General features: G+C 67.6%; 59 protein-coding genes and 1 pseudogene (1 of these 60 cut by a window edge). 27 read left to right on the top strand and 33 right to left on the bottom strand.

Features of this window, described 5'->3' with window-relative positions:
- The 3 genes from HWX25_RS28630 to HWX25_RS28620 form a co-directional block, all read left to right on the top strand.
- On the top strand, positions 1-591 hold the 3' portion of the coding sequence (locus HWX25_RS28630) for an isocitrate lyase/phosphoenolpyruvate mutase family protein (RefSeq protein WP_175911810.1). It extends 270 nt beyond the left edge of the window; 591 of the gene's 861 nt are visible here — the last part of the coding sequence; the start codon falls outside the window, past its left edge; it ends in the stop codon at positions 589-591.
- A gap of 333 nt (positions 592-924) precedes the next feature.
- Entirely contained in the window at positions 925-1,191 is a 267-nt protein-coding gene (locus HWX25_RS28625) for a YodC family protein (RefSeq protein ID WP_059819461.1), read from the top strand.
- A gap of 146 nt (positions 1,192-1,337) precedes the next feature.
- Positions 1,338-2,507, top strand: a complete 1,170-nt coding sequence (locus HWX25_RS28620; RefSeq protein ID WP_175911809.1) for a cytochrome P450 — start codon at positions 1,338-1,340, stop codon at positions 2,505-2,507.
- A gap of 18 nt (positions 2,508-2,525) precedes the next feature.
- Here the strand turns inward: HWX25_RS28620 and HWX25_RS28615 are convergent, their stop codons facing one another.
- The gene (locus HWX25_RS28615) at positions 2,526-2,852 is read right to left on the bottom strand and encodes a superinfection immunity protein (RefSeq protein ID WP_059819460.1); all 327 of its coding nucleotides are present in this window, start codon (positions 2,850-2,852) and stop codon (positions 2,526-2,528) included.
- A gap of 90 nt (positions 2,853-2,942) precedes the next feature.
- Positions 2,943-3,362 carry a rhodanese-like domain-containing protein gene (locus HWX25_RS28610; protein WP_175911808.1) on the bottom strand — a complete coding sequence of 140 codons (420 nt, stop codon included), beginning with the start codon at positions 3,360-3,362 and terminating at the stop codon, positions 2,943-2,945.
- 111 nt (positions 3,363-3,473) lie between these two features.
- On the opposite strand from HWX25_RS28610, the gene ftrA reads away from it, so the two are divergent.
- Both ftrA and HWX25_RS28600 read left to right on the top strand, forming a co-directional pair.
- A complete protein-coding gene (gene ftrA, locus HWX25_RS28605) occupies positions 3,474-4,448 on the top strand; it encodes a transcriptional regulator FtrA (RefSeq protein WP_059819458.1) in 975 nt (324 codons plus the stop codon).
- A gap of 172 nt (positions 4,449-4,620) precedes the next feature.
- Positions 4,621-5,337, top strand: a complete 717-nt coding sequence (locus HWX25_RS28600; RefSeq protein ID WP_175911807.1) for a hypothetical protein — start codon at positions 4,621-4,623, stop codon at positions 5,335-5,337.
- 66 nt (positions 5,338-5,403) lie between these two features.
- On the opposite strand, the gene HWX25_RS28595 is transcribed toward HWX25_RS28600, so the two are convergent.
- Together HWX25_RS28595 and adiC are read right to left on the bottom strand one after the other, a co-directional pair.
- Entirely contained in the window at positions 5,404-7,755 is a 2,352-nt protein-coding gene (locus tag HWX25_RS28595) for an Orn/Lys/Arg decarboxylase N-terminal domain-containing protein (protein ID WP_175911805.1), read from the bottom strand.
- A gap of 3 nt (positions 7,756-7,758) precedes the next feature.
- Positions 7,759-9,285, bottom strand: a complete 1,527-nt coding sequence (adiC, locus tag HWX25_RS28590; protein WP_175911803.1) for an arginine/agmatine antiporter — start codon at positions 9,283-9,285, stop codon at positions 7,759-7,761.
- A gap of 606 nt (positions 9,286-9,891) precedes the next feature.
- Here adiC and HWX25_RS28585 point away from each other — a divergent pair.
- The 4 genes from HWX25_RS28585 (at position 9,892) to HWX25_RS28570 (ending at position 13,756) form a co-directional block, all read left to right on the top strand.
- The gene (locus tag HWX25_RS28585) at positions 9,892-11,346 is read left to right on the top strand and encodes a M20 family metallopeptidase (RefSeq protein ID WP_175911801.1); all 1,455 of its coding nucleotides are present in this window, start codon (positions 9,892-9,894) and stop codon (positions 11,344-11,346) included.
- Between the two features lie 65 nt (positions 11,347-11,411).
- Positions 11,412-12,521 carry a malate/lactate/ureidoglycolate dehydrogenase gene (locus HWX25_RS28580; RefSeq protein ID WP_175911799.1) on the top strand — a complete coding sequence of 370 codons (1,110 nt, stop codon included), beginning with the start codon at positions 11,412-11,414 and terminating at the stop codon, positions 12,519-12,521.
- Positions 12,518-12,925, top strand: coding sequence for a TfoX/Sxy family protein (locus HWX25_RS28575; RefSeq protein ID WP_175911797.1), 408 nt, complete (start codon positions 12,518-12,520; stop codon positions 12,923-12,925). The genes HWX25_RS28580 and HWX25_RS28575 overlap by 4 nt, the downstream gene beginning before the upstream one ends.
- A 252-nt stretch (positions 12,926-13,177) precedes the next feature.
- Positions 13,178-13,756 (top strand): NnrU family protein, encoded by a 579-nt coding sequence (locus tag HWX25_RS28570; RefSeq protein ID WP_059819452.1) that lies wholly within the window; start codon positions 13,178-13,180, stop codon positions 13,754-13,756.
- Positions 13,757-13,890: 134 nt separating this feature from the next.
- Here HWX25_RS28570 and HWX25_RS28565 read toward each other — a convergent pair whose 3' ends face one another.
- Together HWX25_RS28565 and HWX25_RS28560 are read right to left on the bottom strand one after the other, a co-directional pair.
- Positions 13,891-14,628 carry a sulfite exporter TauE/SafE family protein gene (locus HWX25_RS28565; RefSeq protein WP_175911795.1) on the bottom strand — a complete coding sequence of 246 codons (738 nt, stop codon included), beginning with the start codon at positions 14,626-14,628 and terminating at the stop codon, positions 13,891-13,893.
- A gap of 346 nt (positions 14,629-14,974) precedes the next feature.
- Positions 14,975-15,349, bottom strand: coding sequence for a nuclear transport factor 2 family protein (locus HWX25_RS28560; RefSeq protein ID WP_059819450.1), 375 nt, complete (start codon positions 15,347-15,349; stop codon positions 14,975-14,977).
- Between the two features lie 102 nt (positions 15,350-15,451).
- Here HWX25_RS28560 and HWX25_RS28555 point away from each other — a divergent pair, with 102 nt between their 5' ends.
- The 4 genes from HWX25_RS28555 to HWX25_RS28540 all read left to right on the top strand — a co-directional run bounded on the left by HWX25_RS28555 (position 15,452) and on the right by HWX25_RS28540 (position 19,990).
- Positions 15,452-16,432, top strand: a complete 981-nt coding sequence (locus HWX25_RS28555) for a LysR family transcriptional regulator (RefSeq protein ID WP_059819449.1) — start codon at positions 15,452-15,454, stop codon at positions 16,430-16,432.
- Positions 16,433-16,632: 200 nt separating this feature from the next.
- A complete protein-coding gene (locus HWX25_RS28550) occupies positions 16,633-17,922 on the top strand; it encodes an FAD-binding oxidoreductase (protein WP_175911793.1) in 1,290 nt (429 codons plus the stop codon).
- A 16-nt stretch (positions 17,923-17,938) separates the two neighbouring features.
- Positions 17,939-18,496 carry an XRE family transcriptional regulator gene (locus HWX25_RS28545; RefSeq protein WP_059819447.1) on the top strand — a complete coding sequence of 186 codons (558 nt, stop codon included), beginning with the start codon at positions 17,939-17,941 and terminating at the stop codon, positions 18,494-18,496.
- 147 nt (positions 18,497-18,643) lie between these two features.
- Positions 18,644-19,990: a glutamine synthetase family protein gene (locus tag HWX25_RS28540; protein ID WP_059819446.1), complete on the top strand. Its 1,347-nt coding sequence runs from the start codon at positions 18,644-18,646 to the stop codon at positions 19,988-19,990.
- A gap of 66 nt (positions 19,991-20,056) precedes the next feature.
- On the opposite strand, the pseudogene HWX25_RS28535 reads toward HWX25_RS28540, so the two are convergent.
- The 5 genes and pseudogenes from HWX25_RS28535 to HWX25_RS28515 form a co-directional block, all read right to left on the bottom strand.
- Positions 20,057-20,212: pseudogene (locus HWX25_RS28535) on the bottom strand (GNAT family N-acetyltransferase); the annotation flags it as partial.
- Positions 20,213-20,272: 60 nt separating this feature from the next.
- Positions 20,273-20,662, bottom strand: a complete 390-nt coding sequence (locus tag HWX25_RS28530; RefSeq protein WP_059819444.1) for a lysozyme inhibitor LprI family protein — start codon at positions 20,660-20,662, stop codon at positions 20,273-20,275.
- 50 nt (positions 20,663-20,712) lie between these two features.
- The gene (locus tag HWX25_RS28525) at positions 20,713-21,474 is read right to left on the bottom strand and encodes an N-acetylmuramoyl-L-alanine amidase (RefSeq protein ID WP_175911791.1); all 762 of its coding nucleotides are present in this window, start codon (positions 21,472-21,474) and stop codon (positions 20,713-20,715) included.
- Between the two features lie 148 nt (positions 21,475-21,622).
- Positions 21,623-23,242 (bottom strand): FAD-dependent oxidoreductase, encoded by a 1,620-nt coding sequence (locus tag HWX25_RS28520; protein WP_175911789.1) that lies wholly within the window; start codon positions 23,240-23,242, stop codon positions 21,623-21,625.
- Complete coding sequence (locus HWX25_RS28515) at positions 23,242-24,756, bottom strand: polyamine aminopropyltransferase (protein ID WP_175911787.1); 1,515 nt, start codon at positions 24,754-24,756, stop codon at positions 23,242-23,244. The genes HWX25_RS28520 and HWX25_RS28515 overlap by 1 nt, the downstream gene beginning before the upstream one ends.
- 121 nt (positions 24,757-24,877) lie before the next feature.
- On the opposite strand from HWX25_RS28515, the gene HWX25_RS28510 reads away from it, so the two are divergent.
- From HWX25_RS28510 to speD, 5 genes are read left to right on the top strand one after another with little or no spacing between them, the layout of a single operon-like run.
- Complete coding sequence (locus tag HWX25_RS28510) at positions 24,878-25,264, top strand: DUF350 domain-containing protein (RefSeq protein ID WP_059819440.1); 387 nt, start codon at positions 24,878-24,880, stop codon at positions 25,262-25,264.
- Between the two features lie 26 nt (positions 25,265-25,290).
- Positions 25,291-26,343: an SPFH domain-containing protein gene (locus HWX25_RS28505; protein ID WP_175911785.1), complete on the top strand. Its 1,053-nt coding sequence runs from the start codon at positions 25,291-25,293 to the stop codon at positions 26,341-26,343.
- Between the two features lie 9 nt (positions 26,344-26,352).
- Entirely contained in the window at positions 26,353-27,873 is a 1,521-nt protein-coding gene (locus HWX25_RS28500) for a DUF4178 domain-containing protein (protein WP_175911783.1), read from the top strand.
- Positions 27,873-28,019 (top strand): hypothetical protein, encoded by a 147-nt coding sequence (locus tag HWX25_RS28495; RefSeq protein ID WP_175911781.1) that lies wholly within the window; start codon positions 27,873-27,875, stop codon positions 28,017-28,019. Before HWX25_RS28500 ends, HWX25_RS28495 begins: the two co-directional genes overlap by 1 nt.
- Positions 28,016-28,393: an adenosylmethionine decarboxylase gene (gene speD / locus HWX25_RS28490; RefSeq protein ID WP_059819438.1), complete on the top strand. Its 378-nt coding sequence runs from the start codon at positions 28,016-28,018 to the stop codon at positions 28,391-28,393. Before HWX25_RS28495 ends, speD begins: the two co-directional genes overlap by 4 nt.
- A gap of 7 nt (positions 28,394-28,400) precedes the next feature.
- Here the strand turns inward: speD and HWX25_RS28485 are convergent, their stop codons facing one another.
- Entirely contained in the window at positions 28,401-28,853 is a 453-nt protein-coding gene (locus tag HWX25_RS28485) for an SRPBCC family protein (RefSeq protein ID WP_059692120.1), read from the bottom strand.
- A 185-nt stretch (positions 28,854-29,038) separates the two neighbouring features.
- Between HWX25_RS28485 and HWX25_RS28480 the strand changes: the two genes are divergently transcribed.
- Positions 29,039-30,079 (top strand): bifunctional nicotinamide-nucleotide adenylyltransferase/Nudix hydroxylase, encoded by a 1,041-nt coding sequence (locus tag HWX25_RS28480; protein WP_175911779.1) that lies wholly within the window; start codon positions 29,039-29,041, stop codon positions 30,077-30,079.
- Between the two features lie 74 nt (positions 30,080-30,153).
- A complete protein-coding gene (locus HWX25_RS28475) occupies positions 30,154-31,587 on the top strand; it encodes a nicotinate phosphoribosyltransferase (RefSeq protein WP_175911777.1) in 1,434 nt (477 codons plus the stop codon).
- Positions 31,588-31,629: 42 nt separating this feature from the next.
- Here HWX25_RS28475 and HWX25_RS28470 read toward each other — a convergent pair whose 3' ends face one another.
- The gene (locus HWX25_RS28470; protein WP_175911775.1) at positions 31,630-33,087 is read right to left on the bottom strand and encodes a PLP-dependent aminotransferase family protein; all 1,458 of its coding nucleotides are present in this window, start codon (positions 33,085-33,087) and stop codon (positions 31,630-31,632) included.
- Positions 33,088-33,213: 126 nt separating this feature from the next.
- Here HWX25_RS28470 and HWX25_RS28465 point away from each other — a divergent pair, with 126 nt between their 5' ends.
- Entirely contained in the window at positions 33,214-34,101 is an 888-nt protein-coding gene (locus HWX25_RS28465) for a DMT family transporter (protein ID WP_175911773.1), read from the top strand.
- Positions 34,102-34,173: 72 nt separating this feature from the next.
- On the opposite strand, the gene HWX25_RS28460 is transcribed toward HWX25_RS28465, so the two are convergent.
- The 8 genes from HWX25_RS28460 to HWX25_RS28425 all read right to left on the bottom strand — a co-directional run bounded on the left by HWX25_RS28460 (position 34,174) and on the right by HWX25_RS28425 (position 40,101).
- A complete protein-coding gene (locus HWX25_RS28460) occupies positions 34,174-34,791 on the bottom strand; it encodes a hypothetical protein (RefSeq protein ID WP_059600109.1) in 618 nt (205 codons plus the stop codon).
- A 70-nt stretch (positions 34,792-34,861) separates the two neighbouring features.
- Positions 34,862-35,479 (bottom strand): hypothetical protein, encoded by a 618-nt coding sequence (locus HWX25_RS28455; protein WP_059526829.1) that lies wholly within the window; start codon positions 35,477-35,479, stop codon positions 34,862-34,864.
- 112 nt (positions 35,480-35,591) lie between these two features.
- Complete coding sequence (locus HWX25_RS28450; RefSeq protein WP_175911771.1) at positions 35,592-36,212, bottom strand: hypothetical protein; 621 nt, start codon at positions 36,210-36,212, stop codon at positions 35,592-35,594.
- On the bottom strand, positions 36,209-36,751 hold the full coding sequence (locus HWX25_RS28445; protein ID WP_175911768.1) for a hypothetical protein: 543 nt from the start codon (positions 36,749-36,751) through the stop codon (positions 36,209-36,211). Before HWX25_RS28445 ends, HWX25_RS28450 begins: the two co-directional genes overlap by 4 nt.
- Before the next feature lie 51 nt (positions 36,752-36,802).
- A complete protein-coding gene (locus tag HWX25_RS28440; RefSeq protein ID WP_175911766.1) occupies positions 36,803-37,918 on the bottom strand; it encodes a poly(3-hydroxybutyrate) depolymerase in 1,116 nt (371 codons plus the stop codon).
- A gap of 169 nt (positions 37,919-38,087) precedes the next feature.
- A complete protein-coding gene (locus tag HWX25_RS28435) occupies positions 38,088-38,534 on the bottom strand; it encodes a lysozyme (RefSeq protein WP_059506658.1) in 447 nt (148 codons plus the stop codon).
- Entirely contained in the window at positions 38,518-39,198 is a 681-nt protein-coding gene (locus HWX25_RS28430) for a DUF2589 domain-containing protein (protein ID WP_244135282.1), read from the bottom strand. Before HWX25_RS28430 ends, HWX25_RS28435 begins: the two co-directional genes overlap by 17 nt.
- A gap of 210 nt (positions 39,199-39,408) precedes the next feature.
- The gene (locus HWX25_RS28425; RefSeq protein ID WP_059526817.1) at positions 39,409-40,101 is read right to left on the bottom strand and encodes a DUF2589 domain-containing protein; all 693 of its coding nucleotides are present in this window, start codon (positions 40,099-40,101) and stop codon (positions 39,409-39,411) included.
- Positions 40,102-40,384: 283 nt separating this feature from the next.
- Here HWX25_RS28425 and HWX25_RS28420 point away from each other — a divergent pair, with 283 nt between their 5' ends.
- Positions 40,385-41,068: a response regulator transcription factor gene (locus tag HWX25_RS28420; protein WP_059699106.1), complete on the top strand. Its 684-nt coding sequence runs from the start codon at positions 40,385-40,387 to the stop codon at positions 41,066-41,068.
- Positions 41,069-41,289: 221 nt separating this feature from the next.
- On the opposite strand, the gene HWX25_RS28415 is transcribed toward HWX25_RS28420, so the two are convergent.
- The 7 genes from HWX25_RS28415 to lysA all read right to left on the bottom strand — a co-directional run bounded on the left by HWX25_RS28415 (position 41,290) and on the right by lysA (position 47,035).
- Positions 41,290-41,634, bottom strand: coding sequence for a DUF3088 domain-containing protein (locus tag HWX25_RS28415; protein WP_175911764.1), 345 nt, complete (start codon positions 41,632-41,634; stop codon positions 41,290-41,292).
- A gap of 66 nt (positions 41,635-41,700) precedes the next feature.
- Positions 41,701-42,888, bottom strand: coding sequence for a cystathionine beta-lyase (metC, locus tag HWX25_RS28410; RefSeq protein ID WP_175911763.1), 1,188 nt, complete (start codon positions 42,886-42,888; stop codon positions 41,701-41,703).
- A gap of 49 nt (positions 42,889-42,937) precedes the next feature.
- Positions 42,938-43,663 carry an amino acid ABC transporter ATP-binding protein gene (locus HWX25_RS28405; protein ID WP_059468348.1) on the bottom strand — a complete coding sequence of 242 codons (726 nt, stop codon included), beginning with the start codon at positions 43,661-43,663 and terminating at the stop codon, positions 42,938-42,940.
- Between the two features lie 43 nt (positions 43,664-43,706).
- Complete coding sequence (locus tag HWX25_RS28400; RefSeq protein WP_175911761.1) at positions 43,707-44,366, bottom strand: amino acid ABC transporter permease; 660 nt, start codon at positions 44,364-44,366, stop codon at positions 43,707-43,709.
- Positions 44,367-44,446: 80 nt separating this feature from the next.
- The gene (locus HWX25_RS28395) at positions 44,447-45,247 is read right to left on the bottom strand and encodes a transporter substrate-binding domain-containing protein (RefSeq protein ID WP_059819428.1); all 801 of its coding nucleotides are present in this window, start codon (positions 45,245-45,247) and stop codon (positions 44,447-44,449) included.
- Positions 45,248-45,386: 139 nt separating this feature from the next.
- On the bottom strand, positions 45,387-45,653 hold the full coding sequence (locus tag HWX25_RS28390; RefSeq protein WP_175911760.1) for a hypothetical protein: 267 nt from the start codon (positions 45,651-45,653) through the stop codon (positions 45,387-45,389).
- A gap of 143 nt (positions 45,654-45,796) precedes the next feature.
- The gene (lysA, locus tag HWX25_RS28385) at positions 45,797-47,035 is read right to left on the bottom strand and encodes a diaminopimelate decarboxylase (RefSeq protein ID WP_175911759.1); all 1,239 of its coding nucleotides are present in this window, start codon (positions 47,033-47,035) and stop codon (positions 45,797-45,799) included.
- A 109-nt stretch (positions 47,036-47,144) separates the two neighbouring features.
- Here lysA and HWX25_RS28380 point away from each other — a divergent pair, with 109 nt between their 5' ends.
- Together HWX25_RS28380 and HWX25_RS28375 are read left to right on the top strand one after the other, a co-directional pair.
- Positions 47,145-48,059 carry a LysR family transcriptional regulator gene (locus HWX25_RS28380; RefSeq protein WP_059819426.1) on the top strand — a complete coding sequence of 305 codons (915 nt, stop codon included), beginning with the start codon at positions 47,145-47,147 and terminating at the stop codon, positions 48,057-48,059.
- Positions 48,060-48,120: 61 nt separating this feature from the next.
- Positions 48,121-48,726 (top strand): GNAT family protein, encoded by a 606-nt coding sequence (locus tag HWX25_RS28375; RefSeq protein WP_175911758.1) that lies wholly within the window; start codon positions 48,121-48,123, stop codon positions 48,724-48,726.
- A 98-nt stretch (positions 48,727-48,824) separates the two neighbouring features.
- Here HWX25_RS28375 and HWX25_RS28370 read toward each other — a convergent pair whose 3' ends face one another.
- Both HWX25_RS28370 and HWX25_RS28365 read right to left on the bottom strand, forming a co-directional pair.
- Complete coding sequence (locus HWX25_RS28370) at positions 48,825-49,397, bottom strand: DUF4142 domain-containing protein (RefSeq protein WP_059526798.1); 573 nt, start codon at positions 49,395-49,397, stop codon at positions 48,825-48,827.
- 363 nt (positions 49,398-49,760) lie between these two features.
- Entirely contained in the window at positions 49,761-50,384 is a 624-nt protein-coding gene (locus HWX25_RS28365; protein ID WP_175911757.1) for an HAD hydrolase-like protein, read from the bottom strand.
- Between the two features lie 75 nt (positions 50,385-50,459).
- Here HWX25_RS28365 and HWX25_RS28360 point away from each other — a divergent pair, with 75 nt between their 5' ends.
- Positions 50,460-50,645 carry a DUF4087 domain-containing protein gene (locus HWX25_RS28360; RefSeq protein ID WP_059526795.1) on the top strand — a complete coding sequence of 62 codons (186 nt, stop codon included), beginning with the start codon at positions 50,460-50,462 and terminating at the stop codon, positions 50,643-50,645.
- Positions 50,646-50,675: 30 nt separating this feature from the next.
- Here the strand turns inward: HWX25_RS28360 and HWX25_RS28355 are convergent, their stop codons facing one another.
- Positions 50,676-50,942, bottom strand: a complete 267-nt coding sequence (locus HWX25_RS28355; RefSeq protein WP_012366508.1) for a Txe/YoeB family addiction module toxin — start codon at positions 50,940-50,942, stop codon at positions 50,676-50,678.
- On the bottom strand, positions 50,939-51,199 hold the full coding sequence (locus tag HWX25_RS28350) for a type II toxin-antitoxin system prevent-host-death family antitoxin (protein WP_059526792.1): 261 nt from the start codon (positions 51,197-51,199) through the stop codon (positions 50,939-50,941). Before HWX25_RS28350 ends, HWX25_RS28355 begins: the two co-directional genes overlap by 4 nt.
- Positions 51,200-51,350: 151 nt before the next feature.
- Here HWX25_RS28350 and HWX25_RS28345 point away from each other — a divergent pair, with 151 nt between their 5' ends.
- On the top strand, positions 51,351-51,794 hold the full coding sequence (locus HWX25_RS28345; RefSeq protein WP_059685971.1) for a GNAT family N-acetyltransferase: 444 nt from the start codon (positions 51,351-51,353) through the stop codon (positions 51,792-51,794).
- A gap of 55 nt (positions 51,795-51,849) precedes the next feature.
- A complete protein-coding gene (locus tag HWX25_RS28340; protein ID WP_006751720.1) occupies positions 51,850-52,068 on the top strand; it encodes a DUF1653 domain-containing protein in 219 nt (72 codons plus the stop codon).
- A 75-nt stretch (positions 52,069-52,143) separates the two neighbouring features.
- On the opposite strand, the gene HWX25_RS28335 is transcribed toward HWX25_RS28340, so the two are convergent.
- Entirely contained in the window at positions 52,144-53,355 is a 1,212-nt protein-coding gene (locus HWX25_RS28335; protein WP_175911755.1) for a crosslink repair DNA glycosylase YcaQ family protein, read from the bottom strand.
- Between the last annotated feature and the right edge of the window lie 199 nt (positions 53,356-53,554).

Genomic DNA, 53,554 nt, shown 5'->3' with positions numbered 1-53,554 from the left:
GGCTTCGGCGACGCGCCCGACGCGGTCGCCGAGACGATTCGCCTGGCGGCCGACGCCGGCGCGGTGGGCGGCTCGATCGAGGATGCGACCGGCCGCGCCGACGCGCCGATCTACCCGCACGACCTGGCGGTCGAGCGCATCGCGGCGGCGGTCGACGCGGCGCGCTCGCTGCGGTTTCCGTTCACGCTAACCGCGCGCTGCGAAAACTATCTGCATGGCCGTCCCGACCTTGCCGACACGATCGCGCGGCTCGTCGCGTACCGCGACGCCGGCGCCGACGTGCTCTACGCACCGGGCGTGACCGATCCCGACGAGATCGCGGCGATCACGCGCGCGGTCGGCGCGCCGGTTAACGTCGTGATGGGGCTGCAGGGCGGGTTGCTGAGCCTCGAGGCGCTCGCGGCGCTCGGCGTGAAGCGCGTGAGCGTCGGCGGCGCGCTGGCGCGGGCCGCATTCGGCGCGTTCCTGCGCGCCGCGACGGAAATGGCGCGCGACGGCACATTCACGTTCACGCAGGCGGCGGTGCCGGGGCGCGACCTCAATCGCTGGTTTTCGGCGCCGGACAATTCGCACGTCCGGTTCGAACAATGAGCGCCGATAAAACGTGGGAACGTTTCCAACCGAAATCCGATTGACAGTAATCAATCGAAACCGCCGCCGATTTGAAGTTCGATGACGGCGCGAAATTCATCGTTTATTCTCCGCACTCCGGCTGTTTGACCATATTCGGCGCGCAAGCCGCGCCGAATATGGTGTCAGAAGCCCGCCGCGCGAACCGCTGCCGCGTATCGTTGCGATTTTCAGGTCGATGTTTTGGGGTATTCGGGAGTTGCCGGTTATTTATTGGGTTGGTAATCTGCCGCGTATCCGAAAGACCTGTCAGCGGGCCGCCGGAAAATGAATATATAAAAAATCGAGAGAGCGATGACAATCCGAGAAAATCACAGCAACGGCTTTCGCGTCGGCGATGTCGTGACGCTGAAAACCGGCGGGCCGCGCATGACGGTCACGTATGCCGGGCCGGTCGTGTTCGACGATGCCGACTGGCTTATCTGCCAGTGGTTCGACGACGGCGGCCACTTCCGGCAGGAAATGTTTCATCACGAAACGGTGGTGCCCGAACCCCGTGCGATTTCCGCCGGGCGCGTCCGCCTGCGCATGCAGGCGCACCGCTACCGTTCGGCAGCCTGAGGCGACGTCCGTCACGACGCCGCTTGCCGGCGGCCGACTGCTGCGTCGCAGCAGCCCGCGGTGCAGGCATGGGCGTGACCGCGACATCCGCGACATTTCACGTCAACCCGAAACATGCGGCGGCCCGACGCGCCGATACTGCACGCATGAACCCGACCAATCCGATTGCCGCGGTCACGCACCGCGATCCCTACCCGTACTACTCGACGCTCGTCGACGGGCCACCGCTCGCGTTCGACACCTCGCTCGGCCTGTGGGTCGCGAGCCGGGCGGCGAGCGTGACGGCCGTGCTCGGTCACCCGGCGTGCCGCGTCAGGCCGCTCGATGCGCCGGTGCCGCCCGCGTTGCGCGGGACGACGGCGGGCGCGCTGTTCGGCGACCTGGTGCGCATGAACGACGGCGCATTGCGGCACGACGTGCCGAAGCAGGCGCTGCGCGCGGCGTTCGCGCCGATCGACGTCGAGGCCTTGCGCGAGCGGGCCGAGCAACTTGCCGGCGGCCGCCGGCTGCGCGCACCGCATGACGCCGATGCACTGAACGCGTGGTGCCTGACGGTGCCCGTTTGCGCGGTTGCCGATCTGCTCGGCTTCGACGACGCGCAACTCGACGATATCGCTGCGCTGGTCGTCGACTTCGTCGCCGCGCTGTCGCCGCTGTCGGACGACGCGGCGCTGGCCCGCGCGAGTGAGGCCGCGCGGCAGCTGCTCGACCGGATGACGGAGCGCGTCGCGCGCACGCGTGCGCAGGACGGCTCATGGGTCGCGGCGATTCAGCAGGCGGCCCGTGCCGCGGGCTGGCACGCAAGCGGCGCGCTCGTCGCGAATCTCGTCGGGTTGCTGTCGCAGACGTGCGAGGCGACGGCCGCGTGGCTCGGCAATGTGCTGGTCGCGTGGGACGCAACCGGCGCCGAACGCGCGCTGCCGGATGCCGCGACGCTCGACGCATTCGTCGCCGAGGTCGGCCGCTTCGATGCGCCGGTGCAGAACACGCGCCGCTTCGTCGCGTCGCGCACGACGATCGAAGGCGTGACCGTCGATGCCGGTGCGGCCATTCTGGTCGTGCTCGCGGCGGCGAACCGCGATCCGGCCGTGCATCGCGAGCCGAACCGATTGTTGCCGGGCCGCGCGCCGGGGCCGAACTTCGGGTTCGGCACGGGGCCGCACGGCTGCCCGGGCGAGCGGATCGCGCGGGCGGTGACGGCGGGGGCGTTCGGGGCGTGGTTGCGCGCGGGCGGTGAGGCGCCGCGCGACAGGCTGGTGTGGAACTACCGGGCCTCGACCAACGTCAGGATGCCGAAGTTCGAAGCGGCGAGGTAAGGGGAACAGCGGGACGGCCTAGCGGCAACCTTGCTTCTCGGCCCATTGCTCCTGGGCGGCGACGCGGCGCTGCACGCGTTCGACGAGGCCGGCCGAGAAGGTCCGCATGCTGATGCCGCGGCGCTTCGCGAGGATAGTTTGCGCGACGTCGGTTTGCGGGTTCGGCTGGCATGCCCAGTAGAGCGTCATCAGCCAGCCGATGCCCGTCCACGCGAACAGGGCGTTGAACATTGCGATCGTCAGCTTGTCGTGCCGGGCGCGCCGGTCGGCGACAATGGCCGGAAGAAAATAGAGCGCGATCGCCGCGACCGAACCGGCCACCTGAATCAGGACTGCGTGTTCCATGTTGCTGCTCCATCCGAACTGCAATGTGGCCGATTGTCGCGCTTTTTCCGTTTGTGTGCCGGCAATTGATTGTTGCGTTTTTAATGACGATCAGCGCGTGGCAACGTCCTGCGGCTGCGCTTCGTTGCGCAACGCGAAACCTTCGTCGAGCCAGCCCGTGACGCCTCCGATCATCAGCTTCACAGGGCGGCCGAGGCGCGCGAGCCGGATCGCCGCGCGCGCGGCGCCGTTGCAGTGCGGGCCGGCGCAGTAGACGACGAACAGCGTGGCGGCCGGATGGTCGGCGAGCTTGCCGGCGACGATCTTGCGGTGCGGCAGGTTGCGCGCGCCGGGCACGTGGCCGGCGGCAAACTGCTCCGGACCCCTGACGTCGAGCAACACGAAATCGGGCGCGCCGGACGCGAGCGCGTCGTGCACGTCCCAGCAATCGGTCTCGAAGCGCAGCGACGCTTCGAAGTGCGCGAGGGCGGCGGCGCTGTCGGCGGCGGGGACGTCGGTGACGTAAGACATGAAAGGCGCTCCTGAAGGGCGGCGCGGAATGCGCCGGGATGAAGGGCAGTATCGCGGTTCGGCGGTCATCGCGGCAGTGGCGCGATCGACAAGTTCCGGTAACATCGCGCCATGCACAATCATCTCGTCGTCGCGCTCGCCTACGATCGCCTCTGCACCTTCGAATTCGGCTGCGTGGTCGAACTGTTCGCGCTCGAACGCCCGGAACTCGGCGTCGACTGGTATCGCTTCGCGGTCTGCGCGAGCGAGCCGGGCCCCGTGCGCGCGGCGGGCGGCATCACGGTTGCCGCGCCGTACCGGCTCGCGATGCTCGATCGCGCTGACACCATCGTGATTCCCGGCTGGCGCGATCCGGACGAGCCGCCGCCGGAACCGCTGCTGAAGAAGCTGCGCGCCGCGCATCGCCGTGGCGCGCGGCTCTGTTCGATCTGCTCGGGCGTGTTCGTGCTCGCGGCGGCCGGCGTGCTCGACGGGCTCACCGTCACGACGCACTGGCGCTACGCCGAGCGCCTGCAGGCGCGCTATCCGGCGCTGCGCGTGAATCCCGACGCGCTGTACGTCGACGAAGGGCAGATCGTCACGTCGGCCGGCTCGGCGGCGGGGCTCGACATGCTGCTGCATCTCGTGCGCCGCGACCACGGCGGCGCGATCGCGAACCGCGTCGCGCAGCGCCTCGTGCTGCCGCCGCATCGCGACGGCGGCCAGGCGCAGTTCGTGCCGCGACCAGTCGCACCGGGCGGCAGCGACCGGCTCGCGAAGCTGATCGACTGGATGCGCGCGCATGCGGCCGAGCCGCACACGCTCGCGTCGCTGGCCGCGCAGGCGGCGATGAGCACGCGCACGCTGCAGCGGCAGTTCGCGGACGCGACGGGGATGTCGCCGCTCGCGTGGCTGATCCGCGAGCGCGTGAACGTCGCGAAGGACATGCTCGAAGCGCATCCCGGGTTGTCGCTCGCGCAGATTGCCGCGCGCGCGGGGTTCGGTTCCGAGGAGTCGTTGCGCCGGCATTTCCGGCGCGTCGCGGCGACGAGCCCTGCCGCGTACCGGCGCGGGATGGATCGCGGCGTGAGGCCCGCGGACGCGTGAGCGTCGCGTCTTCCTTCGCCACGGCGGCGCCCGATCGTCGTTCACTTCCTGCTGACTTCGAGCGCGCGTAAGATGGCGGTCGCCGTGCGGCGATCCGGTTCACGCGCGCCGCGCTTCTTGCGCCGCTGCAACCAGCCGCCATTCATCCATCACAACGACAAGGACAATCGCCATGGGCCTGCTGGGAAAGCTGTTCGGAAAGAAGCCGCGTGATGAAGCGGCGACGCCCACGCCGTCCGCGAACGACGCATCCGAAGGCGCGAATGATCAGAACGGTCCCGACATCGCGCCCGAGCTTGCGTCCGCGCTGAAGGCGTTCCAGGCCGGCCGGCACGAAGCCGCGATCGCGGCCGCCGCGCCGCATGCGGAGCGGCTGACCGATGCGGCGCGCCTGTGCGCGTTGTCGTACTCGGCGATGAAGCGTTACCGGGAAGCGTTTCCGTACTGGCTCGCGCTGTTCGACCGCGAGCCGAGCGCGCACAACGCGGTGCAGCTCGCGACGACCTCGGTGATGTGCGACGAAGTGGAGCGCGGCGAAGCGTGGATGCAGAAGGCCGCCGAGGTCAATCACGACACGCACGAGCAGTCCGACGTCGCCGCGCGCGTGAACTTCATTTCCGCGCTGATGCAAAGCGGTCACCTGCGCGAGGCGCTGCCGCATCTCGCGTGGGTGCGCGACGTATACGGCCACGTGCGCATCACCGATTCGACCTTCCTCTACATGCGGGGCATTCCGTTCTTTGCGTCGTTCCTCGAGAACAGTTTCGAGATCCTGAAGGCCACGCAGCCGGCCGACGCGATCGCACCTTGGTACGGAGAACTGAAGGGAAAGCTCGACGAAGAAGGCGAAGCGCAGCTTGCCGCGTGGGTCGGCCGGCTGCCGGCATGACCGGCGAGTCGTCACGCATCGCGACGCCGGCCGCATTCTGCCGGCGCGGCGTCGCGGCGCGCATGCTCAGCGCGTGCTGGTTTCGCGCGCGGTTTTCTTGATGCACGCGATCCGGTACACGCCGTCCTCGACTTCGACACCATGCGTGTCGTGCGTGAAGCCGGGGAAGCGCAGGTCGTACTGCTCGAGCGCCTTCAGGTAGCCGAGCAGCGGGCCGTCGGCCGGCCCCGCGTTCTCGCCGGGCATCAGCAGCGGAATGCCGGGCGGATAGGGCACGACGCCCGTCGCGACGGTGCGGCCTTCCATTTCCGACAGCTCCAGCATCTCGATGTCGTTGTGCACGAGATGTTCGAACGCCTCGGCCGGGCTGAAGTCGGGCTGCGGCAGCGTCGAGAAGCCGCGCGACATCATCTCGGTCGTCTTCAGGTCGCTCATCGCGCTGAACATCAGGTCGCACAGTTCGCGCAGGCCGAGCTTGCCGTAGCGGTCCGGATAGCGCGCGACGAGGTCCGGCAGCGCCTGTTCGAGCGGCGCGTTCGCGTCGTAGTCGCGCTTGAAGTCGAGCAGCGTGTTGACGAGCGTGCCCCACTTGCCCTTCGTCACGCCGAGCGAGAACAGGAACAGGATCGTGAAGTCGGTCGTCTTCTCGACGACGATCCCGTGCCGGTCCAGATACGCGGTGACGACCGACGCCGGAATGCCGACCGGCATCAGCCCGCCGTGCGGCGCGACGCCCGGCGTGACGCCCGGCGTGACGATCGACACCTTGATCGGATCGAGCATGCAGTAGTCGTCCTCGATCTCGCCGAAGCCGTGCCACGTCTCGCCCGGATGCAGCACCCAGCACGACGGATCGGTGGCGAGCAGCGTTTCGTCCGCTTCATGGAACGGCACGCGCCGGCCCGTCTTGCGGTCGACCACGGTGTCCGGCTGCCAGCCGTTGAAGAACCAGTCGTCGTTTTCCTCGCATTCCGCATGCAGCCGCGCGAGCATCCGACGGAACGACACGGCCTCGCGGATCGCGTCGGTCGTCAGCGCCTCGCCGCCGGGGCCGTCCATCATCGCGGCGCTCACGTCGTTCGACGCGATGATCGCGTAGTTCGGCGACGTCGACGCATGCATCATGTATGCCTCGTTGAAGCGTGCATGCTCGATCGGGTTGCGGCCGTCGCGGACGTGGATGAACGACGCCTGCGACAGCGCGGCGAGCAGCTTGTGCGTCGACTGCGTCGCGAACACGGTCGGCTTGCTGGCGTCGTGCTGCGCCGGATCGCCGTGCATCGCGTGGCGATCGCGGTAGATCGGGTTGAAGCGCGCATAGCCGTACCATGCTTCGTCGAAATGCAATCGGTCGACGCTCTGGCCGAGCAGTTCCTCGACGCGCGCGACGTTGTAGCAGAGGCCGTCGTACGTCGAGTTCGTGATCAGCGCATGCACGGGCGTCGGATCGATGCCGTCGCGCCCGCGCACCAGCGGGTTCGCGTCGATCGCGAGGCGCACGGCGGCGGCCGTGAGCCGTTCCGGCATGATCGGCCCGATGATCCCGTAATGGTTGCGTGACGGGATCAGGTAAGTCGGAATCGCACCGGACATCGTCATCGCGTGCTCGGCCGACTTGTGGCAGTTGCGGTCGCACAGCGCGACCTGGTTGCGCGTGACGCTCGCCATCAGGATCACGCGGTTCGACATCGACGAGCCGTTGGTCACGTGATACGTGCGGTGCGCGCCGAACACGCGCGCCGCGTAGCGTTCGCTTTCGCCGATCGGGCCGGAGTGGTCGAGCAGCGAGCCGAGTTCGCCGACCGAGATCGACAGGTCGGAGCGGAACAGCGCCTCGCCGAAGAATTCGAAGTATGCGCGGCCGACCGGCGATTTCAGGAACGCGGTGCCGCCCGTGTGGCCCGGCGTGTGCCACGAGTATTCGTACACGCGCGAGAACTGCGCGAGCGCGCGGAACATCGGCGGCAGCACGGTTTCGCGGTAGCGTTCGATCGCGGCGACGATCCGCCCGCCGATGAACGCGGTGGTGTCTTCCAGCATCCAGATGAAGTCGTCGGCCTTGCGCATCGCGTCGACGGGAATCGCAGCCGCGCTCGCGCGGCTCGCGAGCAGGAACACCGGCACCGTCGCATTGCGCGCGCGCATCGCGTCGAGCACGGCCTGTGCGGGCACATGGGCGGGATCGTTGCCGAGCTCCCAGTTGAGCAGCAGGCACTGGATCGCGGGATCGGCGTCGACCACCGCGCGCGCGTCTTCGGCGGAGGTCGCGATGACGACGTCGACGAGCCGCGTGCGCAATTCTTCGACGAGCGCGGTGGCCGCGCGTCCGGTCGCCGTGCGTTCGTCGATGTCGTGCTGCACGAGCAGCGCCTTCATGCCGAGGCGGCGGAACGCCGGTTGGGTCAAGGAAGCGGTCATGGGTTATTCCCCCGTTTGCTGGGTTGCCTGGACGCCCGCGGCCGGCGAGCGTGCGTGAAGGATGTCGGCCGTGTGTCGGCCCACGGAGATCCAGAAGGTCGCGACGAGCGCGACGATGGTGACGCCGAGCGCGAGGTAGCGCACCCAGCGCGGCGAGCGGCCGCCCGGATGGATATGGGTTTCCTCGATTTCGCGCTGACGGTTGATCGACAGCTCGTAGAACACGATCGTCGCGATCACGAAGATCAGCGACCAGCGCGTCTGCTGGCCGTCGGAGCCGACCATCGCCCACAGCGCGTAGACGGCGCCGATCAGGCCGACGATCGTGTAGAAGGTGAACTGGTGCGACGGCATCTTGCCGTAGCCGAGCACCTTGATCGCGATGCACGAGTAGATGTACGGCAGGAGCGTCATGATCACGGCGATCGACGCGATCTTGCCGAACTGCTCGCTCGCGCTCGGCGACATCGTCGCGAGCACCTGCACCGACATGATGACCGCGACGATCGCGAGGCCGGCCGACGGCACGTTCTTCGAGTTGACGCGGGCGAACACGCCGGCGAACAGACCGTCGTCGGCCGCGGCCTTCGCGGTCTGGCCGACCAGCAGCGTCCAGCCGGCGAGCGAGCCGAGGCAGCCGAGCGCCGCGCAGATCGCGACCGCGTTCGCGGCGGTGTCGCCGAGCGCGAGGCGCGCGGCATCCGCGAACGGCGCGCTCGATGCGAGCAGCGCCTTGTTCGGGATCATCCCCATGATCACGGTCGAGCTGAGCACGTAGCAGACGGCCGCGAGCACGACGCCGCCGACGGTCGCGATCGGCACGTTACGCGACGGGTTTTCGACGACACCGGCCGACACCGACGCGCTCTCGACGCCGATGAACGCCCACAGCGTGAAGTTCAGCGTCGCGCCGATCGCGCCGAAGCTGCTCGCGCCCGACACGTTCCAGCCGGCGAAGTACACGTCCTTGCTGAACCAGAACCAGCCGAACACGGCCATCCCGAGGATCGGCACGAGCGCGAAGATCGTCGTGACCGACTGCACGCGGCCGACCACGTTCGGCCCGAGGATGTTCGCGTAGGTGAACAGCCAGATCACGAAGATCTGCGCGAGCGCGAATACCAGCGGGTCGCGCAGCATCGGGAAGAAGTGCGTGAGATAGCCGAGGCCGGCGACCGCGAGGCCGACGTTGCCGAGCACGTTCGCGAGCCAGTAGATCAGGTTGGTCTGGTAGCCGATGTACGGGCCGAACGACTTGCGCGCATACGCATACGGGCCGCCGGCGGCCGGGTCGATCGCCGCGAGCTTCGCGAACACCAGTGCGAGCGACACGGCGCCGACGACGGTGATCAGCCAGCCGAAGATCGCGATGCCGCCGGTGGCGGCGAGGTTCGCGGGCAGCATGAAGACGCCTGAGCCCATCATGTTGCCCGCGACCATCAGCGTGGCGGGGACGACGCCGATTTTCGGCGCGGCGGTCGCGGCTGGCGCGGCGGAGGAACGGGAGGAAGACGAGCTGGCATCGGACATGCGAGGCTCCTTGAATGATCGTGATGCAGTTGAGGTGGCGCGGCCCGGCGCCGGGTCGACGAATCCGGAATGGTCCGTCGCTTTATTGAACGACAGCATCTTATCTCTTAATTGAGTTTCAATAAGAGTAAACGATGCAATTTAATATCTTGAATATTGATCATCATCATTGAAGAAGATGAAATGTCATGGTGCGAACGGATGAGGGCGTATGAGGCCGGGCGGCGGGCCTGGGCCGGTCCGGGTCATGTTCGAGGGTGACGGTGCGGTATCGCGAAAATTGAACGGATAATCGATTTTTTGCCGAACTGGTTAATTCAATTCATGGGCTGAATGACTCGGGAAACCCTGATTGAATTAGTCGGTTATTATCGAGCGCTTGAAATGCGCTTGCCGGCGCCAGTGATTGTTTCTACCGAATGGTGATGCCGATGACGATGCATCGGTGCGATTGCCGACGGCCGCTGCCTCACGGTCGAAGTCGCGTTCGGCGCGCGCGTGAACCGCTGCGGGAACGGGCCCTGAATACGTCCGTGGAAAGCGCCCCTGGGGCCGGGCATCGGCGTATCATCCGGTTTTTCGTCAGCCCTATCCAGGCACCCCACCATGACCTCCGTCGACACTACCCCCGTCCTCGACCATGACAAGCTCGTTACCTTCGTCGAGCGCAAGTGGAACGATGAAATTCTTCACGCACTGACCGACTACATCGCGATCCCCGCCAAGAGCCCCGCGTTCGATCCCGACTGGGCGAAGCGCGGCTATCTCGAGCGGGTTGTCACCGATGCCGCGCAGTGGGCCGAACGCCAGCCGGTGAAAGGCCTGAAGCTCGAGATCGTGCGCTTGCCCGGCCGCACGCCGGTGATCTTCTTCGAAACGCCCGCGACACGCTCGGGCAGCACCGACACGATCCTGCTGTACGGCCACCTCGACAAGCAGCCCGAATTCGACGGCTGGCGCGCGGACCTCGGCCCGTGGACGCCGAAGTTCGAGAACGGCAAGCTGTACGGCCGCGGCGGCGCGGACGACGGCTACGCGATCTACGCGAGCCTCGCGGCGCTCGGCGCGCTCGACGAGCAGGGCGTCGAACGGCCGCGCTGCGTCGGCCTGATCGAGACCTGCGAGGAGTCGGGCAGCTACGACCTGCTGCCGTACGTCGACGCGCTGCGCGACCGGCTCGGCCAGGTGTCGCTCGTCGTGTGCCTCGATTCGGGCGCCGGCAACTACGACCAGATGTGGCTCACGACGTCGCTGCGCGGGCTGGTGTCCGGCGACCTGCAGGTCGAGGTGCTCGAGGAAGGCGTTCACTCCGGCGTCTTCGGCGGCATCGCGCCGTCGAGCTTCCGCGTGATGCGCCAGCTGTTCGAGCGCCTGGAAGATGCGAAGAACGGCAACCTGCTGCCCGGCGTGTTTCATTGCGAGATTCCCGACAGCCGCGTGCGCGAAGCCGACGCGGCCGCCGCGATCCTCGGCGACGCCGTGTGGAAGGGGCTGCCGTGGGCATGCGGCGCGGACGGCAAGCCGGTGCTGCCGACCACGACCGATCCGCGCGAGGCGCTGCTGAATTCGACGTGGCGTCCGTCGCTGTCGGTGACGGGCGCGGCCGGCCTGCCGGCGCTCGCCGACGCGGGCAACGTGCTGCGTCCGCGCACCGCGTTCAAGCTGTCGCTGCGCCTGCCGCCGCTCGTCGACGCCGCACAGGCCGTGCAGCAGCTGAAGGACCTGCTCGAACTCGATCCGCCGTACAACGCGAAGGTCACGTTCAAGCCGGACGCGGGCGCCGCGACCGGCTGGAGCGCGCCGAATCTCGCGCCGTGGCTCGCGTCGTCGCTCGACGCCGCGTCGCGCCGCCACTTCGGCGCGGACTGCGCGTACATGGGCCTCGGCGGCACGATCCCGCTGATGAACGTGCTGCAGGCCGGCTTCCCGGCCGCGCAGTTCATGGTGTGCGGCGTGCTCGGGCCGAAGTCGAATGCGCACGGCCCGAACGAGTTCCTGCACGTGCCGTACGCGAAGAAGCTGACCGCCGCGGTGGCGGACGTGATCGCGTCCGCGCGCTGAGCGTTCGCGCTGCCCGACCCGAACGGATTCAACCGGATTCACCCCGACCTCACGGAGCCTTGCCGATGACCGCGCTGCCGACCTCCGATACCGACCCGCTGCGCATGCGCGCCGAACCGCTGCATGCATTCGTCGCGGCACTTTGGGAGCGGGCTGGCAGCAGCGAGCGCGAGGCGCGGCTCGTTGCCGATCATCTGGTGGGCGCGAATCTGGCGGGTCACGATTCGCACGGGATCGGGATGATCCCGAACTACGTCGCGTCGTGGCGGGAGGGGCAGTTGCAATTGAACGGGCACGCGTCGATCGTCCGCGACGGCGGCGCGGTGCTGACGATCGACGGCGGGCGCGGCTTCGGCCAGGTGATCGCGTTCGAGGCGATGGTCGAAGGGATCGAGCGCGCGCGACGCATGGGCATCTGCGCGCTCGGGCTGCGCGACGTCCATCACCTCGGCCGCATCGGGCACTGGGCCGAGCAGTGCGCGCGCTCGGGGCTCGTGTCGTTCCATTTCGTCAACGTGCCGGGCGACCTGCTCGTCGCGCCGCTGCACGGCACCGATCCGCGTTTCGGCACGAATCCGTTCTGCGCCGCGTATCCGCGCGCGGGCCGGCCGCCGCTGCTGCTCGATTTCGCGACGAGCGCGATCGCGTACGGCAAGACGCGGGTGGCATACAACCAGCGCAAGCGCGTTCCGGCCGGGTCGCTGATCGATCATCGCGGCCAGCCGACCGACGATCCGGCCGTCATGCACGAGCAGCCGTTCGGCTCGCTGCTGCCGTTCGGACTGCACAAGGGTTATGCGCTGGCGGCGATGTGCGAGATCTTCGGCGGCGCGCTGGTCGGCGGGCATACGACCTACGGCAGCACGCTGCAGAAGACGAGCGCGATCGTCAACGGGATGCTGTCGGTGCTGATCGATCCGAACGCGTTCGACGCGGCCGACGCGGAGCGCGAAGCCGATGCGTTTGTCGAATGGGCGAAGGCGTCGCCGCAGGCGGGCGATGCGCCGGTGCGGATGCCCGGCGAGCCGGAGGAGGCGAGCCGCGCCGCGCGCGGCGCGGACGGCATTCCGGTCGATCGTGCGACGTGGCGGCAGATCCGCGAGAGCGCGGCGGCCGTCGGTTTCGACGACGTGGAACTCGACGTGTGGACGCAGCGCTGCACGGAGCCCGCATGAGCTGGCAATCGGAGAAGGCGCACGGCGAGGAGATCGCGTATCGGCTCGCGCCGCTCGGCAACGTACAGGTCGTGCGGTTCTTCAGCGGCGCCGCGATGCGGCTCGACGGCGTGATGTTCGGCTTCATGTCGCGCGGGTCGCTGTTTTTGCGCGTCGACGACGTGAACCGCCCCGCGTTCGTCGCGGCGGGGATGGGGCCGTTCTCGTATGAGCGTCCCACGCGCACCGTTGCGCTCGAGGGCTATTACGAAACGCCGGCCGACGTGCTCGAGGACGCGGGCGCGCTGTTCGACTGGTGTCGCGGCGCGTATCGCGCGGCGCTGCTGGCGGGGGCGCCGAAGCGCAAGGCGCGGCCGAAGTCGAAGCCGGTGCCGAAACCGGAAGCGACGCGCAAGCGCACGTAGCGCCGGGCGTACGGCGGCGCATTTCCTTTTTCTTTCTTCCTTTCTTTCGATCCACCGCGGGTGCGCGCAAGCGCCGGGTTTGACGCACCGCATGTTTCGCCTGCTTCACAACGGCTGCCCCGGCGTTTATGATCGGCGCGATTGCGACCGTGCCCGGCGCAACCCGAGCCGGTCCCGCTGCCGGCCTCGCGAACGGCGCATCGAAAGCCGCGCGAATGATTCCCCACTCATCGTTCCAGACGGAGATAGCCGATGCTCGTCCTGATTCTCGGTTTAGCGATCTTCCTCGGTGTGCATTCGATTCGGATCGTCGCGGACGGCTGGCGATCCGCGACCATCGAGCGGATCGGCGAGAAACGCTGGAAGGGCCCTTATGCGCTCGCGTCGATCGTCGGCTTCGTGCTGATCATCTGGGGTTACGGCGTCGCGCGCCAGGGCGGGACGCTGCTGTGGGTGTCGCCCGTCGGCGTTCGCCATCTCACCGGCATGCTGACCGCGATCGCATTCGTGCTGATCGCCGCGTCCTACGTGCCGCGCAACCGCATCAAGACGCTCGTCGGCCATCCGATGGTGGCCGGCGTGATGGTGTGGGCGGTCGCGCACCTGCTCGCGAACGGCACGCTGCATGCGGTGGTGCTGTTCGGCGCATTCTTCGTGTGGTCGCTGGTCGATTTCGTCGTGTGGCGCGCGCGCGATCGCCGCGACGGCGTCCGCTATCCGGCCGGCAGGCTGTCGGGCGATGCCGTGACGATCGTCGCCGGGCTCGTCGTATGGGCCGTCTTCGCGCTGTTCCTGCATGGCCCGCTGATCGGCGTGCGACCGTTCGGTTGAAGTTGAACGCATACGCCTGCGGGCATTGAAGCGCGGGGCGCGCAAGTCGCCCCGAAACGCCCGCGACATCGAGGTGGGCGCGTCACTCCGCCGTCGCTCGCCGCACGGACGCTTGCCCGTCGATTGCGCGTTCGTCAGATCGGCTTGGCGAACAGCCCGACGGTCAGCGCGGCGCCGATGCAGACGATCGCGATCCGCAGCACGCGTTCGTTCACGCGGTGCAGCGCCCACGCACCGAGCAGGCCGCCGACGATCGCGCCGCCGCCGAGCGCGAGGGCCTCGCGCCAGTGCAGGTGCGGCGAGGTCAGGAACAGCACGACCGCCGACGCGTTCATCACGCCCGCGAGCGCATTCTTCGTCGACATCGCGTGACGCGGCGACAGGCCCGCCATCGTCAGCGCGGCCATCATCAGGAATCCGATGCCTCCGCCGAAGTAGCCGCCGTAGATCGCGATCAGGAATTGCGAGATCGCGGCGGTGACGGGGCCGATATGCTGCGTGTCGGCGCCGGGCTTGCGGAAGAAACTGCCCCATGCAAACACGACCGTCGCGAACAGCACGAGCCACGGCACGAGGTGCGAGAAGATCGACGACGGGGTTTTCAGCAGCAGCAGGCCGCCGAGCGCGCCGCCGACCACGCTGATCGCGAACAGCGCGCGAAAGGGCAGCTTGCCCGCGCCGCGCACCATGTTCCGGCTCGCCCAGCCCGTCGTGACCTGGCCGGGGAACAGCGCGACCGTCGACGTGATGTTCGCCGCGAGCGGCGACATCCCCGACACGATCAGCGCGGGCAGCGTGACGAACGAGCCGCCTCCCGCGAGGGCGTTTTGCAGGCCGGCCCACAGGCCGGCGATGATGATGAGGGCGAGCATCGGTGCGGGAGCGCAGAGGTGGCGGAGCGCGCGGCTACGCGCGGTGGACGCACGATGGTAATGCAGGATCGCGGCGGCGCAAAGCGGGGCGCGCGTGCAGCGTGTCGGGTGCGCAGCGGGCGCGGCCGATCGGTCCTAGCTTGATCTCCGTCGCACCGCATTAGCGGATTAACCGGACGCGATTAGCGCACGAAGGGGCTTCATCAGCAGAAGCTACGAAACTTCAACAACTACAGCGGAATGTTTTATGACCCGGTTCGTCGGCATGGTTCCGCCGGCGATCTTTCACCGATTGAGTCGCGCCGGAATGAATCAGGACACTGATGCGCATTTGCAGCTCTGCGTTTCAGTCGAACGTACGCACGATGGCAGACGCCTTGGTGGCGATCAGCCAACTGCCGTCCACCTTGTGTATGACGAAGTGATCGTTGAACAGCCTGCTTCCGATCCGCACTCGCACCGTGGCCGCTGAAAGGCCGTCCGAGATGTGCTCCATGGAGAGGATCGCCTCGTCTCTTGGTGCGCCGGTTGACCGGGGGCTCGGCCTCCCGTTGACGAGCGCCTCGTACTCCGACGACGACAGGGTGCGCAGCCGGCCTTCATCCAGCCACTGAATCAGGCAGCTCGGATGAAAGACCTTGTTGAAGTCACGGCTCTTCGGCTCGTAAGCCAGATTGAAGTAATCCTCGATCAACGCGACGACGGCTTGGGTCTGGGTCATGACTGGCTTTCCTCGATAGTGAACGGCTCGTATAGTGAGCGATCGTCCTCGGCTCGGCTACGGCGGCCCGGTTATCGCTGTCATTACAGGAACTCATGGATCATGGAAGACCTCGACGGAGGACTTGTCAGCGGCTTGCTCGTCCTCGCGGCCATCGCCGAATCCGGGAGCTTTGGCCGTGCCGCATCTCGTCTGGGCAGGACTCAGCCTGCAGTCAGTCGCGCCATTCAGCGACTGGAGGACCGCCTGCACGCGAAGCTCGTGCATCGCACCAGCCGGCACGTCGAAGTGACGGACGCTGGCCACGAGCTGCTGTCAAAGGTGCGGCCGTTGCTCCAGGGAATCGAAGAGGCAACCGCCGAAGCCTCCGGCCAGACCTCGCTCGTCAACGGAACGCTCCGTGTGGCGTGCGACGCGGCGTTCGCTCGCCTGGTGCTGGCGCCGGAGCTGGCCCAGTTCATGAAGGATTACCCTGCGCTTCATCTAAAGCTGGAAACCCGGAACGACGTGCCAGACCTGGTAAGCGACGGATTCGATCTCGCCATACGATTCGGGACGCCATCCGTTTCCACGTTGGTCTGTCGCAGGTTGTATAGCCCGCGGGTCCTGACGGTGGCCGCGCCGTCCTACCTGGAGCAACGCGGTCGGCCGAGGTCGCCGCAGGATCTGGTCGATGACGGCCATGAATGCATCCTGGCCATCGATCCGGCTACCGGTCGGCCCTTCGACTGGGAATTCTGGCGCGACAACGAGAAAGTGAAAGTGGCTGTCAACGGGAATCTGACCGTCACGGATGCGGGAACCAAAATCGGCGCGTGCGTTGCAGGCTTCGGGATCGCTCAGCTGATTGACCTCGGAATCGACGCGCACCTGCGTGCCGGCACGCTGGAGCCGATCCTGACGGACTGGCGCGACGAGACGTTCCCGCTTTATGTCTACTACCCCAGTCGGAATCACGTGCCGGCCAAGGTGAGAGCGTTCATCGACTTTGTCGTCGGCATGATGCCCGGGCTGCAGTCGAAGGGCCATGGCGCTTGCCAGCGACCGTCATCCGCCGTGCTCGAAACGCTGCATCGCGAGTAGAACGCGACATTTCCAAAGCGCTACTACATGGCTCGCAGGAGCACTCCTGCGAATTGACAAATCGCACCGCCCCCCCTGAAAAGCGCCCAACTATAGTTCGTCGGACCACAAGACGTGCCCTCATTCTCCCGCTTGCTCTCGTGAAATTGCCGTGCTAATTTTTCATGAAATTATCAGGCGAGAATTTCACGGGAGTCCGCATGTTCGTGCAGTCCGACCGTCACGTCGCAAGCTACTACGCCGGCACTTACCCGGCGCCGATTCCGCGGCGGCCCGAACTGGACGAACGCGTCGACGCCGACGTGCTGGTCGTCGGCGCGGGCTTCAGCGGGCTGCATACGGCGTTGCGCCTCGCGCTTGCGGGCAAGCGCGTGGTCGTGCTCGAGGCGAGCCGCGTCGCGTGGGCCGCATCGGGCCGCAACGGCGGGCAGGCACTGCTCGGCTGGTCGTGCGACATGCAGCCGCTCGAGGATTCGCTCGGCCGCGACGGCGCGCGCGTGCTGTGGGACAGCATGCGCTGGGCCGCGGCCGAAGTGCGCGAACTGCCCGCGCGGCACGGCTTCGACATCGACTACCGGCCCGGCAGCCTGTGGGCCGCGGTGCGGCCGCGTCGCGTCGCGATGCTCGCGCAGGCCCGCGACGAGGCCGCGCAGCGCTGGGGCTACGACCGGCTGCGCGTGATCGGGCCGGACGAGATGCCCGAGTGGATCGGCAGTGCGCGCTATCTTGCCGCGCTCCACGATCCCGAGGCCGGCCATCTGAATCCGCTGAAGCTCGCGCTCGGTCTCGCGCAGACGATCGAACGGGCCGGCGGCCGCATCTTCGAGCAAAGCCGCGTGCTCGACTGTCGCGAGACCGCGGGCGGTCACGTTGCCCGCACCGCGCGCGGCGAGGTGCGCGCGGACGTGCTGGTGCTCGCGTGCAATGCGTATGTCGACCGGCTCGATCGCGAACTGTCGCGCCGGTTGCTGCCGGTCGGCACCTACCAGGTCGCGACCGCGCCGCTCGCGCCGCACGTCGCACGCTCGCTGCTGCCGCGGAACAGTTGCGTGATCGACAACCAGTTCGTGCCCGACTACTTCCGCCTGAGCCCCGACAACCGTTTGCTGTTCGGTGGTGGCTGCACGTATCTCGGCGGGATTCCGGCTGACATCGCGGCCGCGACGCGCCCGCACCTCGAGCGCGTGTTCCCGCAACTGGCCGGCGTACCGCTCGACTACGCGTGGGGCGGCCACATCGACATCAGCATGCGACGCACGCCGGACATCGGCCGTCGCGGCCAGCGCTTCTGGCTGCAGGGCTTCTCGGGGCATGGTGTGTTGCCGACGCTTGCCGGTGCGCGCGCGGTCGCCGATGCCGTGCTCGGCGACGATCGCCTGCTCGCGCAGTACCAGCGCATCCGCAACCCGCGCTTCCCCGGCGGCGATCGTCTCGCCGCGCCGCTGGAAGCGATCGGCAAGGCCTGGTACCGTTTGCGCGATACCGTCTGACGCACCGGAATCCACCATGAACGAACAGGAAGAGATAGAAAGTCTGGCGATCCTGATCCGCGATCTGCGCAAGCATCGCAAGGTCACGCTCAACGATCTCGCGGAACGGATCGGTCGCTCGGTCGGCTTTCTGTCGCAGGTCGAGCGCGGGCTGTCGCGTCCGACGGTCGCGGATCTCACCGCGATCGGCGAGGCGCTCGGCGTGCCGACCACGTATTTCTACAGCCTCAGCAAACCGCGCAGCGTGCCGTGGGTCACGCGGCCCGACGAGCGGCGCACCGTGTATTACGCGGCCGGCATCACGGACATCCTCGTGTCGCCGAACATGCGTTCGCGCTTCTCGATCCTGGAGAGCCATCTCGCGCCCGGCGCGAGCAGCGGCGAGCGCTCCGTCGACGACAGCGACGAGCAGGGCGGCTTCGTGCTCGAAGGCGAGCTGACGATATGGATCGACGGCGACGACACGCCCGTCACGCTCGGCCCGAACGACGCATTTCAGCTTCCCGCGCACAAGCGGTTTCGTTACGCGAACCTGAGCGATGCGCCGGCACGCGTGATCTGGGTGTTCACCTGAGGTTGTCGGACGGCGGCCCGACGGGTCGTCGCGCTGTGCTGCCAGTTTGCAGTACTGATCGATAGCAGGCATGTGACGTGCCGCATGCCGATGAGTCCGGTTCGCCGCGCCGCGGCACCGCCATACAAGACATGGAAAGGATGAGACATGGCTGACGTCGTTCCCGTGCTGGTCGATGAAATCCGCGCATTCCGGCAGGCGCATCCCGAGATCCGTTATGTCGACCTGATCTGTCTCGACCTGCCGGGCCATTTCTACGGCAAGCGCTATCCGATCGATGCGCTCGAGAAGGTCGCGTCGGGTTCGCTGCTGAAGCTGCCGCAGAACTGCGTGCTGCTCGGCACGCAGGGCGGTCTCTACAAGATCGGCGACTACTGTTTCAACGACGGCGACCCGGATGCGCCGCGTCGCCTGATTCCCGGCACGCTGAAGCCGGTGCGCTGGGAGCGGCAGCCGCTCGCGCAGATGCTGATCAGCTCCGACGGCACGGATGCGCCGATCGAGTTCGAGCCGCGCGAGGTGCTGGCGCGCGTGCTGCGGCGGTTCGCGGCACGCGGTATCCGGCCGGTCGTCGCGTTCGAGCTCGAGTTCTATCTGTTCGCCGCGCAGCTCGCGGACGGGATGCCCCAGTATCCGCGCGATCGCCTGAGCGACGATCGCGACGATCAGCCGAACATGCACATCGAGCGCCTGTCGCGGTTTTCCGACGTGCTGCACGAGATGGTCGAGGCCGCGTGCGAGCAGGGCGTCGACGCGACGGTGATCACGGCCGAGCTCGGGCCAGGCCAGTTCGAGATCAACTTCGGTCACACCGACGACGCGTTGCGCGCGGCCGATTGGTCGGCGCTGTTCTGTCGCAGCACGCGCGGCGTCGCGTTGCAGCACGGCTATCGCGCGAGCTTCATGGGCAAGCCGTATCTGCATGCGCCGGGCAGCGGGATGCACGTGCACGTGAGCCTGTACGACGACGCGGGCCGCAACCTGCTCGCCGCGGACGGGCAGCGGCCGCTGCGGCATGCGGTGGCCGGCTGCCTCGAGCTGCTGCCGCACTGCATGCCGGTGTTCGCGCCGAATCACAATGCGTTCCGGCGCTATGGATCGATGGTGAACGCGGCGAGCCGTGCCAGCTGGGGCTTCGAGGATCGCGATGCGTGCATCCGGATTCCGGAATCGGATGCGCGCAATCTGCGGATCGAGCATCGGCTCGCGAGCGCGGACGCGAATCCGTACCTCGTGCTCGCGGCGATCCTCAGCGGGATGGAGCACGGGCTCGACGCGCGGATCGAGCCGATCGCGCCGCTCAACGACGATCGCGGCAGCGGGATCGATTTTCCGAAGGAGATGCTCTCCGCCGTCGCGGCGATGCAGGATCACGCGGCCGTGCGTGAAGGGCTCGGCAGTGAATTCGTGATGGTGTATTGCGAGAACAAGCGGCAGGAGGAGCTGGATTTTCGCAACGAGATCGGGGCGCGGGAGTATCGGTGGTTTCTGTGACGGTGTGACGCGTGACTTCGCCGCGGGGCGGCGGCAAACCCGACGGGAAATGAACCGAGGGCGTGACTAAGGAAGCGCACGCCAATAGCGGATCTCTTCGATCGGCACACCGTCGATCTCGAACGTCTTGGCGTCGCGCTCCGCGACGAAACCTTCGCGTTCGTAGAATGCCTTCGCCCGACGATTTTCGACGAGGACCCACAGCGATACCCACCGATGCCCGGTGCACGAAAGAAGGTACCGCGCCGCGAATCGACTCACGGCGCGGCACCCGGTCAGCTCTTACTCCCCGAGCTTCGCCGTCACGCACCCCGTGCTCGAGCACTCACGTTCGCGCTCGCGCAGAAACGACAGGCGCGACTGCGTGTAGTCGATCGCGCATTGCAGATTCACGAGATAGCCGTCGTCGCGCGTTTCGCTGCAACGGTCGTCGCGCTGCTTCATCCACGCGAGCTGACCCGTCTTCAGCTTCGCCTGCTGGTCGCCGCTCAACTGCTTGCGCACGCGGCCGTACTCGTCGTTCAGCTCGCGGTCGAGCTGCGAGAACTCGTTGCTGCTGCAGTACACCTGATCGAACGCGCTGCGCGGTTTACCGCATCCGGCCGCATGCGCGGCGAACGGAACGGCGAGCGCAAGCAGCGCGCAGGATACGAGCAGATTCTTCTTTTTCATGGCACTCCTCCTCACTGGGTGAAAACCGTTGAAACCAACGGGCGTTATCTTTACCTGGCCACCGTACACACGTCGATCCCGCCCGCGATCGCGGTGGCGAGGCGCTGGATCGTCTCGCGCTGCGCGAGCCGCTTTTCCTCGTCGGGATTGACGATCACGCCGGCCTCGACCAGCACGGCCGGAATCGGCGCGGTGCGCAGCACGACGAGATCGTCGAAGCGGTGGATGCCGAGTTGCGGATCGATCAGCGGACGGTTCTCGCCCTTGATCGGCTGCGCGTGATACAGCGATGGTCGTTCGCCGGTTGCGATCAGCCGCTCGGCGATCGCCTTCGCGCAACGCAGGCTTTCCGCGTAGTGCGGATTGCGCTCCGACACGAACACGGCGAAACCGCGGAATTCGCGCTGCCGGCCCGCGTCGATGAACTGCTGTTGCATCGAATCGTGATGGATCGACACGAACAGGTTCGCGTCGGGGGCCTGCGTCGAGCGTTGATCGAGCGCGATCTCGCGGCCGTCGGCCGACGTGCGCAGTACGCGATCGCCGTGCGCGGCGAGCTTCTCCGCGACGGCGGTGGACAGGTCGAGGTTGTATCGGTATTCGACGCGGCCGCTGGCGCCGGTGGCGCCCGGGTGGGCCGGCGTATGGCCGGTGTCGACGACGACGTAGCGGCCGGAGGCCGGCTGCGCATCCGGGCTTGCGGCATCGGCCGCATGCAGCGCCGGCGGCACGCCCAGCAGCGGCGCGCACGCGAGCAGGCGCGCGGCGGCGCGCACGAACGGGCGAAGGCGTCGAACGGTTCGGTTTGTCATTGTTGTTGTCGAGGAGGACATGCGGCGCGTCGTATGGCGCGCACCGTCGGCCTGCTCAATGCAGTCGGAATGTCGCGGGATTATAGCGGTTGCGGGCGGCGCCGCAATGACGAAATGACCGCTGCCGCACGGCGTCGCGCGCCGGCGATCAGGCGAGCACGCGCCGGGCGGCGAGCATGCCCCAGTACGACGCTTCCTCGAACAGCGACAGCCCGGACAGGTCCGCATGCGCGAACACGACGGGGCCGTCTGCCTCGCGCAGCGCGAGCAGTCCCGGACGGCTCAGGAATCCGACGTCGGGCGTCGCCATCGCGTGGCCGCGCACGGTGATCTCGAGCGCGGTCGCATGTTTCCACAGCTCGCGTCCGTAGACAGCCTGGAGGTCGATCGCCGCCTGCTCGCGCAGCGCATCGGGCTTTGCCTGCGCGAGCCAGCGACGCGTGTCGTCCGGCGAGCGCGTGCTCAGCGCCTGGTAGGCGGAGAACACCGAACGCGTCGGCGGCGACATCCTGATCAGCTGGTGCGTCGACACGACATAGCCGAGCCCCGCGCCTTCGTAGACGACGTTGTCCCATGCGAGCGGCACGCCGGCTTCCTCGGCCGGCATCCCGTCGAGCAGGAAGTTGGACACGAGCCACGGCGCGCGCGGCGGCAGGTCGCGCTTGGGATCGAAGCCGTATGCGTGAAGCTGCGGGAACACGCGCGCCGCGACGAACAGCGGCATCGCGCTGACGACGCGCCGCGCCTTCAGCATGAACGTCGTCAGCGTACCGTCGTCGGCGAAGCGTGCGCACAGCACGTCGACGCCGCCGTTTCGTTCGGTCGCGCGAACGGCGAACCCGTCCCGCGACCACGCGTTCGAGCCGGTGCGCGCGGTGATCGAGTCGCTCAGCTTCGTCACCATCGTGTGGAGTCCGTCGGGCCAGGTCAGCACCGCGCCGTCGCCCGCATCGCTCGCGTGACCGCCGCGCGATGCGAAGTAGTGCAGACCGGCCCATGCGGACACGCGCTCGTAGCCCGCGCCGTAGTCGTCGCGGCAGCAGTAGTTCAGGTACCAGTGCAGCGCGCTCGCGGTGTAGCCCTCGTCGAGCAGCCACTGTTTGAACGAACGCCGGTCGAGCGCGCGCCAGCGCGGGTCGCGCGACGATTCGGCGATCGGGATGCAGAACACCTTGCGGCCGTCCGCGCCGCGCGCGGTGCGCAAACCGTCGGTGTACGCGAAGAAGCGCGTTTGCTGCGCGAGCGCGGCGGCGTCGAGGCCGGTCGTCGGCACGATGCCGTCCTGCCACTGGCCGGCGATGAACAGCCGCTCGTCGGGCGCGTGCACGAGCGCGCGTTCGTCGTATGCGGGATGCGCGGAGAACGGTGCCGATTCGATCACGCCGAGATCGGCGAGCATGTCGCGCAGATGCGCGGATTCGAGCGACGGCAGCGGCAGGTAGTGCGCGCCTTTCGGATAACCGAGCTCGCCGAAGCGGCCGCCGGCCGCGTTGCCGCCGAATTCTGGGCCGGCGAGCACGACGAAGCGCGCATGACCGGCGCGCGCGAGCTGCCACGCGCATGACAGGCCGGCCGCGCCCGCGCCGAGGATCGCGACGTCGGTCTCGATCGTGCCGGACGGCGGCGGCAGCGCCGCGTGATCGCGCAGCGCGTGACCTTCGCGCATGCCGGGGTAGCCGACGCGCGGCGTCGTCTCGATCCAGCCGGTGCGCCCGCACGCGGCAAGCGATGCGGCCGCGGACGCGACGAGGAACGTGCGGCGATCCATCAGCGCAGCACGTGCTTCCAGTCGTCGTCGAAGCGTCGCACGAGCGGCTGGTCGTTGAGTTCGTTCGGCGACATCGGCAGCGCCGGCATGTCGGCCGGGAAATGGAACATCTCGGCGGCCGTCTGCGCGTCGAGCCAGCGCGTCGGCACCGAATAGCGCGTCGGCACGGTGAAGTCGTGGCGCTTGCCCGCGATCACGAAGCCCCAGTCGCCGAACGAGGGCACGTAGCAGTGATACGGCCACGTGTTGAGCCCGGCTTCGTGCAGCGTCGCGATGATTGTCCAGTATGCGTGCGGCGCGAAGTACGGCGACGTCGACTGGATCACCGCATAGCCGTTTTCCGACAGGTGACGTGCGAGCAGCCGGAACACCGGCACCGAATACAACCGGCCGAGCCCGAAGTTGGTCGGATCGGGGAAGTCGACGACGATCGCGTCGTACACGTCGGCGTTCGATTCGAGCCAGCGCACCGCGTCGTCGTTGATCACCTGCACGCGCGGGTCCTTCAGCGCGCCCTGGTTCAGCTTCACGAGCGGCGCGGAGGTCGAGAACAGCTTCGTCATCGCGGGGTCGAGATCGACGAGCGTGATCCGTTCGAGGTTGCGGTGCTTGAGCAGTTCGCGCACCGCGAGGCCGTCGCCGCCGCCGAGCACGAGCACGCGTTTCGCCCACGGCAGCGCCTCGATCGTCGGATGGATCAGCGCCTCGTGATAACGATGCTCGTCGCGCGACGAGAACTGCAGGTTGCCGTTCAGGTACAGCCGCATGTCGTCGTGCCATTGCGTGAGCACGATGCGCTGGTACGGCGTCGTTTCCGAATAGATTGTCTCGTCGCCGTATACGCCGTGCTCGGCCCAGTGCGTGATGCGGTCCGACAGCGCGAAGCCGGCGACGAGCAGCCCGATCACGAGCGACGCGCGCATCAGCTTGCCGCGCACGTTGCGGATCTCGTCGCGGAACAGGTGCGTGGTCCACAGCGCGACGAATGCGTTCAGTAACCCGAACAGAAAGCTCGTGCGCAGCAGGCCGAGACGCGGCGCGAGCACGAGCGGGAAGATCAGCGACACGGCGAGCGAGCCGAGATAGTCGAAGGTCAGCACCTCGCTGACGGTATGGCGAAACGCCTGGCGGCGCTGCTGGAACGCGCGCATCACGAGCGGGATCTCCATCCCGATCAGCAGGCCGAGCGCGAGCACGAGCGCATAGAGCGCCGCGCGGAACGGCGCGGCGAGCCACGCGAACACCGCGAACAGGAGTGCGGCCGATACGCCGCCGAGCAGACCGACGAGCAGCTCGATGTCGACGAAGCGATCGAGCACGTCGTCGTCCTCGACGAACTTCGCGAGCCACGAGCCGATCCCCATCGCGAACAGGTAGCAGCCGATCACCGACGAGAATTGCAGGATCGAATCGCCGAGCAGGTAGCTCGACAGCGCGCTGCTGATCAGTTCGTAGCCGAGCCCGCACGACGCGAGCACGAGGATCGACAGGACGAGCGCGCGCTTATGCAGCATGGCGCGTCCGTTGTGCAGGGCTCGTCAATGTGGATATACTGGCGCGGATTTTCGTGGGGCGGCCCGCCATGGGCCGGCCGGCGAGGGGGCGGCGAACCGAGCACAAAATCCGAGGAAAAGAATGAATAGTGCCTATCTTTATGCGGTTCATTTGCTGTCGGCGTTCGTGCTGCTTTTCGTGTTCGCGGCAGTGTACCTGAAGGTCACGCCGTTCGACGAACTGGCACTGATCCGCGACGGCAACGCGGCCGCGACGCTGTCGTTCGGCGGCGCGCTGATCGGCTTCTGCCTGACGCTCGCCTCCAGCATCGCGCACAACTCGACGCTCGGCGAAGTCGTGCTGTGGGCCGTCGGCGCGATGGCCGTGCAGCTCGCCACCTATGCGGTGCTGACGCGCCTGATTCCCGGCATGAATCATGCGATCGAGGATCGCAACATCGCGATGGGCGGCCTGATGGGCACCGCGTCGCTCGTCGTCGGCATCATCAATGCCGCCTGCCTGACCTGACGCGCCACGCGCTCGAGGAGACCGACATGAGTCTGGGTTCGTTTATCCGCAAGCAGTTCATCGACGTCCTGCAATGGACGGAAGACACCGACGGCGTGCTCGCCTGGCGCTATCCGATGGAAGACCAGGAGATCCAGTACGGCGGCCAGCTGACCGTGCGCGAAACGCAGGTCGCGATCTTCGTCAACGAAGGCAAGGTCGCCGACGTGTTCCAGCCCGGCCTGTACAAGCTGGAAACGCGCACGCTGCCGGTGCTCACGTACCTGAAGAACTGGGACAAATTCTTTCAGTCGCCTTTCAAGTCGGACGTCTACTTCTTCAGCACGCGGCTGCAGCTCGGTCGGCGCTGGGGCACCGCGCAGCCGGTGACGATCCGCGATCGCGAATTCGGCTTCGTGCAGCTGCGCGCGTTCGGCATCTACTCGTACCGGATCGTCGACGCGGCCGCGTTCCACCGCGAGGTGAGCGGCACGCGCGCGCAGTACACGGTCGACGATCTCGAGCAGCAGCTGCGCAACCTGGTCGTCACCGCGATGAGTACCACGTTCGGCTCGGCCGACGTGCCGTTCGTCGACATGGCCGCGAACCAGACGCTGCTGTCGCAACGCGTCGCCGAGGCGCTGGTCCCGGTGTTTACGCGCTACGGCCTCGCGCTCGATGCGTTCGCGGTCGAAAGCGTGTCGCTGCCGGCCGAGTTGCAGAAGGCGCTCGACCTGCGGATCGGCGCGGGGATGGCCGGCGATCTCGCCCGCGCGACGCAATACCAGACGGCACAGGCGATCCCGCTGGCCGCGCAGAACCCGGGCGGCATCGCGGGCGTCGGCGCGGGGCTCGCGGCCGGCGCGGCGATCGGGCAGGCGATGGCCGGTCAGATCGCGGGCGCCGCGCAACCGGCGCCGTCCGCACCGCCCGCGCCCGTCGCGGCACCGGTGGCTGCCGCGCAGCCGGCCGCACCGGCCGAAGGAACCGATTACGTGCAACGCCTCGAACAGCTGAAGGCATTGCTCGACAAGGGCCTCGTGACCGAAGAGGACTATTCGCGCGCGAAGGCGGAAATCCTCGCGAAGCTCACCCGGTAAGCGTCGCGCATGTTCAGCACTTCGTGCCCCCAGTGCGGCGCGCCGGTCGAGTTTCGCTCGGCGGCGGCGGTGATGGCCGTCTGCGCGTTCTGTCGCAGCACGCTGCTCAAGCGCGGTGCCGACGTCGAACGCATCGGTGAGCTCGCCACGGTGCTCGACGACGCGTCGCCGATCCAGATCGGCACGGCCGGGCGCTACGGCAAGCGGGCGTTCACGGTGCTCGGCCGCCTCCAGATGACCTACGACGCCGGCGCGTGGAGCGAGTGGTACGTCGTGTTCGACGACGGCGCGTTCGGCTGGCTGTCGGATGCATCGGGCCAGTATGCGGTCACGGTGCGCGAGCCCGACGACGCATCCGGCGGCGCGTGGCCTGCGTTCGGCACGCTGGAACCGGGCATGCGGATCGATCACGGCGGCCGCGCGTTTCTCGTGTCCGACGTGCGCACCGCGCGCTGCACGGGCGGCGACGGCGAGTTGCCGTTCCGCGTCGATGCGGGCTGGGAAGCGCGCGTCGTCGACCTGCGCACCGGCAACGCGTTCGCGACCTTCGACTATTCCGACGCCGATGCGAACGGCGGGAGCCCCGCCGTCTATACGGGCGAGGCACTGGAGTTCGACGCGCTCGCGTTCACGGGGCTGCGCGATACCGAAACCGATACGCGGGAGAAACGCGGTGCGGAGATGGTGCCGTTCGCGTGCCCGAGCTGCGGCGCGCCGCTGTCTTATGTGCCGGACGTGGCCGATTACGTCGTGTGCGGCAGCTGTCACGCGGGCGTGCAGTGCACGGCCGAGCAGCAGACCGTGTTCGCCGCACAGCGCAAGCTCGATGCCGTGAAGGGCGCGCTGGAACTCGGCGCGATCGGCACGTTCGACGGCGTGAAGTACACGGTGATCGGCATGATGCGTTGCCGCGTGCCGGACGACGACGAGACGTGGGACGAATACCTGCTGCTGAATCCGAAGCGCGGCTTCCTGTGGCTCGTGCAGAGTGAAGGGCGCTGGGAGCGCGTGCAGGTGCTCGATCGCTGGCCGACGATCGGCGGCGAATCCGACGTGACCGACGGCGGCAAGACCTACCGGCTGCGCGAGACGTACGACTCGGAAGTCGTGTACGTGGTGGGCGCGTTCAACTGGCGGGTGCAGGTGGGCGACCGCACGTCGATCGTCGACTATGGCTGGCAGAAGGACAAGCTCACGCGTGAGCGCAGCGCCGCGGAAATCGTCTGGTCGCGCGCGCAGCCGTTGTCGGCCAGCGCGCTGGCCGAACGCTTCGCCACGCCGGCGCTCGCGAAGGAGGCGGTTGCGTCCGCAACGGGTTCCGCCGGGCAGTCGACCGGCCTGTTCGGCGCGAAGCACCCGCACAGCTTCGCGCCGCTGCCGCTCGTGTTCAGCGCGATTCTCGTGATCTTCAACATGGGTTCGCTGTTCTCGTTCAGCGGCCGCTCCGTCTACGTGCTGATCGGCCTGCTCGTGCTGTGGCTGCCTGAATGGCTGTGGAAGAGTTTCGCGTCGGACGGGGGCAACGCGTAATGCGCTACATCCTCTACGGACTTTACGGGCTGATCGTCGTCACGTTGTTCAGCTGCGCGTCGCTCGGCGGCAGCGGCTCGGGCGGCGGCGGGTGGGGCAGTTCGTCGGCGCGCAGCGGCTACTCGTCGTACGGGTCGCACAAATGACGGCGCGCGACGGTCTCGCCGCGCCGCGTGCGATGCTCGGCTCGCACGTGCTGGCCGATCTCGCCGGCATCGACGCGGCGCTGCTGCGCGACGCCGCGCGGCTCGAGACGATTCTCACGAACGCCGCGCGTCAGGCCGGCGCGCACGTGATCGGCGCACATTTCCATCATTTCGGCGGCGAGCACGGCGTCACGGGTGTCGTGCTGCTCGCGGAATCGCACATCACGATTCATACGTGGCCCGAGCACGGCTTCGCGGCCGTCGACGCATTCATGTGCGGCGCCGCGCGCGCGGCCGATGCGGTCGATGCGATCGCCGCCGCGCTCGGCACGCATGCACAGGTTCGGCAGCAGGTGGCGCGCGGCGTCGCATGAGCGACGCTCAGTGCGGCAACGCTTCGGCTTCGGCCCAGCGCTTGAACGAGTCGAGACGCCGGCGCGTGTGCACGAGATAGAACGCGCCGATCAGCGGTTCGAGCAGCCAGCGCAGCCAGGACGGCTGCGCGCGGAACTGGTACGTGAACTTCACTTCGGTCGTGCCCGGCGTGCGCTCCGTGAAATTCCAGCTGCCGCTGAAGCGTTCGAGCACTTTCGGCCCGTCGACCATTTCGATGGCCGCGACCTGCGGCGGACGGTACGAGATGTAGCGCGACACCATCGTCGCGCCCGACTGGCTGCGGCAGAACGCGTCGACGCCGACGTCGGCCGTCATCCCGTCGAGCAGATACGCATCGGCGAGGAAGCTGTCCCACACGAGCCGCCGCGCGTAGTCCTGCGACCACGTGAAGAGGCGTCTGCGATCGACGCCGACGATCCGGCTGACTGAGATCCTCATGATGGATGGCGGGCGCCACGGCGCGGATTGGGATGAAATCGAGTGTACCGCGCCGGCGCCGCGCGTTTCGTCAGACTTCGTCAAGTCGAGCGCGTGCTCGATTGACCTTCTCCGGGAATTCCCCTACGATCGATTCCATGCCTTCGGGAAAGACCCGAAGCGTTTCAATCTCTTGAGGGAGCCTCATGAGTACGCAACAGAACCGGCGCTTCGACGCGCTCGTTTTCATTGGTCGTTTCCAGCCCCCGCATCGTGGTCACCTGAACGTGCTGAAGTCGGCACTGAGCCGGGCCGAGCGCGTGTGCGTGCTGATCGGGTCGACCGACAAGCCCCGCACCATCAAGGATCCGTTTTCGTTCGACGAGCGCTGCCAGATGCTGGCTTCGCTGCTCGAGCCGTCCGAGCGCGATCGCGTGACGGTCGCGCCCGTGCAGGATTCGACGTACAACGACGGCGACTGGGTGCGCTGGGTGCAGGATGCCGTGGCCGCCGCGCTCGGCGACGTCGCGCATCACAAGGTCGGGCTGATCGGCCACGAAAAGGACGCCACGTCGTATTACCTCCGGATGTTCCCGCAATGGGAGCTCCTCGACGTCGATGCGACCGAAGACATTTCCGCCACCGAAATCCGCGACCAGTATTTCGCCGAACGCACCAACAGCTTCGTGCAATGGGCGGTGCCGGAACCCGTGTTCGGCTGGCTCGAACATTTCCGCACGCAGCCGCAATTCGCGCAGTTGAAGGCCGAAGCCGAATTCATCGCCGCGTATCGCAAGGCTTGGTCGGCCGCACCGTATCCGGTCACGTTCGTGACGGTCGATGCGGTGGTCGTGCACTCCGGCCATATCCTGCTCGTGCGTCGGCGCAGCGAACCGGGGCGCGGCCTGTGGGCGTTGCCGGGCGGCTTCGTGAACCAGGACGAACGGCTCGACGCGGCGTGCATCCGCGAATTGCGCGAGGAAACCGGCCTGAAGCTGCCGGAGCCCGTGCTGCGCGGCTCGATCAAGGATCGCCAGGTGTTCGATCATCCGGCCCGCTCACTGCGTGGCCGCACGATCACGCACGCGTGCCTGTTCAACTTCCCGACCGGCGAGCTGCCGCGCGTGAAGGGCAGCGACGACGCCGACAAGGCGCGCTGGGTGCCACTCAACGAATTCGCGCAGATGCGCAACGTGATGTTCGAGGATCACTTCGAGATCGCGTATCACTTCCTGGGGAAGCTGTGACGCGCTGATTCCCCGGATTCCGGTCCGCCGCGACAGACGCGGCGGCACTTCAACGGCCTAGAGGAGCTCTAGCCATGCAAAACGATCCCGGCGGCCTTGCCGCGGTTCTCGCCAATCCGATCCTCAACACGGATTCGTACAAGGCTTCCCACTTCCTGCAATATCCGCCCGACGCGCAGGCGATGTTCTCGTACGTCGAGTCGCGCGGCGGCCGCTACGACCGCACGCTGTTCTTCGGCTTGCAGATGCTGCTGAAGGAATATCTGTGCCGGCCCGTCACGCACGCGATGATCGACGACGCCCGCGATTTCTTCGCGGTGCATGGCGAGCCGTTCAACGAGGACGGCTGGCGCCATATCGTCGAGCATTACGACGGTTACCTGCCCGTGAAGATTCGCGCGGTACCCGAAGGTTCGATCGTGCCCGTGCACAACGTGCTGATGACCGTCGAATGCGACGACCCGAAGGTGTTCTGGCTCGCGTCGTATCTGGAGACGATGCTGCTGCGCGTGTGGTACCCGATGACGGTCGCGACGCGCAGCTGGCACCTGCGGCAGACGATCCGACGCTTTCTCGAGAAGACCGACGACGATCTCGCGCAGTTGCCGTTCAAGCTGCACGACTTCGGCGCGCGCGGCGTATCGAGCGCGGAATCGGCCGCGATCGGCGGTGCGGCGCATCTCGTGAGCTTCATGGGTTCGGACACGGTGCTCGGCGTGCTGGCCGCGAACCGCTTCTATCGCGAGCCGATGGCCGCGTATTCGGTGGCGGCGGCCGAGCACAGCACGATCACGTCGTGGGGGCGTGAGCACGAAGCCGATGCGTATCGAAACATGATCGCTCGCTTCGGTCTGCCCGGCGCGATCGTATCGGTCGTGTCGGACTCCTACGATCTGTTCGCCGCGCTCGAGATGTGGGGCGGCGCGCTTCGGCAAGCCGTGATCGATTCGGGCGCGACGCTGGTCGTGCGTCCCGATTCGGGCGACCCCGTGGCGATCGTGCTGCAGACCGTGCGCGCGCTCGACGCATCGTTCGGTTCGTCCTTGAACGGCAAGGGACGGCGCGTGCTGAACCACGTGCGCGTGATCCAGGGCGACGGCGTCGACGAGCTGTCGATCGACGCGATTCTCGCCGCGCTCGACGACGCGGGCTATGCGGCCGGCAACGTCGTGTTCGGGATGGGCGGTGCGCTGCTGCAGCAAGTCAATCGCGATACGCAGCGCTTCGCGATGAAGTGCTCGGCGATCCGGCGCGACGGCGTGTGGCACGACGTGAGCAAGGATCCGGTCACCGATCCGGGCAAGCGCTCGAAGAGGGGGCGCCTCACGTTGCTGCGCAATCGGCGCACGGGAGAATACCGGACGGTGACGCTGCCGGTCGCGTGGGACGATCGCGCGCTGGAAGGCGAGTGGGACGATGCGCTCGAAACGGTGTTCGATACGGGGAGAATGCTGGTCGATACGACGTTCGCGGAGGTGCGGGCGAGGGCGCACGCGGCGGAAGTGTGACGGTGGCGGCGGGGCGTTCGTGCGTCCCGCCGCCTTCGATGGTCATCGGTCGCCGGCCAGTGTGCGGTCGCTGCGTTCCGCCGCACGCGTCGCGTCCATCGCCCGCGCCAGCGCATCGAATACCGCCGGCCCCTTGCAGCGCGACACGTTGAAGCGCATGAACGACGTCGCGCCGTGCGACGCGCTGAACACGTTGCCGGGCGCGAGCACCACATCGTGGTCGAGTGCATGACGCGCCACGCGCGCGGCATCGAGCCCGTCGGGCAGTTCCGCCCAGACGAACAGGCCGCCGCGCGGTTCGGTCCAGATCCCGAGCCCGGCACGCGCGAGCCGCCGGATCGTTTCGCCCATCGCATCGGCCAGCTGCGCACGCAGTCCGTCGAGATGGCGCCGGTAGGTGCCGTCGACCAGCAGCCGGTGCACGACGTTCGCGCCGATCTGCGCGTTGCCGAACGACGTCGCGAGCTTCAGGTCGACGAGCGCGTCGATCCATTCGGGGCGCGCGGCGACATAGCCGCAGCGGATCGCGGCCGACAGCGTCTTCGAGAAGCTGCCGATCGACACGACGCGCGACAGCCCGTCGAATGCCGCAAGGCGCGGCGCGGGCGTGCTCTCGAAATCCGCGAAGATGTCGTCCTCGACGATCAGCAGGCCGTGCTCGGCCGCCAGCGTCAACAGCCGGTGCGCGACCGGCGGCGCGAGCGTCGCGCCGGTCGGGTTGTGCAGCGCCGCGTTGGTGATGTACAGGCGCGGCCGATGCTCGGCGAGCACCTGCTCGAAGCGTGCGAGATCGGGGCCGTTGGGCGTGAACGGCACGCTGACGATCCGCGCGCGATGTGCGCGCAGCAGCGCCTGGAAGTTGAAGTAGCACGGATCGTCGAGCACGACGGTGTCGCCCGGCTCCAGCAGCAGCCGGCAGACGAGATCGAGCGCGTGCGTGCCGCCGTCGGTCAGCATGATCTGCGTGGGCTCCGCACGGACGCCGTGCTGCGCGAGCCGCCACGCCAGCTGCTGGCGCAACGCGGGCAGCCCGAGCGGCGTCGCGTAGTCGGTCAGCGCGTCGGGTTCGTCGCGCGACGCCGCGCGTAGCGCCCGTCGCAGGCTCTCGTCCGGCAGCCACGACGACGGCAGCCAGCCGCAGCCCGGCTTCACCGAGTTCGGCGCCGCCTCGAGCGCCTGGCGCGACAGCCACAGCGGATCGAGTTCGCGATCGAGGCGCGGGCCGAGTTCGGCGAGCGCGAGCGGCGGCGCGTGGCCCGACACGTAGAAGCCGGAGCCGCGCCGCGCGACGAGCACGCCTTCGCTCGCGAGCCGCTCGTATGCGTCGACGACGGTCGACTTCGACACGTGCAGTGCGTCGGCCATCATGCGGATCGACGGCACGCGCGCGCCGGGCATCAGCGTGCGGCTCGCGATCCGTGCGCGCAGGGTGTCCATCACGGTTTCCACGCGCGTGCGCGACGGCGCGGGCGGAGCAGGAGCTTGCACGGAACGGCTCATGGCGAGAGGGAACTGTACGGTCGGTTGTCCAGTACAGTTTGTCCGGATTGTATTGGGCTGTAGCTTACGCGCTTTTCACGGGCGGCGGATCATCGGTCATCCACCTTGTTCCGATCAGGATTTCCCGTGCAAAAGACGACCGACGGATGGCTCAGCGGCCTGCTGGGCGTGATCATCTTCAGTGGCTCGCTGCCCGCGACGCGCGTCGCGGTGCAGGGGCTCGACCCGTTGTTCCTCACGTTCGCGCGCGCGACGATCGCCGGCGTGCTCGGCCTGATCCTGCTCGCCGCGCTGAAGCAGAAGCGGCCGACGCGTGCCGAGACCGCGTCGCTCGTCGTCGTCGCGCTCGGGGTCGTGGTCGGTTTTCCGTTGCTGACGGCGCTCGCGCTCAAGCACGTGACGTCCGCGCATGCGATCGTGTTCGTCGGGCTGCTGCCGCTCGCGACCGCGCTGTTCGGCGTCTGGCGTGGCGGCGAACGGCCGCGGCTGCCGTTCTGGATATTCTCGCTGGTCGGCAGCGGTGCGGTGGCCGCGTTCGCGCTGCGCAACGGCGGAAGCGCGTCGGTGGTGGGCGATGCGCTGATGCTGGCCGCGATCGTCGCGTGCGGGCTCGGCTATGCGGAAGGCGCGCGCCTGTCGCGTCAGCTCGGTGGCTGGCAGGTGATCTCGTGGGCGCTCGTGCTGTCGCTGCCGGTGATGTTGCCGCTCGCGTGGTTTACGTGGCCCGCGACGTTCGACGGCGTCGACGCCGCCGCGCTGTGGGGGCTCGCGTACGTGTCGCTGTTCAGCATGCTGATCGGCTTCGTGTTCTGGTATCGCGGCTTGGCGCTCGGCGGGATCGCGGGCGTCGGCCAGCTTCAGTTGCTGCAGCCGTTCTTCGGTTTCCTGCTCGCGGCCGGGCTGCTGCACGAGACGGTGCCGCCGTCGATGCTCGCGGTGACGGTCGTGGTCGTCGGCTGCGTCGCGGGTGCGAAGTACTTCTCGAAGATGGCGCCCGTGCGGCGCGCGAGCTGATTCACGCACCGCGGTCGCGCGACGACGTGACGGGTGCCGCCCGTTCGCCGTCGCGCACGCGTGGCTTGCGGCTTATCCCATCACGACGTTCGCGAGCCGGAACTGGTACGCGGTCGCGGTGGTGCCGCCGCCGCCGCCCGTCATCACGATGTCGGCGCTCTTGATCCCCAGCAGCGACAGTTCGGTGTTGATGTCGGACAGCACGGCCGAGTTCATCACCGCGCCCTGTTCGATCTGCGACGCGGTGCCGATCCACAGCGTCGGCTTGAACTCGAACACCGCTTTCTGCCCCGGCACGATGCCCGTCTTGTGCGCGAGCAGCCGGTTGTCCTTGAAGACCGACGCGGTGATCGCCCCCTGGCTCAGGTCGTTGCGCAGCTGGATCTCGCGCGACGTCGGCGCCGGGCCGGCCAGCGCGAGCACGTTGCCTGACGTCGAACGCGACACGTTGAAAACCTGTCCGTTGTCCGCGCGCTTCTGCGGCATGTAGTTGCCGTCGGCATCGCTCGCGGAGACGGTCGTCAGCATCGGGAACACGAACGGATGGTTGTCGCCGCGCCCGCAGTTGGTGATGACCTTCCACGCGATTGCGAGCTCGTCGAAGTCCGTCGACACGTTCTTCTGGAAGATCACGATCTGGCTGTTGTTGACGTCGTTCGACAGGTTGACGAAGTTGAGATTGATGTCCATGAGTCACCTTTATTCGATTTGGAGAACTGATTGAAGGGGCGCCGGCCGTGCGTCGCCGGCGCACGGACCGTTACGCCATCACCACGTTTTCCAGCCGGAACGTGAACGGCATCGAGCGCGGGCCGGGGCCGCCGCCGGTCATCACGATGTCGGCGCTCGCGATGCCGAGCAGCGACAGTTCCGTGTTGATGTCGGAGATCACCGCGGAATTCATCAGCGCGCCCTGTTCGATCTGCGACGCGACGCCGATCCAGATCGTCGGCTTGAACTGGAACACGGCCTTCTGGCCCGGCGCGACGGACGTCTTGCGCGCGAGCGCGCTGCCGTCCTTGTAGATCGTCGCGTTGATCGCGCCGGCCGGCAGGTCGTTGCGCACCTGCACCTCGGAGCTCGCGCCCGGGTCGCCGCCGAGCTGCAGCACGTCGCCCGAGCTGGAGCGCACGACCTGGAACACCTGGCCGTTTGCGGCGACCTGCTGCGGCATGTAGTTGCCCCAGCTGTCGCTCGCGCTCACGCTCATCGTCATCGGGAACTTGAACGGATGGTTGTCGCCCTGGCCGCAATTGCGGATCACCTTCCACGCGATCGCGAGTTCGTCGAAGTCGGTCGCCACGTTCTTCTGGAAGATCACGACGCTCGAGTTGTTCGCGTCGTTCGAGCGGTTGATCAGGTTCAGTTGGATATCCACGTCGTTGCTCCTTGAGTTTGAAAAAAACGGCAGTCGGTCTGCCGCACACCTTTCCCGCCGGCCCGGCCGCGAAGCCGTGCCGTCAAGCCGGTTCAAGCCGTGTCAGGCGGCGCTACGCGCGCACGATGTGTTCGAGCGCGAACGCAAACGGCTGCGCGTCGGTGCCGGCGCCGCCGCCCGTCATCACGATGTCGGCCGCGGCGACGCCCGCCAGCGGCAGAAGCGTGTTCGCGCTCGACATCACCGCCGCGTGCAGCGTGCGGCTTTCCTGTATCTGCGACGCCACGCCGATCCACAGCGTCGGCGTGAAGCGGAACACGGCCTTCTGGCCGGGCGCGACCGCTTCCTTCACCGCGATCAGCCGGCCCGCGCTGAACGCGTTGACGTTCACGGCGCCGCGCGGCAACCGGTTGACGACCTCGATGTCGCCGCCCGGCGCGTCGGCCGGGTCGGGCACGAGCCGGCCGCGTCCGGTCGGCTGCGCGTCGACCACGAAGCGCACGCCGGCGGGCGCCGGGACGCGCGGCGAGAAGTTGCCGTGCTCGTCGCCGAGCGCGACGTCGATGTCGGTCGAGTAGTCGAACGGATGGAAGCAGTCGCGCCCGCAATAGCGGATCACCTTCCACGCGATCGAAAATGCGTCGAGATCGGGGATCACGTCGCGCTGGAACAGCACGACCTCACTGTTGCCGCAGTCGTTCGAGCGGTTGATGAAGCGGAGCTTGATGTTCATGACGTTTGCTCCTGATCGGACGTGCCGCGATCGTCGCGCAGCGTGCGGTCGGCCCACTGCGCAAGCGCGGGCGCGACGCCGTTCGCGAGCGACGCGACGTGCAGCGCATGGGCGCGCGCCTGGGCCTGCAGGTCGCCCGCGAAGCGGCCGAGCGCCATCGCGGCATCGGCGGGGCCGCGCGTGCGGGTGAGATCGTCGAGGTATTGCGCGGCCGCGTCGGCCATCGCGCCCGCATGCTGCAGGTGGCTCTGCGTGAAGCGTGTCGCGAGATCGGCGTTCAGCGCCGCCAGCTCCTTGACCGCGGCGGCCGAACTGCCGGGCGCGAACCGTTCGAGCTGGCCGCGCCACGACGCGTCGATCGCGGCTTGGCAGGCGTCGGAGTAACGGTGGCCGGCGAGCAGCGCGGTGTGCGCGAACGCGCGCCACGCGGGGCCGCCGGACGTGCCGCCGGTGCCGGTCGTCTGCGCGGCGACCTTGCCGAACAGCCGGAGCGCGTCGGCGTGCGCGCGTTCCCATTGGGCGATGAACGTGGAGAACATGGCGATTCCTCGTGATAAAGGGGGACGGCGTGACGGCGGCCGGTACGCGGGTTACTGACGCGCGGCGCCGAGGCGCTGCACCATCCGCATCACGGCGGCCATCTGCGGCGCGTCGCGGCGGTAGAAGCCGGGATTGAGCGGATCGGTGCTCGTATAGCCCCAGAAATCCCAGCAGCCGAGCGGATTGACGGCCGATTTCTCGACCTGCGGATAGAGCACGATCAGCCGGTTCGTGTCGGCGATCTCGTTGTAGCCGACGCCGCGAATCATCTTCTCGCCGACGGCCGCGACGTTCTGCACGCAGCCGTGGAACACCACGTGCACCGCGCAGGCCACGCGCTCGCAGTCGGCCGGCACGTATGCGTAACCCGTGTCGCCGAGCGACGCGCCGCGCCGCGGATCGAACGCGCGCTGATCGAACTTCAGCAGCTTGCCGCCTGCCTGGGCGGCCGGCGGATTGAGCGGCTTGTCGGGTGTGCCGTAGATCCAGCGCACGATGTCGTGCGCCTGCTGGAAGTCGCAGTTGTCGATATACGGGCTCGCGTTCGCACTGCATGCGTTGTCTTCGGGGCGGTTCGTGATGAACGCATGGCCGGCGTCCGGCGATTCGCGGTACTGAAGGTTCGCGGCCGGGACCTGTGCGAGCGTATAGAAGCGCGCGGTCTGGTCGACGACGCGCGTCGACACCACCGTATCCTTCGCGCCGCTGAACACGTAGATGCGCTGAGCGCGCAGCGCGGCCGGATCGTCGATCTCGCCGCGCTGGGCGAACATGCGCGCGGCGCGCCAGGCATCGGCCGCGGATGGCGCGGGGCCGATCGGCTGCATGCACAGCGTGGTCGCGGCCACCGCCGGCGGGATCAGCGCGTTCACGCCCGCGCAGTAGAACGGGCCGCCCGCGACGATGCCCGCGCCGATCAGCCGGCTCGAGAACGCGACGTCGAACTGCGCGGCCATGAAGCCGCCGGACGACAGCCCCGATACCGACGTGCGCGAGAGGTCGGCGCCATATGCGGGCAGCGGATCGGCGGAGGCGGCGACGGCGTGCGGCGCGACCGTCGCCACGGCGGCGACGGCAACGCATGCGGCGCCGAGCACGCGGCGCAGCGTGCGCGCAACGGTGAAACGGGGTGACGTCGTGCGGCCGGGCGAGCGAGTGATCTTCATGCGGGGCTCCTGTCGTGACGAGTAACGAATGGCGAATGACGAACGGCTGGAACGGATGCGGCAAGATTTCAGCGACGGTTTCAGCTTACGGGCAGCCGACGACAGGCGAAATGGCGCGAACGACATGCGCGGCGACCCGTGACGTTCGGCCGGTGCGGTGTCCCGTCGCTCACGACAGGAACAGCGCGCGCTCGGCCTGGCGGCGCTTCGTGAGCCCCGCGAGCGGCTTGCCGCCGGCCTTGTTCCAGACGAGGAACTGGTCGGCCGCGCGCGCGCTCGCGCCGGCGTTCAGATAGCGCAGCAGCGTGGACGAGCGCAGCCGTCCCGCGCCGAGATTGAAGACAAACGACATCAGCGCATCGAACTGCTGCTGCGTGACCGGCACGCGCAGCAGCTTGCGCAGGTTCAGCTCGGCGCCGCGCAGGTCGCGCCGCAACAGCGCCTCGGCTTCGGCCGGCGTGAGCGGTCGCGTGAAGCGCTCGTTCGGCAGGATCAGGTGCCCGTAGCCGATCGTCGGCTTGCCGACCGCGTCGAGATAGCGCGCGAGCCGCAGCCCCTCGAACTGCTTGATCAGCGCGATGCCTTGCTCACCGGTGTGTTCAGGCTGGTTCGCCATCGTCGTTCTCCTTGCTGCCCGGCCGTGCGCGCGGCACCAGGCGATGCGTGTATTCGTCGATCACGCGCATGATCGCTTCGGGCGGCGGCAGTGCCGCGAACTGCATTTCGATGTCGATGTGCTCGGTGTCGCGCTGCCGCGCGTTGCCCTGTGCGTCCTTCTTCCCGGAGCGCGGCGCGAACGTCACGTAGAAGCGGCTGCGCTGGTCGTCGTCGCCCGCGACGCCGCCGGCCGGCAACGCCTCGGTGAAGTCGCCGCGCACGGTCAGGTGCACGATCATCCGGTCGAGCGCGAGCCCGCGCGGCGTGGCGAGCGCGACGAGCGGCACCGGCATCGTGTGCTCCGCGTCGAGCGCGACCGTGACCTCGCGTGGCGCGAGCAGGCCGTCGTCGCGCAGGTCAAAGAACTGGTCGAGCACGGCCGTGTACTGGTGCGCAAGCAGTTGGTTCGCGGCGGCCGCCGCGTGCTGCATCCCGCGCGCGATTTCGTCGAGCGCGATGCCGCGTGGCGGCGGGCGCTCGTCGTCGGCAGGCGTCCCGGGCGGCGCCGGTGGGGCGGGCGGAGCGGGGGGCACGCCGCCGGCGGACGCGCCGGGCACGGCGCCCGGTGCGTCGTGCGTGCCCGGTGCGGCCCCGGCCGGCGAACCGGAGGCGTCGGGCGGCACGTGGCGCGCCGGATCGGCGGTTACCGCCGCCGGCGCGGCGGTGCCCGCGACCGTCCCGGCAGCGCCGGCCGCCGCACCGGCCGGCGGCGGGACCGGCCCGTCCGGTTCCCCTCGGGCGGCGCGGCCGCCCGGACGCGTATCCCCGTCGTCCCGCCCGCCGCCCGCGCGGCGAGACCGTCTGAAGAGCCTGAACATGGCCGGCCCGCGCGCTTACGCGTGCGCCGGCTGCTGGGCATCCGCACCGGCGCCGGCAGGCGCGGCCGCGCTACCGCCCGCGCCCGACGCATCGCCGACCAGCTTGCCGTCGGTCGGCGTCGCCGGCAGCGGCTTCACGGCCTTCGCGTTGCCTTCCGTGACGACCGGCTTGGTCGCGGCTTCGGTCAGGAAGTCGATCACGCGCATCAGCGCTTCGGGCGGCGACTGGCGCTTCACCTGCGTATGGATCGAATATTTCGCGCGCGTGTCGGTGCTGCGCGTCTGCTCCGCCTTGTGCGACACGCGCCCGGACACGCTGACGCTGATCGGCCCCCAGCCGAACTTCGCCTGGAATTCGCCGCCGGCCTCGGTCGACGACGACGACTTCTCCGATTGCGTGATCTCCATCTCGAAGTCGATCGTGCCTTCCTCGATCGCGATGATCGGGTGGACGATCGCCGCGAGCAGCGGGATGCGCATCGTCTTCTGCACGACACCCTTCGACACGCCGCTTTCGTCCACCAGCGTCTCGTCGTAGTCGAATTGGACGGCCACGGCCTTGCCGCCCTGGATGCAGACCTGCATCAGGAAATCCGCGTAGCTCTTCGCGGCCTGCGTCTGCGCGCTGATCATCGCCTTTAACGGGCCGGCGATCATTTGGTCCATGGGTAAAGCGTTAATCACTGAGCCGATGAAATTCGCGTCCATGAATAAACTCCTCTTCGTGTTGAAGACAACGGAAATTCGTTGTCTTTATTCACGTTAGGAAATTGAAGACGTTTACCAAATATGACGTCCGTCACGTCCGGCGGCCCTGGCCGGCCCGCGGCGGGTATCGGTATGCGCGGCGGGTTGGGGCGTGGATGAATTAGGCCATTCGTCACGGAGCGACGGGCCTAGTGCGCGGCGGGTAAAACAGCGGTAAAAAAAACGCCGGGTAGGGAAGCAAAAAAACCTAAACCGAGCATCCCGATTTCGAGGAAACCGCGCAATGAACGTTCTGATGATCGATAGCCCGCCGTTATTCGTCGCGGGCGTGGCGGACGTACTGTGTAAACGCGATGTCGACTGGCACGTATGGTCGGCCCGCCGTCCCGAGGACGTCTTGCGCTTGCGCGACGCGTTGCTGCCCGGGACGGTCGAGGCGATCACGATCGAATGCGGCGAGCAGGCCGCGCGGCCGAGCTGGCCGAGCGTGCTGAACGAGACGTTCGCCGGCGCGCCGTGGCTGTGCGTGGTGGCCGCCGTGTGCCGCCGCACGATTGCCGATGCGCTGCTGGCGGGGGCGGCCGGCATCATCGACCGGCACGCGAGCGCCGACGAGTTCGCGGACGCGCTCGGCCGGGTCGCGGCCGGCGCGATCTACGTGCCGCCGAACGACGGCGGCGCGACGCAGGCGCGCCCGGGCGGCGCGCCGGCCGGGGACGATCGCGCATTCGAGCGTCTGACGCCGCGCCAGCGCGAGGTGCTGCGGCTGCTGGCCGAAGGCAAGTCGAACAAGCAGATCTGCCGTGTACTGAATGTCGCGGAGGGCACGATCAAGAACCATCTGTATGCGCTGTTCCGCCAGATCGGCGTGAGCAACCGGACCGAGGCCGCATTGTGGCTCGCGCGCCACGTGCCGTCCGAGCCGGCGGCATTCGCGTTCGCGCCCGTTTGCAGTTCGCCCGGCTGACGCCGGTCGCGGCGGGCCCCGGTGTGTGCCAGCATCCGGTGTCGCGTCGCGTTGAAGTCATACGGCCTGAGGCGGGGTACCCGGGCGGCCATCGGTAGCGGCGAGCCGCGTGGCCGAGTACATCGCACGCGCGCGGCGACGTGCGTGCGGGAAACGGGGAACGGGCCGCGCAGGTCGCGCGTCCCGTTGGCGGCGCCCGTCGACAACGGGCGCCGGCGTGCTTACGCGACGTGCGCGACGCCGTATTGCGAGGACAGGTAGCGCCGGATATCGGCCGGCGAATCGATGAAGCGGCGGCCGTTGTGTTCGCGAATCCCGACCGCGTCGTCCTTCGGCGCCTGCCCGTCGCCCAGCACGAGCACCGGCGCGGACTGGTTGTCTTCGCCGATCAGCGCGACGATCGGCTGGCGCGGCCGCGGCGCGTCGACGTACTCGACCGCGACGGCGTCGCGCAACTTCGGGTAGAAGCTCAGTAGTCCTTCGACGGCAACCGAGTCGCCGCAGTAAAACGGACCTTCGGAGTCCTTGAAGAAACCCGGGCGGAGAATGAACAGCGTATCTTTCATGATGGCCTCGCTATCAGTGGTGGTCGAACGTTGAAGAAAAACGGGATGCTTGTGACGTGCCGGATTTCAGGCTTCCGCGAGCGCGGCCGCGGCGGCACGCATTCTCGCGAAACCGGCGTCGAGGTCGGCGATCATGTCGTCCGGATGCTCGAGCCCTGCGTGGATGCGCAACAGCGGGCCGGCCGCCAGCCATTGCGTCGCGGTACGGTGGCGCGACGGATTCGACGGGATGATCAGGCTTTCGAAGCCGCCCCAGCTGTAGCCCATGCCGAAGCACGTCATGCCGTCGAGCAGTGCGCGCACGGCATCGTCGGGCTGCGGATGCAGCACCAGGCCGAACAATCCGCACGCGCCCGTGAAGTCGCGCTGCCACAGCGCGTGGCCGGCATCGCCCGGCCGGGCCGGATACAGGATCTGCGCGACTTCCGGCTGCCGCGCGAGCCATTCGGTCAGCACGTGCGCGTTGCGCTGGTGGCGTTCGAGGCGCACCGACAGCGTGCGCAGCCCGCGCAGCGCGAGATACGCATCGTCGCCGCTGACGGTCATGCCGAGCTGCCGGTAGCAGCGCGTGACCTTCTGCGCGAGCGCCTCGGTCGTCAGGATCACGCCCATCAGCACGTCGGAGTGTCCGGCGATGTACTTGGTCGCCGCGTGAATCGACACGTCGACGCCGTGCGAGAACGAGCGGAAATTCAGCGGCGTGCCCCACGTGTTGTCGAGCAGCACGACCGCATCGTGCTGGTGCGCGACGCGGCAGATCGCCGGAATGTCCTGCACCTCGAAGGTCAGCGAGCCCGGCGATTCGGTAAAGACCGCGCGCGTGTTCGGCCGCATCAGCGACGCGATGCCGGCGCCGATCGACGGATCGTAATAGGTCGTCTCGATGCCGAGGCGCGCGAGGGTCTCGTCGCAGAACGAGCGGGTCGGGTCGTACACCGAGTCGGCCATCAGCAGATGGTCGCCGGGGTTCAGCACCGCGAGCAGCGCGGTCGTGATCGCGCTGAGCCCGCTCGGCGTGAGCAGCGCGGCGTGCGCGCCTTCGAGGCGCGCGAGCGCCTTTTCGAGCGCCCGCGTGGTCGGGCTGCCGTGGCGTCCGTACGCGAGCGGCGTGCCGCGCACCGCGTCGAGCGCGTCGGTGCCGTGAAAGAGCAGCGTCGACTGGCGATACACGGGCGGGTTCACCGGCGAGCCGGGCTGGCCGTGCGCGCGGCCTTCGTGAGCGAGCAGGGTGTCGATCGAGTGCGGTTGGTTCAAGATGTCGTCCTTTGAAAGTCGGTCAAATCGGAGCGAAGCCGTCGCGCGGTCAGTGCAGGATCTTGTCGAGGAAGTCGCGCGCGCGTTCGGAGCGCGGCGCGGCGAAGAATGCCTCGCTCGCCGCGTCCTCTACCACCGCGCCCTGGTCCATGAAGATCACGCGATGCGCGACTTTCCTCGCGAAGCCCATCTCGTGCGTGACGCACACCATCGTCATGCCGTCGCGCGCGAGCTCGACCATCACGTCGAGCACTTCATTGATCATTTCGGGGTCGAGCGCGGAGGTCGGCTCGTCGAACAGCATCGCGACGGGGTTCATCGACAGCGCGCGTGCAATCGCGACGCGTTGCTGCTGCCCGCCCGACAACTGTCCCGGATACTTGTGCGCGTGCGCCCGCAGGCCGACGCGATCGAGCAGCTTCATCGCATTCTCGATCGCTTCGTCCTTGCGGCGGCCGAGCACCTTGACCTGCGCGAGCGTCAGGTTGTCGGTGATCGACAGGTGCGGGAACAGCTCGAAATGCTGGAACACCATGCCGACGCGTGCGCGCAATTGCGCGAGTTTCGCGGCGGGATCGCCGAGCCGCATGCCGTCGACGACGATGCTGCCTTTCTGGAACGGCTCGAGGCCGTTGATCGTCTTGATCAGCGTCGATTTGCCGGAGCCCGACGGCCCGCAGACGACGACCACTTCGCCTTTCGATACCGCCGCGCTGCATTCGGAAAGGACCTGATGCTTGCCATACCACTTGGAAACGTTGTCGAGCGTAATCATGGTTGTCCGTGATTGAGGTTCGGGTTGAACGAGGTGCGCATGCTCAATGCGTGGACGGCAGCGAGAGGCGCGTCTCGACGCGGCCCTGCAGTCGCGTGAGCAGCGTGCTCAGCACCCAGTAGATCGCGGCGGCCGCGAGGTACAGCGGCAGCGGCTGGAACGTCGCGGCGATCACTTCCTGCGTCGAGCGCAGCAGCTCGGTGACGGTGATGACGGACACGAGCGACGTGTCCTTGATCAGGCTGATCAGCGTGTTGCCGAGGCTCGGCACCGCGAGGCGCAGCGCCTGCGGGCAGACGATGTAGCGCAGCGTCTGCACGTGCGTGAGGCCGAGGCTGTGCGCGGCCGCCCATTGTCCGCGGCCGATGCCGAGGATCGCACCGCGCATGCTTTCCGACAGGTACGCCCCGGCGTTGAGCGTCAGCGTGAAGATGCCGGCGGTCGTCGGATCGAGCGTGATGCCGAGATCGGGCAGCCCGTAGTAGACGACGAACATCTGCACGAGGAGCGGCGTGCCGCGCATCAGGCTGACGTAGCCCTGCGCGAGACCGGACGCGAGCCGGTTGCTGCCGATCCGCATGATCGCGACCACGAGCCCGACGACGAGGCCGAGCGCCATCGACGCCACCGCGAACTTCAGCGTGAACAGCGCGCCCTTCACCATCACGGGCAGCGTTTGAATGACCAGATCGAGTGCTTCCATCGCGTGTCTCCTGATTGTGTGTCGTGTGCCGCCGAGATGGCGGCAGGCCCGCGCGTGCGCGCGGGCGCGTGACGGATGCGTTATTGCGCGATCGGTTTCGTCGTGTCCGAGCCGAACCACTGCATCGAGATTTTCTTCAGCGTGCCGTCCTGCTGCAGCGACGCGACCGCGTCGTCGATCGCCTTCGCGAACTTCGGGTTGCCCTTGCGGAACGGGATCCCCATCCGGTCCTCGCCGCCGGCGAGCACAGAACCGGGGCGCAGCGGCAGGTGCGAGTTCTTGATCAGATAGCTCAGCATCAGGCGATCGTTGACCGCCGCGTCGATACGCCCCGCCGCGAGGTCGCGCAGGTTTTCCGGTGTGCCCGGATAGACCTGCAGATCGATCGCGGGCACGGTCTTCACGAGATCGACGTAGTTGCTGCCCATCGTCACGCCGACCTTCTTGCCCTTCAGCTCGTCGAGCGACTTGAACGCACGCGTGTCGTTCTGGCGTTGCAGCAGCTGCGCGGACGAATACACATACGGCATGCTGAAGTCGAGCGCCTGCTGACGCGACGGCGTGATGGCGACCTGGTTGACGATCACGTCGAACTTGCCGGCTTGCAGCCCCGCGAGAATCCCGCTCCATTCGGTCGTGACGAATTGCGGCTTCACGCCGAGCCGCGCGGCGACCGCCTTCGCGACGTCGACGTCGAACCCTTCGAGTTGTCCTTCGGCATTGCGGTAGTCGAACGGCGGGTAGGTGCCTTCGAGCGCGATCTTCAGCACGCCGGCCTGCTTGACGGTGTCGAGCAGGTCCGCCGCGTGCGATGCCGTGGCCACCACGCAGAGGAGGGCGGCAGCAAGACCTTGCTTGAGCGTCGGGGTGAAGGGCTTCATGGTTGTCTCCGGGTTGTTGTCGAAACGTCGTTGTCGAAAATTCAGGATGAGCGCGTCCGCGGCGACGGGCGGCGTCGCCGTGGGCGGAAAGCGGGAAACAGTGCGGCGAGAGACGGCGCGAGCCGTGTGCCGCGAGGCGTTACGGCATGCGTTCGCGCACGGTGGCGTAGCGGTGCGCGGCGAAGAATTCAAGCATCGTGTTCATGAGTGCCCGTGCGGCTTGCGAGTGGGGTAGATCGGCTGCATCGTCGACGCGTGTCGGGTGACGCAAATGCTGAACGACTGAGGGCAATCTTAGTTTTGTCAAAAAGGAAAGTGCTTCCAAAAATGCATGGACTTTCCACGTGGCGTGGAAAGTTTTTCTCCGTGCATGGAACACGATGCAAGCGATCTGCTGCGGTTGCACGGGGTGCGCAGCATCGGGTGCTACGGCGTAGTCGAGCGGTTGCCCCGAGGGCAACCGCCGAAAAGCAAAACGGCCACGCATGCCGGTAGCGGCAAGCGTGGCCGTTGGCGTCCGGTTCGTCGAACGCGGCGCGAATGCGCGTGTTACTCGAACGTTTCGAGCGCAAGCAGTTCGTCGATTGTCTGCCGGCGGCGGATCAGCCGCGGCGTGCCGCGATCGACGAGCACTTCCGGCGCGAGCGGCCGGCTGTTGTAGTTCGAGGACATCGATGCGCCGTATGCGCCCGCGTCGTGCAGGAACAGCAGGTCGCCGATCTGCGGCTGCGGGAGCTTGCGGTGCGTGACCACACCGCCCGCGTCCTGCGTGAACACGTCGCCGGACTCGCACAGCGGCCCTGCGATCGCGATGTCGACGAGCGGCCGGCCGGCGGGCAGCGCGCCGTCGTGCGCGTGCACGGACACCGCGTGGTAGCTGCCGTACATCGACGGACGCATCAGGTCGTTGAAGCCCGCGTCGATCAGCACGAAGTCTTGCTTCGGCCGGCGGTTCACGGCCTGCACTTCGGTGACGAGCGTGCCGGCTTCCGCGACGAGGAAGCGGCCCGGTTCGATCTCGATGCGCACCGCGTGGCCGAGATGCCGTTCGATCCGCTTGCGCGCGGCGTCCCACTGGCTGAAGTAGTGGCCGACGTCGACGCGCGGCTCGCCGTCGCGATACGGAATCGACAGCCCGCCGCCGGCGGAGATCGCTTCGATGTCGTGGCCGAGCGACGTGACGAGGTCGACCATCGCGTCGCACACCTGCGACAGATGGCCGTAGTCGACGCCCGAGCCGATATGCATGTGGATGCCGACCAGCTTCAGCCCGTACTGGCGCACGATCTCGATCGCGCGCGGCACGTCGTCGATCCAGATGCCGTGCTTGCTTTGCGGGCCGCCGGTGTTGGTCTTGTTGCTGTGGCCGTGGCCGAAGCCGGGATTCACGCGCAGCCATACGCGATGGCCGGGCGCATGCTCGCCGACGCGCGCGAGCATGTCGAGCGAGCCGGCGTTCACGGTCACGCCGTGCTTCAGCACGGCCGCGAGCGTCGGGCGGTCGATCAGGTCGGCCGTGAATACGACGCCTTCCGGTTCGCCTGCCGGACTGAATCCGGCCGCAAGGCTGCGCTCGATCTCGCCGAGCGACACGGCGTCGACGCACGCGCCTTCGTCGCGCATCAGCTTCAGGATATGCAGGTTCGAGTTCGCCTTCTGCGCATAGCGGATCACGTCGAACTGGCGCAGTTGGGCGATGCGATCGCGGATGACGTCGGCGTCGTACACCCACAGCGGGGTGCCGTATTGCTGCGCGAGCGCCGCGAGCTGGCGGGAATCGAGGGACATGGCGGAAGAATCGGATCGAATGAACGGATAGCGTGAATGATGCGCCTGAACGGCTATACAGTAAAATGCCTGTTTTTAGAGATTCGATTCATTTCTGATATAGGCGCTCATGCTTACACACCGGCACATCGAGGTCTTCCGCGCGCTGATGGTCACCGGCAGCACGACGCGTGCGGCCGAGATGCTCTATACGTCGCAGCCGACGATCAGCCGCGAGCTCGCGCGCATGGAGCAGGTGATCGGTTTCGCGCTGTTCGAGCGCTCGCATGGGCGCTTGCGGCCGACGATGGCCGCGCTCACGCTGTTCGACGACGTGCGGCTCGCGTATGTGGGGCTCGAGCGCGTCGCGGCGACGGCCGCGCGGCTGCGCGAGTTTCGCGACGGGCAGTTGTCGGTGATCGCGCTACCGGCGTTTTCGCACGCGATCCTGCCCGGCGCCTGCCGGCGTTTCCATGACGCGCATGCGGGCGTCAGCGTGTCGGTCGCGACGCAGGAGTCGCCGGTGCTCGAGGAGTGGCTGACCGCGCAGCGCTACGATCTCGGGCTGACCGAACACGACATCGCGCCGGCCGGCACGGTTCTCACGCCATTGCTCGAAGTCGACGAGGTATGCGTGCTGCCCGACGGCCATCCGCTGCTCGCGCAGCGCGCGATCGATCTCGCGGATCTCGCCGATCGCCCGTTCGTGAGCCTGTCGCTGAACGACCCGTACCGGATCCTGATCGACGAGGCGTTCGCGCAGCTCGGCGTCGCGCCGCGTTCCGTCATCGAGACGCCGTCGGCCGTGTCGGTCTGCGCGTTCGTGCGGCAGGGGCTCGGCGCCGCGATCGTCAACCCGCTGACCGCGCTCGATTTCGTCGGGCGCGACCTGCACGTGCGGCCGCTCACGCGCTCGTTTCCATATCGCGTCAGCGTGATCGTGCCCGAGCACCGGCCGAAGAGCCTGCTCGTCGACGCATTCGCCGATGCGCTGCGCGGCGAAGCGCACGCGATTCGCCAACGGCTCGCCGCGCTGCCCGTATGATGGGCGTTTCGCTGCGCGCTGGGTCAGCCTCCTCGTCATCTTCATGGAAACGCAACCCGTCATGACCGACGCTTCATCTTCCCTCGAACTCGAACAACCGACGCTCGCCGGCGAGCGCATCGTACTGCGGCCGCTCGAGGCATCCGACCGGCAGGCGCTGCTCGATGCGGCGGCGGACGGCCGGTTGTGGAATCTGAAGGTCACAGTTGTGCCGGGCGAGGACACGGTCGACGCCTATATCGACACGGCGCTGCAAGGTCGCGCGGCCGGCACCGTGATGCCGTTCGTGATCGTCGATTGCGCGTCGGGCCGCGCGATCGGCAGCACGCGTTTCTGGAAGATCGACCGCAAGAATCGCAAGCTCGAGATCGGTCATACGTGGCTGAGCGAATCGGCGCAGCGCACGCGCGCGAATACCGAAGCGAAATGGCTGCTGCTCTCGTACGCGTTCGACACGCTGCACTGCGTGCGCGTGCAGTTCACGACCGACGAACTGAACGAGAAGTCACGCGCGGCGATTCTGCGGCTCGGCGCGAAGCAGGAAGGGATCGTGCGACACGAGCGGATCATGCCCGACGGCCGCAAGCGCAATTCGGTGCGCTTCAGCATCATCGACGACGAATGGCCGGACGTGAGCGAGCGGTTGCGGGCGAAGCTCGCGACTTGACGCGAACCGGGTGCCGCTGGCGTCGCGCCGCCGGCAGGGACGGCGACGCGACGAGGGGGAAGCGGGGCGCCGCGCGCGATGCGCGGCGAGGCATCGCGTTACTGTGCCGATGCGAGGTGGTGACGCTGCGCAAGCTTCTGCGCGTCCGCGTAGTGGGCTTGCAGGATCGGCAGCGCCTGACGTGCGACTTCCTTCAGCTTCGTGTCGCGGCCCGAAGCGATTTCAGCCTGGAATGCCGAAATCGTCTTTTGCTGGCCGGCGAGCGCGACTTGCTCGATGTATGCCTTGTCGAATTCCGCGCCGCGCAGGTTCTTGATGCTGTCCAGCACGGCCGTGTCGGGATCGTTGGCCGGCACGTCGACGCCGCGCGGGCTGGCCGCGCGCATCGCCTGGATGATCTTCTCATCGTCGGTCGACACGCGCTGCGCGAACGCCTTCACCTGGCTGTCCGACGTGCGCGAGTTGGCGATGCGCGCGGCGTCGTGCTGCGTCGACACGGTCTTCGTGCCGTCGGTGATGAAAGCCTGGTCGGCTTCGTGGATGCGCGTTTGCGTGGCGGCGGCCGGTGCGGACGGCGCCGGTTGCGCGGTTTGCGCGGTCGCCGTCACGGCGACGAGAAGCAGGCCAGCGGCAGACAGTGCAAGGCGCGAGATGTGGGGAAAGCGGTTCATGGGACCTCCTTTCTATCGGGGCTCTGATTAACGGGCGGATCGGATGATCCGCAGCTGTGCGAGAGACCGGGCGCGCCCGGGCCGGATTCGATGGCCGCTCTGCCGCGGCGGCGTTCGAAGTGTTTCCCGGCCCGACTGATTCTAGGAGAGCGCTCAGGTAGCAGGTGCAACCGCGCTGTGGTTTGTGTAACGGATGGTAAGACGAATCGATGCGGGTGCGAGCGGGCAGGTAGGGCGTACCTGTCGCGCGCATTGTGGCGGCAATTTTTGCGTGCGCGTGTCATCGGCGTTTCATCGTCTTGCGCAGGAAACGCGTCGATTATTTCGCGACGAGACGCGTCGAATCGAATGCGCGATGCGTCCTTACACGCGATCGAGCAATGCGTCGAGATGCGGCAGCAACGGCGTCGCGCAATGCGCCTGCAACGCATCGGCGGCCGTATAACCCCACGCGACGCCCTGGAAGGCGATCCGCGCGCGGCGTGCCGCGTCGGCGTCGCGGATTTCGTCGCCGACATACAGCACGTCGTCGGGCTGCATGCCCGCTTCGCGCACGAGCGCGCGCAGCCGGCGTGCCTTGCCGAACAGCGGAATGCCGCACGCGAACGTATCGACGCATCGGCTCGCATGCGGGCCGAGCCGGTCACGGACGATGTCCTCGCTGTTCGACGTCGCGATCGCGATGCGGATGCCGCGCGCGGCGAGCGCGTCGAAGGTCGTGTCGACGCCGGGGAACAGCTTCACGTGCGCGATGCGCGGCCGCATCAGCCGGCGCATGTCGAGCGTCACGCGCGGCACTTTCCACATCGGCACCTCGAGCGCGCGGATGATCTCGCGCGCCGACATGCCGCGCAGCGCCGGACGCAGTTCGGGCGTCGCGTCGCGAAAGCCGTGCATGCGCGACGCTTCCGTCAGCGCCGCGAGAAAGCAGTCGAGCGAATCGGCGAGCGTGCCGTCGAAGTCGAACGCGATGAGTCGATAGGGCATGAAGCGATGCGGCGAGTTCATGGAGCCGGTGACGATATCACCGAATCGAGCCGGATGTGCCCGGGGCGAGGCGGGATGGTCGAGCAGACGCCGGGGGTGTCGCGCGGCTGGGTCGTCACCAACGAGGGGATGCACGGTTACGGCTGCGCATGCCTTGACCTGGAAATCGACCCGCGCACCCGCGAGGTGACGCGGATCGTGGTGGCCCGGCCGCTCCCGTTGAAGCGCTGCAAGACCGATCGGGCGTTGCCGGCTTCATAAGCGGCGGCGGGGACGGAGGCGGGATTGGCACTACGCGTAATGGTAGCGGCAGGACACGATGCTGATCTGAAGATCGTCCGCTTCATAGACCAGACGGTTCGTATCGTCGATGCGGCGCGACCAGAACCCGGACAGATTGGCCTTCAGCGGCTCAGGTTTGCCGATGCCTTCGAACGGCGTCCGTTGGGCTTCGCGAATGAGCTGGTTGATGCGCTTGAGTGTCTTGCGGTCCTGCCCTTGCCAATAAACGTAGTCGTCCCACGCGTCGGAAGTAAAGAGCACGCGGCGTACGCTCATTCATCGTCCCCCGCCAGCTTGTGCTCTTTCGTCTTGCCCTTGCGCAGTTGCGCGATCGAGCGTTCGAGATGAGCGACGTTGGCCGGGGAGCGGAGCAGATGAACTGTCTCCATCAGGCTGTCGTAGTATTCCTGCGACATGATGACTGCGTTCGGCGCGTCGCGACGAGTGATGAGCGTCACGTCAGCGTCGTCGACAACCTGATCGATGACCGTCTTCAGATTGCCGCGGGCATCCGAAAAGTGAATGGTGCGCATGATTTGCTCAACTTGTACTTGAAATTGTACAAGTATAACATGGGTGCATTTTCTGTACGGATTGTTGTACATGTCGGCTCGGCGTCGCTTGTCGCCCACCCCGCACCGCGCTATCGTTGCTGCTCCGCCCCCGACCGACCGGAGAGCCGACGTGCCCGCAGCCACTCCCGCCACGCTGAGATTTTCCACCGACAAGCGCGAACTCGACATCGACGCGATCTTCGATTTCCTGCATCGCGATGCGTACTGGTCGCAGGGGATTCCGCGCGATGTCGTCGAGCGCGCGATCGACGGCTCGCTGTGCTTCGGCGCGTATGTGGGCGACCGGCTCGTCGGGTTCGCGCGGCTCGTGACCGACCACGCGACGTTCGCGTACCTGTGCGACGTCTTCGTATTGCCGGCCGACCGCGGCAACGGCTATGGCCGCGCGCTGATCGACCACGTATTCGCGCAGCCGATGGTGCGGAGCCTGCGCCGCATCATGCTCGTGACGACCGACGCGCACGAACTGTATCGGCCGGTCGGCTTCGGGCCGTCCGCGAATCCCGAGCGGCTGATGGAGATTCGCCGCCCCGACATCTACGCGAAACGCTGACGCGCGGCGAGCGCATACAATACGCGCTTTCGTTTTTGCCGAAGGGAAACAGATCATGACCGAACAGGAAGCCGAACAACTCGCCACGCATCGTCACTACAAGGGCGGGCTGTATCGCTACATCGGCGTCGCCCGTCATTCCGAAACCGAGGAATCGGTGGTCGTGTACGAGCATCTGTGGCCGCATGCGCGCGGCCTGTGGGTGCGTCCGGAAGCGATGTTCAACGAGAACCTGCCGGACGGCACCCCGCGCTTTCGCAAGCTGCGCGACTGAGTCGTGGCTGGTGGCGGGAGACGGGCGCGCCGCCGCGCAATCGCAAGCGGCACGCGCGTCGCCGTTTCGCCGGCGTTACGCGCCGGCCAGCGCCTTCGACAATTCGGGCGGCGCGTGCGCGACCGTCACCTCCGGCGTGCCATGCCACGCCGCCAGCCGTTTCACGGCCTTCGCGACGTCGGCCGCGAGCCCCGTGCCGAACCGCACGCCCGGCTCGACATGCACCGCCTTCAATTCGAACGTGCCGAGCGCGCGATGCGCTTTCGCGTCGACGCGCCCGATCAGCCGGCCGCGATGCAGCACCGGCAGGCAGAAATAGCCGTAGCGCCGCTTGTGCGCGGGCGTATAGCACTCGATCGTGTAGTCGAACCCGAATAGCGTCGACGCGCGCCGCCGGTCCCACACCACCGGATCGAACGGCGACAGCAGCGTCGTGACGGTCGAGCGCAGCGTATCGTCCGCGGCGGCCGGCAGCAGCGCCTCGAGCGAGCGATGCACGTAGGCGGGCTCCTTCCAGTCCGCGATCTCCACCGGAATCAGCTCGCCCGCCTCCGCGAGCCGCTCGAGCTCCGCGCGGTACGAACGGCGCGGCAGCCGGTAGTAATCGGCCACCCAGTCCGCGCGCACGATGCCGAGCGCGCGGCACGTGCAGTCGAGCAGCGCGGGCAGCACCGCGTCGCGCGGCGGCAGGTCGCGCGCATCGTCCCAGTCGGGCAGCACGCGCTCGCGCACGTCGTAGATCCGCTGAAAGTTGCGGCGTTCCGACACCATCAGGTCGCCGGTCGTGAACAGCACCTCCAGGTGTTTTTTCTCGGGCTTGCGGTCCCACCATCCGTTGCCCTTCGCGCCGTCTTCGCGAATGAAATCCGCCGACCGCACCGGCCCTTCGTCGCGAATCCGCGCGAGCATGCGGTCGATGTCCGCGCGATTCTGCTCGTGCCATTCGGCCGCGTATTTCCAGCCCATTCCCGACGGATCGAGCATCTTGTAGCGCATCAGCCCGAATTGCTCGATCGGCAGGAAGCACGCCTCGTGCGACCAGTATTCGAACAGGCGCGCCTCGGCGAGATGCTCGTCGAGCCACTGCGGGGCGAAGTCGCCGAGGCGGCTGAACAGCACGAGATACGGGCTGCGCGCGACGACGTGAATGGTATCGATCTGCAACTGCGCCATCCGGCGGATCGTGTCGAGCACGTCGGCCTTGGTGGCCTTGCGGCGGGGCGGGGTCAGCAGGCCCTGCGCGGCGAGATGCAGCGCGCGGGCGGCGGCGGGCGAGAGCGTAAGCATCAGAACGGCGGCTGAGGGTGGCGGTCGGGCACCACTTTAGCGCGAAAGCGGCGCACGTGTGCGATGCATGCATGAGTACTTTCCAAAACCAAAAGGAGCCTGGCGGGAGCGGAGTACTTGGAGCTGGATGGTCGTTAAAGGAAGCTGCATTTTAGGGTACGGGGAGTCTCGGTTGCGAAGGGGAAGCCGTGAAGGGCGT

Source organism: Burkholderia sp. BCC1640, from assembly GCF_902833125.1.
Lineage (GTDB): Bacteria > Pseudomonadota > Gammaproteobacteria > Burkholderiales > Burkholderiaceae > Burkholderia > Burkholderia diffusa.
This window is presented reverse-complemented; position numbering and strand designations above follow the sequence as displayed.

What these genes read in the sequence shown, in the direction of transcription:
- HWX25_RS28460 (WP_059600109.1), bottom strand. Translation starts at nt 34,791, where the DNA reads ATGGACATCAATCTCAACTTCGTCAACCTGTCGAACGACGTCAACAAC.
- HWX25_RS28595 (WP_175911805.1), bottom strand. Translation starts at nt 7,755, where the DNA reads ATGACCGCTTCCTTGACCCAACCGGCGTTCCGCCGCCTCGGCATGAAG.
- HWX25_RS28600 (WP_175911807.1), top strand. Translation starts at nt 4,621, where the DNA reads ATGGGCCTGCTGGGAAAGCTGTTCGGAAAGAAGCCGCGTGATGAAGCG.
- HWX25_RS28400 (WP_175911761.1), bottom strand. Translation starts at nt 44,366, where the DNA reads ATGGAAGCACTCGATCTGGTCATTCAAACGCTGCCCGTGATGGTGAAG.
- HWX25_RS28580 (WP_175911799.1), top strand. Translation starts at nt 11,412, where the DNA reads ATGACCGCGCTGCCGACCTCCGATACCGACCCGCTGCGCATGCGCGCC.
- HWX25_RS28525 (WP_175911791.1), bottom strand. Translation starts at nt 21,474, where the DNA reads ATGACAAACCGAACCGTTCGACGCCTTCGCCCGTTCGTGCGCGCCGCC.
- HWX25_RS28405 (WP_059468348.1), bottom strand. Translation starts at nt 43,663, where the DNA reads ATGATTACGCTCGACAACGTTTCCAAGTGGTATGGCAAGCATCAGGTC.
- HWX25_RS28550 (WP_175911793.1), top strand. Translation starts at nt 16,633, where the DNA reads ATGTTCGTGCAGTCCGACCGTCACGTCGCAAGCTACTACGCCGGCACT.
- HWX25_RS28615 (WP_059819460.1), bottom strand. Translation starts at nt 2,852, where the DNA reads ATGGAACACGCAGTCCTGATTCAGGTGGCCGGTTCGGTCGCGGCGATC.
- ftrA (WP_059819458.1), top strand. Translation starts at nt 3,474, where the DNA reads ATGCACAATCATCTCGTCGTCGCGCTCGCCTACGATCGCCTCTGCACC.
- HWX25_RS28515 (WP_175911787.1), bottom strand. Translation starts at nt 24,756, where the DNA reads ATGCTGCATAAGCGCGCGCTCGTCCTGTCGATCCTCGTGCTCGCGTCG.
- HWX25_RS28555 (WP_059819449.1), top strand. Translation starts at nt 15,452, where the DNA reads ATGGAAGACCTCGACGGAGGACTTGTCAGCGGCTTGCTCGTCCTCGCG.
- HWX25_RS28470 (WP_175911775.1), bottom strand. Translation starts at nt 33,087, where the DNA reads ATGAGCCGTTCCGTGCAAGCTCCTGCTCCGCCCGCGCCGTCGCGCACG.
- HWX25_RS28380 (WP_059819426.1), top strand. Translation starts at nt 47,145, where the DNA reads ATGCTTACACACCGGCACATCGAGGTCTTCCGCGCGCTGATGGTCACC.
- HWX25_RS28545 (WP_059819447.1), top strand. Translation starts at nt 17,939, where the DNA reads ATGAACGAACAGGAAGAGATAGAAAGTCTGGCGATCCTGATCCGCGAT.
- HWX25_RS28435 (WP_059506658.1), bottom strand. Translation starts at nt 38,534, where the DNA reads ATGGCGAACCAGCCTGAACACACCGGTGAGCAAGGCATCGCGCTGATC.
- HWX25_RS28585 (WP_175911801.1), top strand. Translation starts at nt 9,892, where the DNA reads ATGACCTCCGTCGACACTACCCCCGTCCTCGACCATGACAAGCTCGTT.
- HWX25_RS28480 (WP_175911779.1), top strand. Translation starts at nt 29,039, where the DNA reads ATGAGTACGCAACAGAACCGGCGCTTCGACGCGCTCGTTTTCATTGGT.
- speD (WP_059819438.1), top strand. Translation starts at nt 28,016, where the DNA reads ATGACGGCGCGCGACGGTCTCGCCGCGCCGCGTGCGATGCTCGGCTCG.
- HWX25_RS28340 (WP_006751720.1), top strand. Translation starts at nt 51,850, where the DNA reads ATGACCGAACAGGAAGCCGAACAACTCGCCACGCATCGTCACTACAAG.
- HWX25_RS28425 (WP_059526817.1), bottom strand. Translation starts at nt 40,101, where the DNA reads ATGGACGCGAATTTCATCGGCTCAGTGATTAACGCTTTACCCATGGAC.
- HWX25_RS28395 (WP_059819428.1), bottom strand. Translation starts at nt 45,247, where the DNA reads ATGAAGCCCTTCACCCCGACGCTCAAGCAAGGTCTTGCTGCCGCCCTC.
- HWX25_RS28415 (WP_175911764.1), bottom strand. Translation starts at nt 41,634, where the DNA reads ATGAAAGATACGCTGTTCATTCTCCGCCCGGGTTTCTTCAAGGACTCC.
- HWX25_RS28495 (WP_175911781.1), top strand. Translation starts at nt 27,873, where the DNA reads ATGCGCTACATCCTCTACGGACTTTACGGGCTGATCGTCGTCACGTTG.
- HWX25_RS28355 (WP_012366508.1), bottom strand. Translation starts at nt 50,942, where the DNA reads ATGAGCGTACGCCGCGTGCTCTTTACTTCCGACGCGTGGGACGACTAC.
- HWX25_RS28510 (WP_059819440.1), top strand. Translation starts at nt 24,878, where the DNA reads ATGAATAGTGCCTATCTTTATGCGGTTCATTTGCTGTCGGCGTTCGTG.
- HWX25_RS28575 (WP_175911797.1), top strand. Translation starts at nt 12,518, where the DNA reads ATGAGCTGGCAATCGGAGAAGGCGCACGGCGAGGAGATCGCGTATCGG.
- HWX25_RS28625 (WP_059819461.1), top strand. Translation starts at nt 925, where the DNA reads ATGACAATCCGAGAAAATCACAGCAACGGCTTTCGCGTCGGCGATGTC.
- HWX25_RS28540 (WP_059819446.1), top strand. Translation starts at nt 18,644, where the DNA reads ATGGCTGACGTCGTTCCCGTGCTGGTCGATGAAATCCGCGCATTCCGG.
- HWX25_RS28485 (WP_059692120.1), bottom strand. Translation starts at nt 28,853, where the DNA reads ATGAGGATCTCAGTCAGCCGGATCGTCGGCGTCGATCGCAGACGCCTC.
- HWX25_RS28440 (WP_175911766.1), bottom strand. Translation starts at nt 37,918, where the DNA reads ATGAAGATCACTCGCTCGCCCGGCCGCACGACGTCACCCCGTTTCACC.
- HWX25_RS28505 (WP_175911785.1), top strand. Translation starts at nt 25,291, where the DNA reads ATGAGTCTGGGTTCGTTTATCCGCAAGCAGTTCATCGACGTCCTGCAA.
- HWX25_RS28560 (WP_059819450.1), bottom strand. Translation starts at nt 15,349, where the DNA reads ATGACCCAGACCCAAGCCGTCGTCGCGTTGATCGAGGATTACTTCAAT.
- HWX25_RS28570 (WP_059819452.1), top strand. Translation starts at nt 13,178, where the DNA reads ATGCTCGTCCTGATTCTCGGTTTAGCGATCTTCCTCGGTGTGCATTCG.
- HWX25_RS28565 (WP_175911795.1), bottom strand. Translation starts at nt 14,628, where the DNA reads ATGCTCGCCCTCATCATCATCGCCGGCCTGTGGGCCGGCCTGCAAAAC.
- HWX25_RS28620 (WP_175911809.1), top strand. Translation starts at nt 1,338, where the DNA reads ATGAACCCGACCAATCCGATTGCCGCGGTCACGCACCGCGATCCCTAC.
- HWX25_RS28335 (WP_175911755.1), bottom strand. Translation starts at nt 53,355, where the DNA reads ATGCTTACGCTCTCGCCCGCCGCCGCCCGCGCGCTGCATCTCGCCGCG.
- adiC (WP_175911803.1), bottom strand. Translation starts at nt 9,285, where the DNA reads ATGTCCGATGCCAGCTCGTCTTCCTCCCGTTCCTCCGCCGCGCCAGCC.
- HWX25_RS28500 (WP_175911783.1), top strand. Translation starts at nt 26,353, where the DNA reads ATGTTCAGCACTTCGTGCCCCCAGTGCGGCGCGCCGGTCGAGTTTCGC.
- HWX25_RS28365 (WP_175911757.1), bottom strand. Translation starts at nt 50,384, where the DNA reads ATGCCCTATCGACTCATCGCGTTCGACTTCGACGGCACGCTCGCCGAT.
- HWX25_RS28420 (WP_059699106.1), top strand. Translation starts at nt 40,385, where the DNA reads ATGAACGTTCTGATGATCGATAGCCCGCCGTTATTCGTCGCGGGCGTG.
- lysA (WP_175911759.1), bottom strand. Translation starts at nt 47,035, where the DNA reads ATGTCCCTCGATTCCCGCCAGCTCGCGGCGCTCGCGCAGCAATACGGC.
- HWX25_RS28450 (WP_175911771.1), bottom strand. Translation starts at nt 36,212, where the DNA reads ATGAACATCAAGCTCCGCTTCATCAACCGCTCGAACGACTGCGGCAAC.
- HWX25_RS28360 (WP_059526795.1), top strand. Translation starts at nt 50,460, where the DNA reads ATGGTCGAGCAGACGCCGGGGGTGTCGCGCGGCTGGGTCGTCACCAAC.
- HWX25_RS28350 (WP_059526792.1), bottom strand. Translation starts at nt 51,199, where the DNA reads ATGCGCACCATTCACTTTTCGGATGCCCGCGGCAATCTGAAGACGGTC.
- HWX25_RS28520 (WP_175911789.1), bottom strand. Translation starts at nt 23,242, where the DNA reads ATGGATCGCCGCACGTTCCTCGTCGCGTCCGCGGCCGCATCGCTTGCC.
- HWX25_RS28445 (WP_175911768.1), bottom strand. Translation starts at nt 36,751, where the DNA reads ATGTTCTCCACGTTCATCGCCCAATGGGAACGCGCGCACGCCGACGCG.
- HWX25_RS28375 (WP_175911758.1), top strand. Translation starts at nt 48,121, where the DNA reads ATGACCGACGCTTCATCTTCCCTCGAACTCGAACAACCGACGCTCGCC.
- HWX25_RS28530 (WP_059819444.1), bottom strand. Translation starts at nt 20,662, where the DNA reads ATGAAAAAGAAGAATCTGCTCGTATCCTGCGCGCTGCTTGCGCTCGCC.
- HWX25_RS28370 (WP_059526798.1), bottom strand. Translation starts at nt 49,397, where the DNA reads ATGAACCGCTTTCCCCACATCTCGCGCCTTGCACTGTCTGCCGCTGGC.
- HWX25_RS28475 (WP_175911777.1), top strand. Translation starts at nt 30,154, where the DNA reads ATGCAAAACGATCCCGGCGGCCTTGCCGCGGTTCTCGCCAATCCGATC.
- HWX25_RS28610 (WP_175911808.1), bottom strand. Translation starts at nt 3,362, where the DNA reads ATGTCTTACGTCACCGACGTCCCCGCCGCCGACAGCGCCGCCGCCCTC.